Source organism: Polaribacter sp. Asnod1-A03 (assembly GCF_045063585.1).
GTDB lineage: Bacteria > Bacteroidota > Bacteroidia > Flavobacteriales > Flavobacteriaceae > Polaribacter.
Genome location: NZ_JBEFOE010000009.1, coordinates 1,384,117 through 1,441,787, shown reverse-complemented (window position 1 = coordinate 1,441,787; position 57,671 = coordinate 1,384,117). Strand labels below are relative to the sequence as shown.

Sequence of the window (57,671 nt, the reverse complement as noted above, 5' to 3'; positions counted from 1 at the left end):
AAAACTTGTTGAGGAACCACAATATTTGTAATGTGAATTCTAGAACCCGCTTCGTCTAAAGCATCAATAGCTTTGTCTGGCAAGTATCTATCAGTCATATATCGATTTGTTAAACTTACACAAGCATCAATAGCATCGTCTGTAAAATTAACATGATGGTGTTCTTCGTATTTAGCTTTTATATTATGTAAAATTTGAACAGTTTCTTCAACAGAAGTAGGTTCTACAATTACTTTTTGAAAACGACGTTCTAAAGCGCCATCTTTTTCTATGTTTGTTCTAAATTCATCTAGCGTAGTTGCGCCAATACATTGTATCTCACCTCTTGCTAAGGCGGGTTTTAACATGTTAGAAGCATCTAAAGAACCTGTAGCTCCACCAGCACCAACAATGGTATGAATTTCATCAATAAAAAGAATAATATCATCGTTCTTTTCTAATTCGTTCATTAAAGCTTTCATTCGTTCCTCAAACTGACCTCTGTATTTAGTACCAGCAACTAAACTAGCTAAATCTAAAGAAACCAGTCTTTTATCAAATAAAATTCTAGAAACCTTACGTTCTACAATTCTTAAAGCTAAACCTTCTGCAATGGCAGATTTACCAACACCAGGTTCACCAATTAACATTGGATTATTTTTCTTTCTTCTACTTAATATTTGAGAAACTCGCTCTATCTCTTTTTGTCTACCAACAACAGGATCTAATTTTCCTTTTTCTGCTAAATCAGTTAAATCTCTACCAAAATTATCTAATACCGGAGTTTTAGATTTCTTTACAGTTTTTCCTTTTTGAGGCTGCCCAAAAGGGTTTTGTTTTTCTGATGCATATTCATCATCAGAAGGAGTTTCTGCAGTTGGGTTTGTGGGTAAATCATCCGTATCTAAATCATCTACATGTAGTTGTTTATACAGGTTCTTAGCTTCATCATAATTAACGTGGTATTTATGAATTAGCTTAGTTGTAGGGTCATTTTCGTTTCTTAAAATACACAGTAATAAATGTGCTGTATCAATAGAATCGCTTTGATATAATTTAGCTTCTAAAAAAGTTGTTTTTAGTGCTTTTTCTGCTTGTCTTGTTAATCGTAAACTGGGTTTATCTGTACTTTCTGTAAAAGTTGGATTCGCAGGGTTTAGTTGTTCTAATTTTTTACGTAATAGTATTAAGTCAACATCAAATGTTGTTAAAATTTCTATTGCTTTCCCTTCTCCTTTTCTAATTAAACCTAACAGAAGATGTTCTGTTCCAATAAACTCATGCCCTAATCGTAGTGCTTCTTCTTTACTGAAAGTAATTACATCTCTGACTTTTGGTGAAAAATTATCGTCCATATTTCTTTCTATCTATAATTGATGTGTTGTAAATTTAGTCCTTTTTTTTTGTACTTAATTACAAAAAAGATGCCAATGGTAAAAAACTGACAGTTTGACTATCTTACTAAGGTAGAAAACTATTGGAAATCAGACAAATAAAATACTGTTAAAAATTTAGAAAAAATGTTGATAACTCAACTTAATTACAGAGGTTAAACCTTTGTAAAAAGTGAGAGAAATAGTATCTTGCCTTGTTTTAAAAAAATGATTAAATATTAATTAAATATATATATGGCAGACGGAGAAAAGTTAATTCCGATTAACATTGAAGAGCAAATGAAGGCTGCATACATCGATTATTCGATGTCAGTAATTGTTTCAAGAGCATTACCAGATGTAAGAGATGGTTTAAAACCAGTACATAGAAGGGTTTTGTATGGAATGCATGAATTAGGAATTAAAGCAACTGGGTCTTATAAAAAATCAGCAAGAATTGTTGGGGAAGTTTTAGGTAAATATCATCCACACGGAGATACTTCTGTATATGATTCTATGGTGCGTATGGCACAAAACTGGAGTGTACGTTACATGATGGTTGATGGTCAAGGGAACTTTGGTTCAGTTGATGGAGATTCGCCAGCAGCAATGCGTTATACAGAGGTGAGAATGCAAAAAATATCAGAAGAAATGTTAGCTGATATTGAAAAGGATACTGTAGATCATACTTTAAATTTTGATGATACACTGCAAGAGCCAACAGTTTTACCAACAAGAATTCCCGGATTATTAATAAACGGAGCTTCTGGTATTGCGGTAGGTATGGCAACAAATATGGCACCTCATAACCTAACAGAAGTTATAAATGGTACAGTTGCTTATATTGAAAATAGAGATATTGAAATTGACGAGTTAATGCAGCACATTTCTGCTCCAGATTTTCCTACAGGAGGAATTATTTATGGATATGATGGCGTAAGAGATGCTTTTCATACAGGGCGAGGGCGTATTGTAATGCGTGCTAAAGCTGTTATAGAAGAAGTTAAAGGGCGTGAGTGTATTATTGTTACAGAAATCCCTTATCAAGTAAATAAGGCAGAAATGATTAAAAAAACTGCCGAACTTGTTAATGATAAAAAATTAGAAGGAATTGCGAATATTCGTGATGAATCTGATAGAAATGGTATGCGAATTGTTTACATTTTAAAAAGAGATGCAATTCCTAATATCGTTTTAAATAAGTTGTTTAAATATACACAGTTACAAACTTCTTTTAGTGTAAATAATATTGCATTGGTTAATGGTAAACCAGAGCAATTAAATTTAAAACAGTTAATTCATTACTTTGTAGAACATAGGCACGAAGTTGTTGTTCGTAGAACAGAGTTTGAACTTAAAAAAGCAGAAGCAAGAGCACATATTTTAGAAGGATTAATTATTGCATCAGATAATATTGATGAGGTAATTGCTATTATTAGAGCATCTTCTAACGCAGATGAAGCTAGAGAAAAGTTAATTGAGCGTTTTGAGTTAACAGAAATTCAAGCCAAAGCAATTGTAGAGATGCGTTTGCGTCAATTAACAGGTTTAGAGCAAGATAAATTACGTGCGGAATATGAAGAAATCATGTTAACAATAGCAGATTTAAAGGATATTTTAGCAAACGAACCAAGACGTTACCAAATTATTAAAGATGAGTTATTACTTATTAAAGATAAATATGGTGATGAACGTAGATCTATTATAGAGTATGCAGGTGGAGATATGCGTATTGAAGATATGATTCCTGATACGAAAGTTGTGGTAACGATTTCTAATGCAGGATACTTAAAACGTACAAATCTTGATGAATATAAAGTTCAGAACAGAGGAGGACGTGGACAAAAAGGTGCTACTACAAGAAATGAAGATTTCTTAGAACACTTATTTGTCGGGACAAATCATCAATATATGATGTTTTTCACTCAAAAAGGAAAAGTGTTTTGGATGCGTGTTTATGAAATTCCGGAAGGTGGTAAAAACACCAAAGGTAGAGCAATGCAAAACCTTATTAATATAGAGCAAGATGATAGTGTAAAAGCATTTTTGGTTACAGAAGACTTAAAAAATGAAGAGTATATCAACAGCCATTATGTAATTATGGCTACTAAAAAAGGTCAAGTTAAAAAGACTTCTTTAGAACAATATTCTAGACCAAGAACAAATGGTATTAACGCAATTACTATTAAAGAAGGGGATGAGTTATTAGAAGCGAAATTAACAACAGGAGATAGCCAAGTAATGTTAGCGTTAGCTTCTGGTAAGTCTATTCGTTTCGAAGAAGCTAAAACACGTCCAATGGGTAGAACTGCGTCAGGTGTTAGAGGAATTACTTTGCAACATGACAATGATGAGGTAATAGGAATGGTTGCTGTAAATGATATGGAAAGTAATATTCTTGTAGTTTCTGAGAGAGGATATGGAAAACGATCTAAATTAGAAGATTATAGAATTACTAATAGAGGTGGTAAAGGTGTAAAAACTTTAAATATTTCGGAAAAAACGGGTAAACTTGTAGCTATTAAGAACGTAGATGATTCTAACGATTTAATGATTATTAATAAATCTGGTATTGTAATTAGGATGTCTGTAGAAGATTTAAGGGTTATGGGACGTGCAACGCAAGGTGTTCGTTTAATAAACATTAAAGAAGATGATAGTATTGCTGCAGTTGCCAAAGTAGTACATGAAGAAGACGCGGAAGAGGAATTAGAAAATGGCACGGAAATTGAAAATGATTCAACTGAAAATCAAGAATAACAAATAAATTAATAAATAGTAAAATGAAAAATCAGATATTGGCGTTAACATTAGGAATGCTTTCATTAGCAACTTATGCGCAAAAGGATGAATTAAAAGCTGTTGAAAAAGCAATTAAAAAAGGAGATTTACAAGAAGCTAAAGCTGTTATAGCAACTCTTGAAGAATCAGAAGACTCTATGGATTCTAAGTACAAAGGAAAATATTTGTACTTAAAAGGTGTTTCTTACGGGGATTCTAATGTAGAAAAAGCTGCAGAAGCTTACAATCAATTATTAGAGTTTGAAAAGGAATCAGGTAAGCAAAAGTATACTAAAGAAGCTCAACCAAAATTATCAGAATTAATACAAACGGTTTCTAACAAGGCAATTGAGGAGTATAATGCTAAAGATTATAAAAATGCTAAAGGAAATTTTGCATTAACTTATAAATTAAGCCCAAGAGATACCACTTTTTTATATAATGCAGCAGTTAGTGCATCATTAGATGAAGATTATGAATCGGCTCTTGATTATTATAAAGAATTAATAGAGGTAGGATACACTGGTATTACTACACAATATTTAGCTGTTAATACAGCAACAGGACAAGAGGAAGATTTAGGTACTAAATCTAATAGGGATAATATGATTAAGTTTGGTAAATATACAACACCAACCGATAAAGTTTCACCTTCAAGAAAGGGAGACATTATTAAAAATATGGGGTATATTTATGTTAATCAAGGAAAACCAGAATTAGCAATTGAAGCTTTAAAAGAGGCTAGAAAAGGAGATCCAAAAGATATTAATCTTTTATTAAATCAAGCTCAAATGTATATTGAGTTAGAACAAATGGATAAATTTGGTGAGTTAATGCAAGAAGCAGTAGAGTTAGATCCAACAAACCCAAGTTTATTTTTTAATTTAGGTGTTGTTAATGCAGGAGAGGGTAAAACTGAAGAAGCTATAGGGTATTATAAAAAAGCAATTGAGTTAAAACCAGATTATGGAGATGCGTACATGAATTTAGCAATTGCTATTTTAAGTGAAGAAAAAGCTATTGTAGATGAAATGAATCAAAACTTATCTAATAATAAAAAATATACTGAATTAGAAGGTAAACAAAAAGAAGTTTATAGAAAAGCGCTTCCTTATTTAGAGAAAGCAGATTCATTAGGTAGAAATATGGATACGGTTAGAACTCTTTTAAATCTTTATGATACTTTAGAAATGGAAGAAAAAGCAGATGCTTTAAGACCTATTTATAAAGAAATGAGAGATCAATAAAATTTCTTAATTGATAATATAAAAAAATCCGAAACTTAATTGTTTCGGATTTTTTTTATATTATTTTTTTAATAACTCTTAATTTGTGTGTGTGCTTTTGAAGGTCTGCATTAAAAATTCCACTATGGTCTAAGGTGTCAATTCTAACTTTACCATGAGCATGAATAATGTGGTAATCATTTAAGATAATACCTACATGTATAATTTCTCCTTCCTCATTGTCAAAAAAAGCCAAATCACCAGCTTCACTCTCTTCAATAAAACTCAAAACTTCTCCCTGTGTTGCTTGTTGTTTTGCATCTCTTAAAAGATGATAGCCGCAAAGTTTGTAAACAATCTGTGTAAAACCAGAACAATCAATACCAAAAGGAGTTTTTCCTCCCCATAAAAAAGGAGTGTTTAAAAAATTAAAAGCTGTTTTTAAAATATCACTTTTAAGCATTTTTTCTGAGGTAACTGCACCTTCAAAAATATAATTTTTGGTATTTATTTGAAGTTGCCCGTTATTATAAAGCGGTAAGTTTGCACTTAAAGGAATGGTAGTTAACTCATTTTTATTATTTGTGATAAAATCTATTATTTCTGCAGAATAAAAAGGTTTTGATGTGGTTAAATTTATATAAAGTTCTTCAGAAATATTTTCGAATTGTTTGTTGTCAATATATCCTTCATAATTATCAAAAGTTAAACAGATTTTACTCCATTCTTTTTCAGATTCAATAATTTTAAAAGTTTCTCCAAATAATACTTGACTTATCATTTCTGATGAGTCTAAAGGTGTTGCTCTAAGAGGAACAATACTTAAATTACAAATGCCATAAAGCATAAAGTTCTATTGAGTTTTTTAGTAATTAAATTCTTTCTAAAATTATAGCACTTGCACCACCACCACCATTACAAATTGCTGCAGCTCCTATTTTAGCATTATTTTGTTTTAAAATAGACGTTAATGCAATAACAATTCTAGCGCCAGAAACACCTAAAGGGTGTCCAAGAGAAACGGCACCACCATTTGCATTCACTTTTTCATCTGTAATATTCAAAATCTTCATATTTGCTAAACCTACTATGGAAAATGCTTCGTTTAATTCAAAATAATCAACGTCATCTATAGTAATATTTGCTTTAGCTAACGCTTTTGGTAAAGCTTTGGCAGGTGCGGTTGTAAACCATTTTGGTTCGTGGGCAGCATCTGCAAAACTTTTTATTTTTGCAAGAGGAGTCAAATTTAATTCTTTTGCTTTATCAACAGACATTAAAACTAAAGCTGCTCCACCATCATTTATTGTTGATGCATTTGCGGCTGTAACTGTTCCGTCTTTAGTAAAAGCAGGTCTTAAAGTTGGAATTTTTTCCATCTTAACATTTTTGTATTCCTCATCTTCAGAGAAAACAATTGGTTCTCCTCGTCTTTGTGGAATTTCTACAGAAACAATTTCATCACTATACTTACCTTCTTTCCATGCAATTGCAGAACGTTTATAAGATTGTATAGCAAAATTATCTTGGTCTTCTCTAGAAAATTGATACTCTTTTGCACATTCATCAGCACAAACTCCCATTGCTACTTTATTATAAACATCAACCAAACCATCTTTCTGCAGCCCGTCTTCTATGGTAATTGGTCCAAATTTAGAACCAGTTCTAGCATATTGATAATGAGGTATAGAACTCATATTTTCCATTCCTCCAGCAACTACAATATTAGCATCACCTGTAGCAATAGTTTGTGCCGCTAACATTATAGATTTCATACCAGAAGCACAAACTTTATTAATCGTTGTACAAGGTACCGTTTCCGGTATTCCTGCAAAAATAGCAGCTTGTCTTGCAGGAGCTTGTCCTAAACCAGCAGAAACAACATTTCCCATAAAAACTTCATCAACCAAACTTGGATTTAAGTCAATTTTTTCTAATGCTCCTTTTATGGCAATGGAACCTAATTTTGGCGCAGAAATTGTAGATAAACTACCCATAAAACTACCAATAGGAGTTCTTGCAACAGAGACGATTACTACTTCTTTCATAAATATTTTGCGTTTGTTTATTCTAAGATTGTGTGCTAAATTAACTAATTTTAATCAATTTTAGTTTTATTATTCAATTTGAATTTTTGACCTTGAAATTTTTATGGTAAGTTTGTAGATAGAAGATAAAAAACATGAACAATTTCGCAAATAAATTATATCAAAATAATGCCATTATTTACAAGGTAATTTTGTTTTTAATTACAACGATATCAATTGTTTATTTGTTTCCTAAAGGAGGGCAATTTAAATATGAATACAGTAATGGACAGTTATGGAAGTATGATAATTTATATGCACCTTTTGATTTTGCGATTCAGAAAACTGAAGCAGAAATAGCTTCTGAAAAAAAGGAAATTAGTGCAAATTCAAAATTATATTTTTCTCAAGATTTAGATGTAGAGCAAGCTGTTAAAAAGAACTACGAAATTAGAATTTCTCAGATTATTACTTCTGATAGTTTAAATGTAAATAATAGTGTAAGTTTAAAGGAGTTTGGTTTAAACTTAATCAATAAAATTTATACATCAGGTTTTTTAGAGGCAATAAGTGAAGATATAATAACAAATACCAACGATTTAGTATCTATAAGAAAAGGCAATGAAGTAAAAGATGTTGTCTTTAGAAACCTTTTAATGCCTTACGAAGTTTTAGAATTGATTAAAGGCAATGTAGATAAAATAAATGATTTATCTAAAAGACGTTTGATGTTAAATCTCTTATCAGAAATTATAAAACCAAATATATTTTATGATAAAGAATTTACAAACCGAATGATTGAAAATGAGATTAAAAATATCTCTTATACAAAAGGAAAAGTAGAGGTTGGTAAGTTAATAATTTTAAAAGGAGATTTTGTAGAAGGTAAAAAGTTAGCAATTTTAAATTCTTTAAAAAGTGAATCTGAATCTCAGGTCTGGACTAAATCTAATTCTAATTGGATTATTTTAGGATATACAATATTAGTTGCTCTAGCGCTTTTAACACTACTGTTATTTTTAAAGAAATATAGATTTGAAATTTTTAGTAATAACAATAAAGTTACTTTTATATTCTTTAATGTATTTTCAATGATTTTTATACAAACATTGGTTGTAAAATACAATTCAGAATATTTATATATTGTACCATTAACTATATTACCAATTGTTTTAAAAGCTTTTTTTGATGCTCGTTTAGGCTTTTTTACACATGTTTTAACAGTGTTGCTTTTGGGTTATATAGTTCCAGATAGTTTTGAGTTTATTTATTTGCAAATTATTGCCGGTATTGTAACTATTTTAACTGTAACAGAGCTTTATAAAAGAGCTAATTTATTTATTTCTGTAGCACAAATTACGTTAATTTATATGATAACGTATTTTGCATTTTCAATTATAAAAGAAGGGAATGTTTCTCAAATAAATTGGACTTATTTTATGCTTTTTGCTGCAAACGGATTACTATCTTTTTTGTCAATAATTATTATTTACATGTATGAAAAAGTATTTGGATTGGTTTCTGATGTTACTTTGTTAGAACTCTCTAATACAAATACAAAATTATTAAGAGAGCTAAATGAGAAAGCACCTGGTACATTTCAACACTCTATGCAAGTTGCTAATTTAGCTGAAGCAGCAGCTAATGAAATAGGAGCAAATTCTATGTTGGTTAGAACTGGTGCATTGTATCATGATATTGGAAAAATTCTAAATCCAATGTATTTTACAGAAAATCAATCAACAGGAGTGAATCCTCATAATGATTTACCTCCAAGAGATAGTTCTAAAATTATTACAGATCATGTTATAAAAGGAGTAGAATTAGCAAAAAAACATAACTTACCAGATAGAATTATTGATTTTATTAGAACACATCATGGTACAAGTATTACTTATTACTTTTATGTAAAAGAAAAAGAATTAAACCCGGATACAGAAGTAAATATTAAAAAATTCCAGTACAAAGGGCCAATTCCTTTTTCTAAAGAAACTGCAATTTTAATGATGTGCGATTCTGCAGAAGCAGCTTCTAAAAGTTTACAAAAACCAACAGCACAATCAATAAGTAATCTAATTGATAAAATAATTGATAAACAGATGTCTGATAATCAGTTTCTAAATTCTGATATTACATTTAGAGAAATAGAAATTATTAAGAAAGTAATCAAGAAAAAATTGATGAATATTTATCACTTACGAGTTGAATATCCTGAGTAAAAAAAATATTTAAAAAAAAGTGAAAAATATTTTGGTAAAATCTAATTCTAGTATTACATTTGCACTCGCATTTAAACAAATGCATTAAGTTCTTTAAAGGAGAGGTGCCAGAGTGGTAATGGAGCAGATTGCTAATCTGTCGACGGGTAACTGTCGCCAGGGTTCGAGTCCCTGTCTCTCCGCAAAATTTACTTAATTCGGGGTGTAGCGTAGCCCGGTCATCGCGCCTCGTTTGGGACGAGGAGGTCGCAGGTTCGAATCCTGCCACCCCGACATAGTTGTCGTAGCAACTAAAAAACTACGGGCTCTTAGCTCAGCTGGATAGAGCACCTCCCTTCTAAGGAGGCGGTCGAAGGTTCGAATCCTTCAGGGCTCACTTAAAGTCTTCTTAACCTATTGGTTTTGAAGGCTTTTTTGTTTTTAGGGGGGCGAGATAGGGGACTAAATTTTTATCTTATCTCTATATTTAGATTATCACTTCTTTTATTAGTACAATTCTTATTACTTCACGTTTATTTTTAAATTAACAGATGGTCATTTTATATTAAGAGGACTTTACTGAACTTCAAACAGATCATTATTTTATTGAGATGTTTTATAATGGGTAATATATTGCTCAAAAATAGTATATTTGTGCAATATAATACAAGTTATGTCTAAAAATAATTCAATTTTACTACCGAAGCTTGATCGTTTGCTGGAAGAAATGGGGGAACAAATAAAATTAGCACGTCTAAGACGAAAGCTAAGTGCAGATCAAGTTGCAGAACGAGCAGGCACGAGTAGAAGAACATTATATTCTGTAGAGAAGGGAAAAAGCTCTGTAAGTATTGGTACCTACATTAAGGTTTTAAATGTACTAGGTTTAGAGAAAGATTTTTTAAATTTAGCAAAAGATGATGTTTTAGGTCGAAAGCTTCAAGATATTGGATTAACAACTAAAGAACGTGCTCCAAAAAGAAACTAAAAATGAAAAGGGCTATATATGTTTATGCAGATTGGTTAGAATTAGGTTCGTCTACATTAATAGGAGAATTATATTCAGAAACTTTAAGAGGGAAAGAAATATTTTCTTTCTCTTATCATAAAGATTGGTTGCAATCTGATTATGCATATCAATTGGATCCAGATTTGGGTTTATTTGAAGGGATACAATATTTGAATGATGAAAAGTCGAATTTTGGGTTGTTTTTAGATTCCTCTCCAGATCGTTGGGGTAGAGTGTTAATGAAAAGAAGGGAAGCTGCACTTGCCAGAAAAGAAGAGCGGAAAACTAAGAAATTATTTGAAACAGATTTTTTATTAGGTGTTTTTGATGGACACAGAATGGGAGCATTGCGTTTTAAATTGGATAAAGAAGGATCTTTTTTGAATGATAATAAAGCATTAGCAAGTCCGCCTTGGACTTCAATAAGGGAATTAGAGCAAATAAGTTTGCGTTTGGAAGATGATGATAGTTTAGATGATCCAGATTATTTAAAATGGTTGCAAATGTTGGTTTCTCCTGGTTCTTCTTTAGGAGGAGCAAGACCAAAGGCAGGTGTTTTAGATAAAGAAGGTAATTTATGGATTGCTAAGTTCCCGAGTAAAAATGATGGTGATGATATTGGTGCATGGGAAATGGTTACTTATGAATTAGCTATTCAATCAGGAATTGTAATGGCAGAATCTAAAGCCGAAAAATTTAGCAGTAATCAGCATACGTTTTTAACGAAGCGTTTTGATAGGGCAATTGAGGGGAAAAGAATTCACTTCGCTTCAGCAATGACATTATTAGGCTACACAGATGGCACAGATGCATCTTCAGGAGTTAGTTATTTAGAGTTGGTAGATTTTATTACAAAAAACGGAGCGAACCCAGAAAGCGATTTAAAACAATTATGGAGAAGAATTGTTTTTAGCATTTGTGTATCAAACACAGATGACCATTTAAGGAACCATGGTTTTTTATTGACAGAGAAAGGTTGGGTGCTATCACCTGCTTATGATATAAACCCTGTAGAAACAGGAGTGGGGTTAAAATTAAATATTTCTGAAGATGATAATGCTTTAGATCTAGATTTAGTCCTATCGGTTGCTCCTTATTTTAGAATAAAAAAGGAGGAGGGTCAAAATATAATTAATGAAATTCAAAGTATTGTTTCTGAATGGAAATTTTATGCTAATAAATATGGAATTTCACGTTTGGAGCAAGAAAACAAGTCACAAGCTTTTATGTAATTATATGTATTAAAATATGAAAGTTTACTTTAGAATAAATTTATATTGCACTTTTGTGGTTAAAAAGAAGTTGTTCCTATTGAACCCTAATTTAGAATATTAGTTAGTCGAAATAGAAGAATAAGTTCAGTTAGTAGGTAGAAGAGTAATATTAATTGCTGAATAGGAGTTAGGAAAGTCAGTTTTAATAGGGGAGGAGAAATAGGGAGCTGATATTGAGTATTGGTTTCTATTTTAAAGTACTAAACATAGCCGTTTTAGAAAAAAATAAATTTAGCAATTGAGGTTTATTACCTATAAATTTTTAATGTATTGGGTTCACATTTATACAGAAAATTATTATGATAAAATTAAAGAGTTAATTTTTAAATTTTCTTATTTAATTTAGTAATATATATATTGTAGATAGATTAAATATTAGTAAAATAAAACCCTCTGTTTAATATAGTTTTAAACAGAGGGTTTATAAAGTTTGATTCTATTGGTTTTTAATAACCAGGGTTTTGTACAAAATTTTCATTTTTATTCATTTCATCTTGAGGAATTGGTAACAAATACCTAAAATCATTAAAATTAGATTGAGGTTCTAACCCATCTGAATTAAAAACCTGACTACCTAAATCTAAACGAACAATATCATACCATCTTTTAAATTCAAAAGCAAGTTCTACACGTCTTTCCTCTATAATTGTAGTTCTTAAGTTATCTGTATCTATACTAGAATTAACATCTTCTGGAAAACTAGAAGCTGCATATATTCCATAACCACTACCATCAAAATTAATAGTACCAGCATTTCTTGCTCGCTTTCTAATCTGATTTACAAATCCTACAGATTCTGTAGTTAAACCTAATTCATTAGCAGATTCTGCAGCAATTAATAAAACCTCAGCATATCTAAAAGCAACAAAATCTAAATCAGATCTCCATCCTGCAGTAGTTCTCCCTTCTCCTGGAAATCTATTAAACTTTGCAATATGTGGTCGTGCTATTTCAAAATCAGTATAAGGTCTTACAATATTAGTATCATCATTTAAAATCAAAGAATCAGCCAAACTTACCTTTAACCTGTAATCTCTAACATCCCAATTATCATAAACATTAATATGAGGCACTAACATACTCCATCCTCTAATTGGAGACACACCTCCTTCTACACCATTAAAAGGTCCAACTTTATTGTCATTTTCATAAGTAACTGGATTTGGGTTTTGTCCTGTTTGATTCCCTGTAAAATCTATCGTAAAAATATCTTCTGTAGAACTCCATTGTTCGCTATTTCTAAATATATTTTGAAAATCATCTTGCAAAGCATAATTTAATTCACTTGCATTATCGATAACCCATTTAGCATTTTCATAAGATTTTTCCCAGTTTTCTAAAGTCATATAAATAGATGATAAATAACTAGCAGCTGTACCTTTAGAAGGTCTAGATTTTACACCTTCTCTAGAGGTCATCTCTAAATTATTAAAAGCAAACGTCATATCTTCTATAATTTTTACATAAACCTCTTCCTTATTAGATTGCTTTATACTTAAAGGGTCTTCAATATCTGGGTTATCTATATAAGGTATATTCTCATAAAGCCTTACCAAATGGTAATATAAAAATGCACGAACAAACCTAGCTTCTGCTTCTGCTTCTGCTAAATTTTTATCAGTCTCATTTGTATCATCTAAAAGACCAATACCTTTTATTGCTGTATTAGCTGTTGCAATTGTTTGATAAGAGGAGGCCCATATATCATTAACATATGAATTTGTAGATGTTACTAAAAACGGACTAAACTCAGCATAATCACTAAATTCATACCCGTTATCTACCATATCACTCATTAATTGCAACGGAACTGTAAGTCCAGCTCCATAATAACTAGAAGAAGCCATTAAACCGTAAGTACCATCAATCATTGGATACACATCATCTACTGTATTAAAAAATCCTTCTGGAGTTAAAGATCCTTCTGGAGTTTCATCTAAATCTACACAACTAACCATAAAAGTTAAAATAGCTAAGGCAGATAATTTTATTATATTATTCATAATTATAATTTCAATTTGTTATTAAATACTAAAATTCTATATTTAACCCTAAAGTATAAGATTTAACGGTTGGATAACTACCATAATCTAGCCCAATATTGCTACTAGAATCACTATAAGAGACTTCTGGATCTATCCCTTTATAATCTGTAATTGTAAATAAATTTTGTCCACTTAAATACAATCTTGCAGAAGACAAATTAATTTTAGATAACAATGTTTCTGAGAAATTGTATCCCAAAGAAATATTTTTTACTCTAACATAACTAGCATCATCTACCCATCTATCAGAAGTAACAAAACTTCTACTAACTCTTGCTTCTGGAATATCTGTATCTGTATTTGTAGGAGACCAACGATTAAGAGCTTCTGTAGTAACATTTGTTCTACCGTTTAAAGCACCTAATTCCATTAAAGTATAATTTAATATTTCTCCACCTTTAGAACCTTGGATAAATACATTAAGATTGAAATTTTTATAATTAAAATCATTATTCCACCCCCAACTAAAATCTGGATGAGGATCTCCAATAACTACTCTATCATCATCCGTTAAAGCTCCATCTCCATTAAGATCTTTAAATTTTTCTCCTCCAATTTCTTCTCCTCCAACAAGTACGTCATCTGCAGTTTGTACAACTCCGTCATAAAGATATCCCCAGAATTGACCAACAGATAATCCTTCTCTTAATAACTGTGTAGTTCCTGCTCCTGATAAAGGCGATGATGAATAAAAAATATCATTTCCATCCGTATCATTATCAACCAGTTTTATTATTTTGTTTTTATTAAACGAAATGTTAGCGTACGTTTTCCATTTTAAATCTCCTTGTAAAATAGTTGCATTTACAGCAAATTCAAATCCTTTATTTTCTACGGTACCAATGTTTTGTAATTGTGTTAAAAAACCTGTATAATTTGGCGTTGGTACATCAAATAAAAGATCATTTGTTCTCATATTATAATAATCTAAAGTAACACCAAATCGATTTCTTAAAACCTTAAGATCTACACCGATATTAGTTTGTGTAGTAGTTTCCCAAGTTAAATCATTATTAGAAATTGTAGAGGGTCTTATAGCTGTAACGGTACTACCTTGTACTGTAGAAAAAACATCTGTAAATGATGCTAAAGATTGATAAGGACTAATTGCCTGATTACCAACTTGACCATAACTTAAACGTAATTTTAATAAATTAATAGTGTTTGATTCTGATAAAAACTTTTCATCAGAAATTTTCCAACCAAAAGCTGCTGATGGAAAAAAGCCGTATTTATTATTTGCTGCAAACACAGAAGATCCTTCTTGACGACCAGTAAACGTAAATAAATATTTATTGTTAAGTGTGTAATTAATTCTACCAAAAAAAGCTTCAAATGCAGTTTCTGATAATTCTGAATCTACAGAAGAAGGATTTGTTCCTCCACCTAAATTCCAAAAAGAAAAAGAATCAGAAATAAAACCAGAAGCAATAATATTAGAAGATTCTGATCTGTCTTTTTGTAAAGAATAACCTGCCATAATTGAAAAATCATGGTTTTTACCGATAACTCTATTGTACGTTAAATAATTTTCGTTGATAAAACTTGTGCTTTTTCTAGTACTAAAAGTTGCCTCTCCGCCTACACTATTTCCTCTATCTAAAGTTGTTGGGTAATAAGCACCAGTTCTTGAATGGTTGATGCTAACACCTAAAGTAGATTTTAATTTTAAATTTTTAAGAAGACCTACTTCTGCATATACATTTCCTTGAAATAAATCTGTAATAGTTTCATTTTGATATTCTCTTGCTAAAGCATAAGGATTATCAATAGGATACCCAATGATACTTAAAGAGTTATCTCCATTTTCATCTGTAACTCCTTGTGTTGGTGAAAATTTATACGCTCCAGAAATTACACCAGTTTGTGCTGCATCTCCTCCTTCTTGACTTTTAACTCCGTTTTTATTAGTTCTACGAGCAAAAATACTTGAGCCTAATTTTACAGATTCTGATACCTTTAAGTCTAGATTAGAAGTTATAGAGTATCTATTAAAATCTGAATTTTTTACAATTCCTTTTTGATCAAAAATAGAACCAGATAAATAATAGTTTACTTTTTCAGTTCCTCCAGAAGCAGATAGTTGATAATTTTGAATTCCACCTGTTCTATAGATTTTGTCTTGCCAATCTACTCCTTCTCCTGTAAATTCAGGTACAAAACTAGGGTCTAATTCTTTAATAAAAGTTGTAAACTGATCTGCGTTTAATAAATCTAACCGATTGATCTCTTCATGCGTTGAGTAAGAAGAAGAAAAACTAAACTGTGTTTTTCCCTTTGCACCTCTTCTTGTACTTATTATTACTACTCCGTTTGCTCCTCTTGCTCCATAAATTGCTGTAGAAGAAGCATCTTTAAGAATTTCCATCGCTTCTATGTCTTCCGCAGGAGGCATAACTCCACCAATAAAACCATCCACAACAATTAAAGGATCATTGCCCGCATTTATAGAAGTATTTCCTCTAATTTGAATGCTATAATCAGAACCTGGCGCACCGTTTGTAGATTGTACCGTTACACCTGCAGCTCTTCCTTGTAATGCTTGTGTTGCATCCATAACAGGAAAAGCAACCAAATCTTCTGAGTCGATAGAAGAAACAGAACCTGTTAAATCACTTTTTTTAACACTTCCGTATCCTACAATTACAACCTCATCTAAACTAGATGAATCCATTATTAAACGAACAGAAATTTCTTTTTTTCCGTTTAACGGAACTTCTTGTGTTACAAAACCTAAATAAGAAACTACAATTACAGCATTATTAGTAGAAACTTTTAATGAAAATAGCCCATTAAAATCTGTTGTAACTCCATTATTTGTTCCTTTTTCTAAAATACTTGCTTCAGGTAAAGGTTCTCCCATTTCGTCTACAATAGTGCCAGTTATTGTAACATTTTGTTGTGCTTCTTTAACTTCTTTTATTTTACCAATTAAAATTTCATCTCCATTTACTTTAAAATCAAACTGTGCACGTTTACCTAAATCTTCTAAAATTAAAGTCAACGATTTGTTTTGATAAACCGCGTTGTATTGCTGATGATTCTTTGCTATAAAATCACCATAAGTAATATTGTAATGGGTTACGTTAGATATTTTATTTAAAATTTTTACAAGCGTAACCCCTCTTTCATTTAAAGTTAAATTTGTTGTATCTGTATTTTGCGACGCTCCATATATTTGAATCGTACTAAAAAAACATACAAATAGTATTAATTGTAATGTTTTACTATAAAATTTCTTCATTTAATTAAGTGTTATTTTTAATTTGGTTTTATATAATTCTTATTATTTTTAGGGTATTTACTTTTCTATTTTTTCACTATTTCAACCATATTATTATTTTTGATTAGTTTTACTTCGTTGATAAAATTGATACGTTCTAATAATTTGTCTAATGTTTCATTTTTAGACAATCTTAATGAATAGAAATACTCTTCTTTAAGGTTATCTGTTTTAAAAACAAATGGAATTTTATATAACTTTCGAAGCTCTATTACTAGTTCTTCAATTTTTATTTTTTCTAAAATCACTTCTTCTTTCCACCAAAGATTTGTAACCTCTGCGTTTACCTGTTTTTTATAAAGTTTGTTTGCATTGTTTTGGTAAGTAACCTTTTGATTAGGTCTAATAAATACAGATTCTGTTTTAGAAGTTACGTTTACCAAACCTGTATTAACCACAACTTCAGTTGTGTTTTCTGCTTCTCTTATATTAAAAGAAGTACCTAGAACCTTGGTTGTAATTTTACCAGATTCAATAACAAATGGTTTCTTCAGATTTTTAGTTACATCAAAAAAAGCTTCTCCTTTTAATTTTACCAACCTAATTGTATCATTAAAATTTTTAGGATATTCTATTGAACTTTCTCCATTTAAAACTACTAAAGAACCATCTGGTAAATAAACTTTTGCTTGCTCGTTTAAATGAGTTTCTTTTAAAATTTGTGATGTTTTATGCTGATTTCCAAAAAATAAACTTCCTATATTATTACTTACAGAATAAAAGTTAAAACCCAATAGAATAACAATAGAAGCTGCAACTGCCCAATGCCAAGTTATTTTGGTTTTTTTATTTTTTTGGATTCTTTTGTAGATTTTGTTTTTAAGAGAAAGATTGTATTTAAAATCCGTAGGATTTTGTGCTCCTTTTTGCATTTCATCAAAAAAAGATTCTACACTATCGATTTCTTTTTGCGTAGCAGTTCCTTCTTCGTATTTTTTTAAAATAATTTTAAAATTCTGTTCTGTCATAGTGTACTTACATATTGGGAAATAGATTCCCTTTACTGTTAAGTACCCAGATTTTAAATGTCCCCTATGTTTTTTTTTGAAGTTAAAGTTTTGTTAACCTAGCTAACACTTAATTAACATTGTGCAGATAGAATGCCTATTAACACAAATTGAAGTAACATCATTTCTGAATTATAAACTTCTGATTCTCGTAGAATTTTTAACGCTTTGGATATTTGATTATCCACCGTACTTGTAGAAATATTTAATACAGCGGCAATTTCTTTGTAACTTAAACTTTCTTTAAATCGAAGTTTAAAAATTCGAAGACATCTTTCTGGTAATAAATCATCTGCTAAAATGTCTATTTTCTTAAGAAGTAGTGCTTTATTTTCTTCTACATCTTCTGTTTCATCTGTAATATCCGCAGTTAAAACAGCTTCTATTTTTTCTAAAATAACTTCTGTAAAAGGTTTACTTCGAAGTCTTTTTGCACATTGAAACTTTACAGCTTTAAATAAATAGGCTTTATAATGTTTTATAGATAAATCGTCTAATCGATTCCATAAATCTAAAAAAACTTCTTGTGTAACATCTTCTGCATCTTGGCTAGACCTTAAAATATTGTTTGCATAACCAAATAATTGATACCAATACTCATTGTAGGCTTTATTATAGTTTTGTTTTTTACCCATAAATAAAATTGTTAGCATCTCTAAAGATTTACAAAACAATAGCATTTTATAACAATCCTCAATAAGTAAATATTATCATTTAGTTAAATAAGGAGATAAGGTTTTATTCTTGTATAAAAGATTGTTTATTAGTTTTTTAACCTTAATGAAAGTATAAATACTGATGCGAGAAATTATCAGAAAATAGAATATTACTAGAAATAATACTTTTTTAAAAACCTAAATAAGAGGGATTAAAGCTATTTTTTATAGCTGTTTTATTGCTATTTATCTTTTTTAGAAATACAATAATAAGTTAAGTAAATGTTTTAAAAGGAAACATTTACTTAACTTATTATTAATCTAAAAATAACAAAAACATATAAGTATCTGGTTAAAAGTGCTTTAATGGAGGTTGAGTAAAAGTAAAAAATCTGTTATCCCTCTATTTTCAACAAGTTTAATAATTATTGGTTTTTATTTTTGTGAAAAATTATTTGAAAACGGATTATATACATTTGTCCTTTAAAAAATTTCCTTTTTCATGGTTAAAAAAATATTTTCTCTAAACTTAGAGAAGCATCTTTTTATAATTTCATTTTTACTATTGTCTGTACAAGTATTTGCTCACGGAGATTTATCTATCAGAATAGAAAAAAAGACACAAGAAATTAAAAAAAATCCGAAGAATTTTACCCTTTATTTTCAAAGAGGTTTATTATATCAGCAACATAGAGAATATCAAAAAGCTTTAACAGATTATGATACTTCTATTACTTTAGGAAATAAAAATAATGCTTTACGATATAGGATTTCAGAAGCTTATTATTTATCCGAAGATTATAAAAAAGCTTTAAAAAATATAAACTTTTATTTAGAAAAAGATATCACAAATCTTAAAGGTAAAAAACTAGAAGCGCAAATATTATTCCATTTAAAAGCGTATAAGAAATCGTTGAAGGCATATGAATATGTTGTTGATAATCTACAAGATATACATCCAGAAGATATTTTAGAATACACAAAAATTATACTTTCAGAAAATAACAAAAATTATAAGGATGCTTTAAAAGCAATTGAAATAGGTTTAGATAAATTAGGGGAAAACACATTATCACTTCAGCTTAAAAAGTTAGATTATTTAAAAGAATCTAATCAAGTAGAAAAAGTAATTACACAATACAATTATTTTATTTTAGAATACAGTAGAAAAGAATTTTGGTATTATAAAAAAGCAAAATATTTAGCAAAGTTACACAAACATCAGGAAGCAAATATAGCCTTACAATTAGCGACTATTAATATAGAAAAATTAGATGCTAAGTTTAAAAAAATGAATTCTACATTTAGGTTAAAAGAACAAATTAAAATTTTAGAAAATACCATTAACAACTAAATATTATGATGAAAAAAAGCATATTTATACTACTGGTACTAATTTCGGTATCTTTATTTTCTCAAACTTCTGCTATTGTAGAAAGAGGTCCTTATTTACAAAGCGGAACATCTACAAGTGTTATTGTAAAGTGGCGAACAGATATTGCAACGGAATCGGTTGTTAATTACGGAACGAAATTAGATTCTTTATCTAACAATAAAATCAATAAAGATAAAACAACTGAGCACCAAGTTAATTTATCTAATTTACTGCCAAACACAAAATATTATTTTAACATTGGTAATCAAAAAGAGGTTTTAGCAGAAAGTATTTCAGGTGATATGTATGTAATAACTGCGCCAAAAGTCGGCACAGATCAATTTGTTAGAGCTTGGATTTTGGGAGATCCTGGTACAGATAATAAAAGCCAAAGAAGTGTAAGAGATGCATATTACAAATACGTTGCCACAGATTCTACAAATACTGGTAAAACAGATATGATGTTGTTTTTAGGTGATAATGCTTATAGTAGCGGAACGGATAAAGAATATCAACTTGCTTTTTTTGATGTTTATAACGAGATGTTAAAAAAATCTGTTGCTTGGTCTTGTTTAGGAAATCATGATGGTTATTCTTCAGATTCAGACACACAATCTGGTCCTTACTACGATATTTTTACTTTTCCTAAAAAAGCAGAAGCAGGCGGAACAGCTTCAGGTACCGAAGCGTATTATTCTTTTAATTATGCTAATATTCACTTCATTATCTTAGATTCTCACCATTCTAGTCGTGCTGTTGGAGATGCAATGTATAATTGGGCTTTATCAGATATTCAGAATACAAAACAAGATTGGATTGTAACTTTATTTCATCATCCTGCATATTCTAAAGGGTCTCATGATTCTGATGTAGAAGATAGATTGATTGAAATGAGAGAAAATTTTATGCCAATGTTAGAGGCTAATGGTGTTGATCTTGTTTTAAACGGACACAGTCATTCTTATGAACGTTCTTATTTTTTAAACGGACATCAAGGTTTTTCTAATACTTTTAATATTGCTCCAACTACAAAAGGCGGAAACACTGTAGGAGAAAATGGAAATGGAGACGGAAAAATAAATGGAAATGGTGTGTATAAAAAAAACAATAACGCTACAAAAGGAGCTGTTTATATTACTACTGGATCCGCAGGACAAATATCTGGAGGAGAATTAAATCATAAGGCCATGTATGTTTCTTTAAATAAATTAGGTTCTTGTGTTATGGAAGTATCTGATGATGAAAAAGGTGGACAAAATTTAACCGTAAAATTTGTAAGAGATACTAATGAAATTGATGACTATTTTACCATTAATAAAACTAATATTACTATTAAAGCTTCTATCAATAAAGAAATTAAGAAAGATAAAAAATCATTTATTTATCCTATAGATGGTCTACTTAACATTCGTCTAAAACCTACAGAAAAACTAAAAACAGTAAAGTTTTATAACAATATTGGTAAGTTAGTAAAAGAAAGTAACTATAAAATTATTGACGTTAAAAAAATGGAATTGGGTACTTATGTTTTAGAAATTACTACGGATAAAAAAACGTTTTATAAATCTGTTATTTTAAAATAATTTAAAACACCTTTTTATAAAACTTCTATTAAGGCTTTTTTATTCTGATAAAAAAGCCTTAATAAATTAATAAACTTTGTAAAAATGAATAAAACAAGCGTTTTATGTATGTTACTTTTTAGTTGTTTTTTTATCATATCTGGTAAAAAAATAACCGTTTATAAAACAGACTCTATTTTAAAAAATATAGCTTTTGTTTATGCAGACAATTTTTACAAGTTTCAGAAAGAAGTAAATTTATTAGATGCACTTACAAATAAAGAAGCTTCTTTAAAAGAACTAAAAAGACAGGTAAAAAAAAACAGATTAGCTTATAAGAAAATTGAATTCCTTTTTGACTATTACCAAACGGCCTACAATACTACCTATATAAATGGAGCTCCAATACCGAAAATAAGTGAATACTTTGAAGCTACCGAAGTTATACAACCAAATGGTTTACAAGCTTTAGATGAAGCTGTTTTTGAAGAAGATTCTTTAGAAAACAGACAACATGTTAAAGAATTAGCTAACAAATTAAAAAATCATGTTGATTTTATTTTAAAAAGCCATTTGCCGATTCAATTAAAAGCTAGTCAGGTTATAGAATCTATTCGTTCTGGATTGGTTAGAATTTTTACTTTAGGTATTACAGGGTATGATACTCCTGGTTCTTTAAATGGTTTAGAAGAAAGTTTGGTAAGTTTACAAAGTATGAAAATTGCTTTTCTGTATTTTAATGAAGGAATAAATCCTAAGGCTATTTCTAAATTTAATGCGGTTAAAAAGTTATTTATCAAAGGTGAAAAACTATTAAAGTCAGAAAATAATTTTAATGATTTTGATAGAATGTATTTTTTAAAAGAAGTTCTAAACCCTTTATATGTGGAATTATTGGAGTTTCAGAATTTAAACAATATTAGATTAGAACCTTATAAGAAACATGCTCAAAATTATAAAGCAAAAAATATATTTGATGCTAATTTTCTTGATACTAATTTTTACTCAGAATTAGTTTATCTTCCTTTAAACAATAAAAAAACAATACAATTAGGTAAATTATTATTTAACGATCCGCAACTTTCTAATAGTGGTAAAATGTCTTGTGTAACTTGTCATAATCCTAACATAGCTTTTACGGATGGTTTACCTAAAAGTGTTTCTAATGATAAGGAGGTTTTTGGTTCAAGAAATTCACCAACCATATTAAATGCGGGTTATTCTACTCGTTATTTTTTAGACATGCGTGCTTTTACTTTAGAAACTCAAGTTGCTCATGTTTTAGATAATCCCCTAGAGTTTAATACTTCTTTTAAGGTTATTATAGAAAAATTAGATAAAAATGCTAATTATAGAAAATTATTTAAAGATGCTTATAATGATGTTGATAAGAAAAATATCAACCAAAAATCTATAAGTAATGCCCTTGCAGCATACGTAAATTCTTTAAAATCTTTTAATAGTCCGTTTGATAAATATGTAAGAAATAAAACTAAAAAATACCCAGAAAATGCCAAACGTGGTTTTAATTTATTTATGGGAAAAGGAACTTGTGCTACTTGCCATTTTGCACCGGTTTTTAACGGAACTACACCTCCTTTTTATCTAGAATCAGATTCGGAAGTTTTAGGGGTTACACAAGGTTTCGATTCTATAAACCCTAAATTAGATACAGATTTAGGTAGATTCTCTAACGGACTTATAGGAGATAAACAACCTTATTTTAAAAATTCTTTTAAAACAGTTTCTATTAGAAATGCAAATTTGACAGCTCCTTATATGCACAATGGATTATTTACTACTTTAGAAGAAGTTATAGCGTTTTATAATTTAGGTGGTGGAGAAGGAATGGGAATAAAAGTAGAGAACCAAACACTTTCTCCTTCTCATTTAAATTTATCTAAGCAAGAAATTGAAGATATTATTGCCTTTATAAAAACCCTTTCTGATACTTTGAATTATACCAAAAAGAATAATTTAAATCAAAGTGGAGTTAACTTAAATTAGAGGAAATAAGATTAGATATTAATTCGAATGATAGAAGAAGGAAAAGAATGAGTTAATATAATTATTAATATGTTTTATTAAACTTAACGAAATGAAACAAGCAAAGATTTGAGATAAGGAAGTATAACGACTTAGTGAGAATTTTGCGTAGTTGAGTGAGATAAGGTTATTCTTCAAAATCTAATAATTTTAAAATATCAGTTCCAATATCATTTCTAAAATTACCTTCAATATCTAAAACAGAAACAAAGGCCATTTTACATTGATGATCCATTTTTTTTGGTTTTTCCGTGTTATGGGTTGAATAATCATCTGTTTCATATAATTTAAATTTGTCTTCAGAACTTTCTCCAGGATATAATAAAACGGATTTCTCTGCATCCCAAAAACGACAATAGGCATACATTTGACGTAAATCACTTACAGAAGCTGAACTTTTCTGTGGTCGTTTCCATTTGGTGTCTATAATGTACCTTTGATTCCCTTTTCTTAAAACAATATCAGGTCTTAAACTATTTGCTCCCCAAAATGATTTTGATTCCTGTCCTGAAACTTTAATGCCAGTTCCTTCGCAAGCTTTTTGAAGTTGTCTTAAAACATATTCTTCCCAAAGTTCATTCATGTCAAACAACAAGGACAACATTTTTTCTTTACCGCTAGAAATGTCTGGTGAATAATTTAAAATAATTAATCGAGCTAAATCTAAAGCAGGTTTATAGTTATTAGATTTTCTGTTTAATTGAATTGTATTTAATTTTTTTATAGTGATTATCTTATTATCTACTTCAGGAAAACTTAATAGAACTCTGTTTGTTGTGTCTTGTAATCTCGTGCCTTTTGTAAATTGACTCAAAATAGTTAATGCCTTATATAAAACTTGATGTAGAAAATGATTGCTATCATACACTTGATGCTTAGTATAAAACCGTTCTTTATGTATTGTATTATGTCTTATGTTTCCTGCGAATTCTAGTTTTCCCTTTAGTGTTTTTGTGTTTTTAGTCTGTTTTCTATATTGTTTTATTAAACCTTTACGAACCAGACTTTCTACTTCTTTTAAGTACAACTCAAAATAGATTTCTAATAAATTAAGATGTTGTCTTTTTACATGTGCACCGCCAGATGAGTCTGCTTTAATTTTTCCACAAGCTTTCAGCATTTTCAATAAAACACCTTTCCATTTGTAATCATCGTCATCTTTATCCGCTTTTGGGTTAATTTCTATAATTAAACCATCTACTTGAATAACGCCAACGTACTGATTAAAACGGATTCCTTTGGCAATAGGTTCAAAATAATTCCCATCCTGATATTCATTTAGTTTTAAAAGAGCATCTAAATGCGTTTGTTTAAAACCTTGTTTACCAACATATAATTTTTGGTATTCGTAAACGGATATTTTATGTTGTTTTACCAATGTTATAGAGGTGTTTCTTTTTTACCTAACAATTCTAAAACGGCATCAATTACGGTATGTTCATTTACTTGATTTAGTTTATAACTAGCGATTTTAAAATCGTTTGCATTTTCATATTTAAAATCAGCAAAATTAATAGTGTCATTTTTATTAATTTCAACAAACCCTTTACCAAGTACCAAACCTATTTTTCCATAATCACCGTAAAAATATTCTTGTAATAAAGGTGCTATTTTATTGTTAAAAGCATTTGCTAGTTTTTTAGTGGAATCAATATTTACAAAATAGGAATGCCCAATAGTGTGATCTCTATCTATTAATAATTCTATACGTTGATTAATAATTTCTAAAAGATTAGACAGTTTAATTCCTTCAATTTCTTCTTCCTCGATTATGTTATAATCAGGCATCATTTCTTTGAACTCAAAACGACGTCTTAATGCCGTGTCTAAAGCTTCTACAGATCTATCTGCGGTATTCATCGTGCCATAAATATCTAAATTTGAAGGCACACTAAACTCTTCTTTAGAATATGGAAGTTTGATATTCAGCTCATTTTTGGCACCACTTCTTTTATCAATTTCTATTAGGGTTATTAACTCTCCAAAAATTGCAGAAACATTTCCCCTGTTAATTTCGTCTATAAATATTGCATACTTATTGTTTGGATATTTTTTTGCTTTGATACAAAGTGTTTTAAATACACCATCTTCAATATCATATCCTAAATCTTTATTTTCTTCTCCTTCTTTAGGAGAAATAGGTTTTATTCCTTCAATAAAATCTTCGTAAGCAAAAGATTGATGAAAAGTTATAAAGTCATAGTTTTTAATAATTGTATCAGGATCTGGGTAATAGTTTTCAACAGAATCTTTAATATCATATAATTCTGGCACCAATTCTTTGACTTCATCTTCTAATATTTCCCAAAAAGAATCTTCTGTTTTATTAAAAAGTAGTGGTTGTTGTTTGCTCGATACATTTACAAATTCACATTCGTTTGTTGTGTGGCTTTGTAATTGTCCCCATAGCGTTGGTCTAATTGATTTAGAGTTAGATAAACTTGCCTTTTTTTGAATCCATTCGTGATCAAAAATATCAGATACTTTAGATTTGCCTAAATCTAATAAAGCAATTGCTATTACTTGCCACCAAGAACAACTACTAATTACTGTTTCAAAATGTTGCTCTTTTGTAATTGAAGTTTGTTTTAAGGTGTATTTATCAAATAATTGATCTTTTAAATAATATGTTTTTCCTGTTCCTGGAGGACCATATAGTATTTGATTTATTGGAGTTATATAAGGCATACTATTATGTTCTTTGTTTTCTTCAGTAATTTCTATTACAGGTTTTAATAAATTTGGATGTCTATCTATGAATAGTAAAAAATCTTGAGTTAACCAGTTTAAATCTAATTGTGATAACTCTGATTTATGCAATTGCTCACTAACAAAATCCACAATTTCATTATCCGCTATCAAAAAATTGCATATTGACTGCATCGGATTTTGCATAGCTATTACAAAATCAATTTTGCTATACTTTATTTTTGTAGAAAAAATATTTTTAACAATATCTGCAAATGAAGTTCTACTAGCAGGGTATATAAAATTTGGAGAAAAAATAGACATCCAACAAGATAAGATAGGAAAACTCATGTTGCGTTTAGAATAATTTATATTTTCTAATTCAATACCATCGTAAAAATCTCTAAAAATTTTAATATCCTCAATGCCAATATATTTACTAAGTTTTTCTCTTGCACCTTGTTTGATAAATTGAACACCTTTAGAATCTGTATAATTTTCATTTTGAGAAGCTAAACACAAATCTAAAATTTCTTCATTCGTTTGTTTTTCAAAAACAACTCTTTCACTTAACCAATTAGCCCATTCAAATTTGTACAATTCAACATATATCCAATTTTCGTCTATGATAGATCTTTTGTAATTTTCAATTAAACTTCTAATTTTTAATTGAATTTGTTTGTTTTCTGGTTTCAGTATTTTAGAATCAAACTTTTCTTTTAAGAATTGATAATAATTAGTTTTACCCAATATAGCTCTTGGTCTATGAGTGCTTTCCCTATCACTATATTTAAAAAACTCACTTTCCTCGTTTTGATAAGCAACGGCATCAATGGTTTCTATAATGTTTTTATAATTCGATTTTGAAACTTCAAAAATATCTAAGTCAAAATAGGTGTTATATGTATCTAAATAGTTACTAAGCTTTTGTTTGTCGTTCTTAAAATAATTAGATTTTGGTTTATTTAACAACCAACTTATAAATTCATTTTTTACGTTCATTACTTTTTTAATTTGATGTATAAAACCACCATATTTTTCAAATCTAGCTTTAAGTTTAGCTTGCATACTTTCAAATTCTCCTATCGAAATTCTATGAGCTTCAAATTCAGGATTTTTCTTTTTCTCTATTTCAATATGTTCGTTAACAAGAGGAATAAACTTTGCCATATCTTCATCAATGTCTTGTAACATATCGTTAAGATCTGTATATCCTCTTTTCTGCGGAGTTGTTCTAATTTCAAAATTACTAATTTCTGGGTTACCTTTACTAGAGAGCCCCATACTTTCATTTAAAGGGTTAATTAATGATTTTATCAAATTTAATATAGATGCACTTTGTTTATCCCTAGGAGAATTAGTGTTAATTAATTTGAAGTCATAATCATATTTTAAATGATTAGCCGAATACTTAAAAACAACACCAATAGAATTACCAGGAGAACTATTTAAGACAGGTGGTATAGACCAAAGTCTAAAGGTAAAATAACGAGACTTTTCACCTCCCTTAAAATAATGAAGTTCTGATCCTTCTTTTTCGTTATCCCTTAAAGAAAAGGTAAAATTTGGATCTTGTTTCCTTATATCAATTAACCAGTTATAAACTTTGCTTTGATAATCTTTATATTTAATCATAATTACTTTTTCGTTTTTATATCTAGATCTAATTATTACTTCACAATTAGTCCTTCATTCCAAAGCGCCAAAACAACATCCATTTGAGAGTTATGCTCTTTCTCACCTATACCTAATTCTTCTCTGACTTTCTTCCACAATTGGTTTTTAGATAAATTTGAATCTAAAACTAATAGTTCAACTGCCTTTATAGCATATTTCTTATTTAAGTTTTCCTTTTTACTTATAAAGTAAGAACCCGGTTTTATGCCTTTTACCAAACCTGCTTCACACAACCCTAAAAAAGTGTTTTTTGGGCAAGGTTTCGTTTTAGAACTTTCAGAATCAAAATCTTTAACAGCTATTTCCCACGACTCTAATGGGTTACCACCAATTAAAGTAGCTTCTTTAGCTGCGAAACCATATTTATTATATATTGATATGTTATCTTTCATTTTAATTTTATTTTACCATTAAAGGAAGTTTACACATTTGCTCTAAAAACGAATGTGCTATTGCTTCTAAGTAGCTTACATGTAGCTGTTTTCATTCTTTTTTCAGTTTTAAATAATATCTAATTAGTCAGAATATCTTTTTTGAATTTCATAAGATGGTCTTTTTTAAATTAGCATTAATTCTATCTAACAAAGTGTCTTTGTAATTTGAATCTGAATGATTTTTTAAAAAATCACAAACTGCACTTTTTAGCATGTTTCGATCTCTATAATAATAATCTTTTAAATCATCGATCAAATCTTCTAAATAGTCATTAAGATCATCTACTGTCCAATCTTCTTTCTTGCCTGTCTTCTTTTCAAATCTATTCTTTTCACTTCTACACATTTTAATCAACATTTCTAAGAAACCATCATATTCAGTTTCTTGAGAAGATTTAGGTCTTTTTTCAAGAAAATCCTCTCTACATCTATCCGAAATATTAAAAAGATCATCCCAAGTTGCAACTTTTTGATTCTTCGGTGTAAAATTAACCTTCCACTTCCTTGTTTTTTTATTGAGCCCAACCTTACTTCCTTTAAGGCTTAGAACAGGCTTTATTGTCTCAGAATATGGATGAACAGCTGTTCTTCTTTTATTATTTTTTTTATCAAATAAAATATCATCGTCTTTTTTATATATTCGATTACAATCTACCCCCATTGGGATAAGGTTATTTAAATTAATAGCAGCAGCAGGATAATCTTTTTTCGATAATAAGTGATCATAATCTTGTTTCAATCGTTCAGGAACCTTGTATTTTTCCATGCCACAGAATGGGCACCAACTATCTTTTTTGGAATCATAAAGTTTCTTATAATGCCCTTTAATATCAAAAGCTTTTAGTCCAAATGTACTAGTAAACATCTCAACCAATAATTTATGAGTTGCATCTCCTGTTTTTCCTGGGTAGCCTAACTTTCTAGTAGCATTGCTAGGTCTATTAAACAATTTTTCAACTTTATTAGTTACTTCAAAAACCTTTAAATAGGTTTTGCGATCCGGTTTTGAAAGATTCAGAAAGCTCTTTTGAAATTCTTTTACAAGTTTATGTAGTTTCGTTGGAGAGCCATCTTTTTCGACTTTAGAAAAAGGAGTAGCCAATGCCTTATCAGGACAATGTGTACTAATAAATTCTGTATTCTTTGGTAAATCTTTAATGTTCTCCAAATAATTACAAAAGAAGAGATGTAAATTATTTGCCTTGTGGGTGATATGAGTGCACGCTTCTAACATTCTAATCTTTCTTTTGCTCTTTCTTAAAATCTCTTATTCGTTGATACAAATCAAACTTTTGAATTGAATCTCCATACTTATTTATACCTGCTTCTAGAGCTTCTAATGTTACATTTTTTCTTGAAATTAGATTCTTCAATTCCTTACTGGATTTTAAAGCAACAGGAGGAGCTACACCAAAAGCTACTTTCAATAAAAGTTCTACAGCTGATCCATAGGTTTCTACATCTGGCTGAATTATTTTAATTTTATTAGCTGACCGTTCAAAAACAAATACATTTTCGCTTCTTGAGTCTGAAAGAAGAAAAGGCGAATGCGTTGTTATCAAATACTCTTGTTCACGTTTTTTTGCAATACTATCCATATTTGAGATAAAAGCCGATCTCCATTGTGGATTAAAGTGTGTCTCTGGTTCATCCAACAAGAACAACACATTTTGGGTTTGAATCATATTCAAAGCACCAAATATGTGCAAGAATTGGTGTTCACCATCACTTAAGTTTGAGTACTGAACAACTGATTTGCTTTTATGGTACATTTTTAAACCAAAGAAGCCAATTGCCTTTTGAGTTTCTATGAGTACAGGTCTTGGTAAAGTCTCCCCTGTATCTTGTTTTATTTTGTTTACTTCATCTAATTCAGATTGGATAACAATAAGATTCAACGTATCCAATTTAAATAATGCCGTGTATAGCCCAAACGCAGAATTAAAATTTTTCTTAAAAGCTTTATAGGTAGCTTCTGAGTAATAATAGTCAAGGACTAGCGATTGTTCTCTGTCCTTTACATCGTGAGATGACGAACTACATTTTTTTAACGTTTCAATTATATCTAGTTGTTCTTTTGCTGCAATTATTCCTTTAGATGGTCCTTTCTTTGGTTTAAGTTTTATAATAATTCGAAAAGATCTAAGAGCGGTTGTATTAACTTCTTTTATAATATTGTTCCATTTTGAATCTACATCAAGACTAAATACTGAGTTGGCAATAAATACTAATTTGTTCATACTAAAGTCAACCCAAAGCATATGTGGCAAGGCAGGTAATTTTTTTGTTACATCGCCCTTTCTAAAATCATTAAAATATTTTCCATATTCATCTACATAGGGATGAAACCATTGGCTTAGAGATTCGTTCTCTCCAGATGAGTATCCAAGGACTATTTCAGGTAAAACTGCTCTTATTTTTGAATCGTCTTTTTCTTCTACTAAAGAATCCTCATCTTTTCCTATAAAGCAATCTGGTTTACCTTTTTTTTGATCCTGTACAAATCTCACAAAACTATTTCCTTTGGATTGTTTAAATAAATAATCCATTCTAAACTGAATAGTTGTAGTTCCTGGATCTTTGAGAAAGTTTGTATGTCTTCCAGTAAGATATTCGAATACTTCTGCAATGCATTCTAGCAATTTAGATTTACCAGAACCATTTATTCCAACCAAGCAAATTGGGTTCAGTCCTTTTTTAATAAAATTAATATTTCTTAAATTTTCATCAAACCCATTTATTGGGTGATGGCTATTAGGGTCGTTATATGAAAAATGAATAAGTTTCATTTTAATTTTATTTGATATGAAATATGATCATCTGTGTATGATTGTACTAATCGAGGACCTTTCTCTAATGTTCTACACTTATCCAAAAGTTCAAATAATTCCTCTTTCAATCTGTCGTAACTATATTTTGGTGGTAATTCAACTTGATCAATCGTGAATTTTTTCAAACCAACATTAGTTTTCAGATGAAGCCACATTGAATTTGCTTCAACACCAAATGGTTCTATTGTTTCTGCCATCACTTTCGCTTTTACAGGAACTTTAGTTTTACCCTTTGTTGTTACTTTATCAACTTTTATTTTTGTTTTAACCATCTTTTGAATGGTAACTTTCTTCTTAGATACTACCGCAGCCCTCAACCTCTTTATCTCCTCTAGCAACTCATTAGCATCACCATCTGTTGGTAACTGCTCTACCAACTCACCTTTAAAAGCTTTGGCTAAAATAGCTTGTGGTAAGCTGTCTATTTTTGTTTTTAAACTTTGGTATAGGGATTCTATCGCATCCGCTTTGGCAAATAAGAATTTTACACGTTTTACAATTTCAGTTTGTTCCTCTTTTGGTGGAACAGTAATACTGAATTGATTAATAGTTTTTGATGAAACTCTTGGAAGATTTATACCTTTAGATTCAGAATTTGCTTTTTGAATAAAACTCTCAGTACCTAAATAATAATTAAAGAAATATGAAGAATCTTCAAAATCATTTCTATATACTAAAATATCTGTGGAGCAAACACCATCAAAAGTAACAACGTCATGTTTATTTAAATATGGTCTCAATTTTCCGTATAAAACATCACCTTTTTTAAAAACTGTTTTAGAACTTTTAAGATCTTCAGAAGTTGACTTATTAATGACTCCTCCATTCTTTAGAAGATGCTCTAACCCTATATAATTTGTAGCATCTGATTCCATTGGATTCATTTTGTTTTTTACCTCAATCATGAACTTACCTACTGTGGTTTCTTCCCATTCCTCCAACTTTTTACCTTTACGCCATTCCTTAGTAAGCTTACCTGTTACCGCTTGGGTTAACACCGCTTGTCTAAAGTTTTTAAGAATTTGTGGTATGTCGTTTAAACGGGTTTTAAGGTGGTCTAAATGCCCAAATAATTCGTCTAACTTGGCAACAATGCGTTGTTGTTCTGGTAGTGGTGGAAGTGGGAACTTTACGTTTTTTACCTCTCTTATAGTTAGAGCTCTTTGATTACTCCCTATTGATCCTGCTTGAAGCCTTTTTTGACCATTTTCTGAATCAAGCCAAAATTTCAAATAATCAGAATTAATTCCTTTCAAAATATCTTTGAACCAAATTAAATTCCCATCCTTAAAATAAAAGTCTCCTTCATCTTTTACAACATATGAAATTCCGATTGTACCAACAGCTGTTAAAAGAATATCTCCTTCATTTGGACTCCCGAATTTGAATTTTAAGTTTTGATACTTCTCAAATGGAATAAATAATTCAATTTTTGGGTTTACTCCTTTTGATTTATCTATAATCTCTTTTGATCTATAAAAAGGAACCCCTTCTGATACATATTCACTTTTATAAATTCTTTTACTAGATCCAACATTACTTATGGCGCCAATACTTAATTCAATCCAGTTTTCTGACAACTTCTTCTCCATTTAGTTTAATGCTTTAATTATGGCATTCAACTCCTTGGTAATGCTGTTTAATTCGGTTAATGCTTCTTTGGCAATGTCTGTAGGTTCGCCAATGTCTTCGGCTTTGGTAATGCTATCGTCTGCTATTAAACCTAAATCTAGCGTGTCGTTCTTTTTAGCAATAGTATCTCTAGAGATACAGCTAAAACGTTTGTCTTTAATTTTGTTTCGGTCTTTGGCGGTGTAGGCTTTCTCGAAGTCTTCAAAATAGCTTTCGGTAAATGGTGTGCGTTTTCCAAATTTTGGCATGTTGGTACGCATATCGTAAAACCATACGTTTTTGGTATTGGCTTTATCTGTTTTACCACGCTCAAAAAACAAGACATTTGTTTTTACACCTGCTGCGTAAAAAATACCTGTTGGTAAACGCAAAATGGTGTGTAGGTTGCATTTTTCCATGAGGTCTTTACGTACGTTTTGTCCGTCGCCATCTTCAAACAATACATTATCTGGTAATACCACTGCTGCACGTGCGCCACCACGTGTGTGTAAACTGCGGTAAATACCCTGTAAAAAGTTGAGCTGCTTATTAGAGGTTGGGTACACCAAATCTGTTCTAGTAGGTCTGTCGCCTCCTTTTTTGGTTCCAAATGGTGGGTTTGCTAGTACTAAATCTTTATTCTTAATGCTTTCGCCATAACTACTTAAAGAGTCTTGTAAATCAATATTTCCTCCCATACCGTGTAAAAAGGCATTCATCATAGCTAAACGGTGGGTATCGCCAACTAACTCACAACCAGAATATTGTTCGGTTTGTAAGTGGGTGTTTTGGGCTTCGCTTAGGTTGTAAATATTGTTATGCTTTAAAATATAATGGTGAGCGGCTATCATAAAACCATAGGTACCACATGCAGGATCGTTAAGGCGCTCGCCTACTTTAGGTTCCATTAAACGTACCATCACGTTAATTAATGGTCGTGGTGTAAAATATTGTCCAGCTCCCGATTTTTTTTCGCTGGCATTTTTTTCTAGTAAGCCTTCGTACATTTCGCCTAGACCTTCGTCTTTGGCTTCAAACCAATCGAGCTCGTCGATATGCTTTATAATTTTACGCAGGTTGGCTGGTTCTTGTATACTGGTTTGTGCGTTGTTGTATATCTTCTGTATGTTGCCTGTGCTTTCCGTTCCTAATTTTAATAATAACTGACGGTAAAAGGTAGCTAATTCTACGCCTTCCTTTTGTTTAAGGTCTTCCCAACGGTAGCCTTCTGGTAACTTATCGTTATAGTCGGTTTCTTCTGCCATTTTAAGGAACAGAATAAAGGTGAGCTCATTTAGGTATTGGTGGTAAGTGATACCATCGTCACGTAATACGTTACAAAGGTTCCAGAGTTTGTTTACTATTTCTTGGGTGGAAAGTGCCATTTATATGTTTTCTAATTTAATTTTTAATGCGTTTATATCTGCTAAAATATTTTTAGAGATAGTTTCTGTTGTTTTTTCTAATAGTTTTCGGTCTGCCAAGTTAAAAATAGCATCGGTATTAAATGCTCTAAAATTCAACTTTTCTTCTGTATGCCTCCAACCTAGCCAAGCTTGATTATTTGTGTAATTAGGGTTTATCTCTGATACTAAGTTTTTAAACTCTGCAAATTTTTCAAGATTAGAAATACCGCCTTTTCTATTTTCTTCTAATGTAAACCCATAATAAATACTTTGTTCTAACTCTATTCCGAAATGAATACTTATGTTATCTTTTTCAAACAACTTTACCCAGAAACCATAATACAAATCTCTATTTCTACTTTTAGTGTAATAGTTATTTACATTTTGCCATGAAACACTTCCCTTTTCGATTACTTCTAAGCCATTAGCAATCATTTTTTCTTTTAGGCTTTGCCAAAATAACCATTGAATTTTAACTTTAGCAGTGATCATGTTTTCTTCTATTAAAGCGGCTTGCTTTAAATTTTCTGAAGATGATACTATATAATCTCTAATTTCTGTGTTCATTTTATTACTCCCTGATTGTCCTGTTAGTATTTTTATTAAATTAATGTAATGTGTAATACCCTCTCTTAATAAAGGCAACTCTACGGCTTCTTTTCTGCAAGTTATTAACCAATCTGTTATATCATACTTATAGGATAGTAATTGAAAATCTTTTTTAGTATCTAATTTTGTTTTTCCACGTATGGTTTTAGGATCTGCTTTAGTATTTATATAGCTTTTTTTAGAAGGGCTATTCCCGAACAAGGTTAAATAAAAGACATTCGTATTGGAATAATTATAATACCGTAACAATTGATTATCTTGATCTCCTGCATATATTTTATTTTCTATAGTTAACGAAGCCCCTTTTTTATCCGCTATAAAAATATCTAAAGATCCACCAGTTACTTCTGTTACAACCCCAATATATTTTTCTACATATACCGTTGCCGATTCTGTATCTATTTGAATTTTAAATTGGTCTACAAAATGCCTTAGAAACACATCCCCTTGTCCATGTGAACCTTTGGGATTTAATAGTTCTGCTATAAATTTTGAATGTAATCGTACCTCATTTGTGGTAACATTTATGACATCAAAAACATTAAATCCATTGCCAGATATTTTATTTAATTGTTCGTATTTATTTGATATTTCAGCAACTCTTTTTAATATTCTTTTCATAATTAAAGGCTAAGCGTATAAATAATTATTTAGCTCTTTAATGATTTGAGCCGTTTCGTTTTTAAACACTTTGTCCAAACGTTTTAAACCTCCATCTACACTAAACGGTGGTTTGTTTAAATCTTCTAAGGTGATTATGGATTCTTTTTGCAGTTGGGCTTCTATTTTATCTAACCATTTTAATTGAATTTGGTTCCATTGATGTGACGCTTTCAGCTTAGTAACAGCATTAGCAATACGCTCTTGGTGGCTTACTAAATTCTCACCCAAAGCAGACGTGCGGATATGTGCAATAATATCTGCTACTATTTCGGTATTAGTCACTTCTTTATAAGCTGTGTTCAAATTGTTTTTATTAAACCCTTGTGTATCTAGTATAAGGCGTAACTCTTTTAATTCGGTACGAGTTAAACTACTCGGTTTTGTGCAGACAATGTTTAAAGCCGCAATTTCGTTTCTGTTATTATTGATAAACGCAGCGAAAGATTCTAAATAATCTTTAGGCTTTAGGTTTTTCTCGTAAGCACGTGATACCTCTTCTACTTTATCTTCATGGTCGCTATATAATGTACCATACCCTAAAGCTCTTCCTTTTTCACGATCTAGAAACTCCCATAAATGACTATAATCTTCAATAGATTGGTTGACAGCATCAATATCTATTCCTTTTAACTTTTTAGCAAAATCTCTAACGGTTGGTTCTCCAGAAAGAATTTCGAATTGCGCTTTCTGTTGCTCACTAAAACTAGAAACTTTACGCTGAATTTTTGCAATGATACGGTCTAGTTTCACTTCCTTTGCATAGTCATCTTCAATAATAGCCAATTCTTCCACCAAATTAGCGAAGCTTTTAGTGACTAATGGTGCCACAGGTTTCATTACCTGTTCTTTAGACATAATTTCAGTAACACCTACGCAATCGTAAATTTTAAATACTTCTTTTCCTATTTCGTCACAACGTCTTGTGGCGCGACCAACCATTTGATCGTATAAAATACGGGAGTTTACACGACGTAAGAATACTAAATTAGAAATACTTGGCACGTCTATTCCTGTGGTTAATAAATCTACAGTAACCACAATACTTGGATATTGATCGTTCTTGAATTTACGTAGTAAATCTTCGCGATCATAAACCTCTCCTGTAATTTTAACTATGGATCCAGCATCTGCATCTTCTCCAAGCTCCGCAAATTCTTCATAAAGCAATCTTACAATAGTATCTGCATGCGCATTGGTTGCTGCAAAGATTAGAGTCTTTCCTTTGTTATCTGGTAAAATACCATAAGTAGATATCATCTCGTTTAAAATCACACGATTGAAGTTTTCGGTGATGACTTTACGATTAAAGCCTGTGATTTCTACTTTAATTTCATCATCTGTAACACCTAAGTCTTTAATTTCATTCTCCTCGGGATCGTAAATTTTGACTTCATCACCTTTCTCCCAGATAATACCGCCTTTAGATAATGTGGTTTGAAACACATAAGGTGGCTCAAAATCTATAAGATATCCTTCTATAACGGCTTGCCGATAGGAATACATAAATACAGGATCTCCAAAAATATCTTTGGTATGAATGGCAGGTGTTGCGGTTAATCCAATACGGTAGGCATCAAAATAATCTAACACCATACGGTATTTACTTTGAAAATCTATTTGGTCTCGAAGCGCAACTTCTTCTTCGTCCATTTCTTTATCTAAAGTATAACCTCTATGGGCTTCGTCAACGACTATACAATCATAATCTCCAACACTAGGCGAATCATCGGAATAAGCTATACGTTGTACCATGCCTTGTACGGTTGCAAAGTGTATTTTAGTATCGAGTTCTGAGGCTTTATTTTCTAAATCTTGTAGATCATATATTTGCGCAAAAGTTTGTAAACCTTCAATATGCACTTCCTTAAAAGCATCTGAGGCTTGTTTCCCTAACATCCGTCTATCCACCAAGAATAAAATACGTCTAAAGCGTCCTGATTTAATTAATCGGTAACACATACCAATCATGGTTCGGGTTTTACCTGTACCTGTAGCCATGGCTAATAAAGCACGTCTGTCTTCTACATTATTAAGGATTTTTTGTTCTACCGCTTTGATTGCGTCAACTTGATACGCTCTTAAACCTAAACCACTTGAGTCTGATAATAGATCGTAATCTGTTTTTTTAAGCTTTTCTACCCCTTCATTTTCGTCGTAGTTTAACTTTTCGACCAAATCTCTTGGTGAAAACCAATCAGGTAACGGTCTGGCTAAATTCTTCTGATCTCTTCCATCCCAAAACCAAATACCAGAAGCGGTTTTAAACTGCTCTAAATAGGGCCTTCCATTAGTGGAAAACATAAATGGCACCTTATAAGTTGTACTATTGGGATGATTAGGAAACGTAATATTGTGGTCATCAGTTACTAGTTCGCTATACGTTTTAGCTTGCCCTAAATCGCTCATTACATTTTTAATGTGCTTTTTGGCTTCGACAATTCCAATAAGTTCTAAACCATTAAACAAGGCATAATCCGCCCATTTTGTTCCACATCTCCATTCGGCGATAGCCATCTGTCTTCCTTTTTGAGGAAACGTTTTCTTTGATTTATAATTGAAAGTTGGTGTATCACATTCCCAACCCGCATCTCTTAACTGTTTATCAATGCGGTCTCTTGTTTCTACTTCAGATTCTTCTGTTTTCCTAGCCTTTGCATAAGCACGTTCTTTTCGTTCTTGCTTGGCTTCCGCTGTTATCTGGGTATGCTCTTTTACTTTTTCTTTATAGTTGGCAACTTCTTTTTTTAAGAGTTCTAATTCTTGTTCTAGTTCTGCAGTCTTAGAGTCTTCTTTTATAAACCAAGATTCTTGTGGTGTTTCATAATCTACGAATACCTCTTCATTTTCATAAACTTCAACAAACCATTTAGTTAAAATAAATGCTTGCCTGAGCATATATCTAGCTTCTGCTTGAGTACCTTCTCCTGTATGCGAGGCTTTATTCCCTGATTTTCGAATAGTATGTAAAATAGAAATTATTTCAGAAGGTGTATCGGAGCTATTTGCTAAAATCGTTAATTTACTTATTTGTCTCTTATCGAAAGGCTCTTCTAGTTGTTCATAATCAATTAAAAAACTTGTTAACTTTTCTGTGAGTATCCTAAGCTTTGATAAAGTAGTACTAGGGTCTTTGAAGCAGTTTTGTTCTGCTAATATAGCTAATTGAAATATTGAGGTGTAGGAATCTCTAAGATAATCAAAGTTTGTTTTTATTTTCATTTATATTAGTTAATATTCATAGCAAATGGATAGGCTACTAAAATAGCAAAACCAATTGGTATATAATTATAGAATTCTATAAAACTAGATTTATAGAAATGTATAAAATTTTGAGATAAGTCTATTTTATAAATAAATACTTTTAATATAATTTTTTATATCTATTATGTGATTTTTAAGAATTGGAAACCTATGAGTAGTATTACAATTTATAATGAGATTATTATTTATTATAAAATCATTAAAATTGTAAGATAGAAGCTCGTCGTGCAAAGGTTTTAGTATTAAAGTTTCTTTGAAATAACTAAAATCGATAATTTGTTTTTCTAATGTTTTATTAAAAATACTTAAATCATTTAATTGTCTTAGCGATAGTAAAGGAGATATCAATACGCACCTTGTAAATACACCATAATCGTTTAGCATTTTTCTTAATTGTAAAGAAAAATTACAGCCAGTAGAATCTCCAATAATGGTTACTTCATCTATAGAATCTTTTATTTTTAGAGTTAATTTTTTTAACCTTTTTACTATATCTTTTTCTTCAGGACACCATTCAAAAATAGAAATAGTATCTCCAAATTTTTCTTGTAATATTTTATATTTATTACTTTCTTTACTAGAGTTTAAACCGTGTATGTAGATGAATTTCATAAGCTCTTTTTCGTAACAATTTTGAAAGTGTAAATTACAAATATTTCTAATTTTGAAATGGTATTTAAATAAAATAAATTTTCAAATTGACCAAGATTTAGATAAATAAAAGTATAAACTATTGTCTAGGATCAACAGCAATACCCATCTTTTTAGACTGAATAATATTCATACTACAAAAACCATATCTATTAGTAATTTTGCCATAACAACCATAAATTCCCATTCCGTTTATTGGGTATTGATGTACAACATCTGTAAAATGAACAGCATCAAAATAAATACCATTTTCATCAATAAAGGTACTAAGTCTCATTAATTTGTTTTGAGACGTTTTGTTGAAACGAGTAGTTACCAATAAACCATAAATTAAAACATTTTGATTTGTAAAATCTACCATCTGATTTGCTTTAATACTTGGTAAAAAAGGTTCTGTAACCAATTTAAAATAATTATGAATGGTAAAGCCTAGCAATTCCATTTCATCATACACATTTTCTAACCAATGGAATTTTAATTTAGGAATTTCATATTTTGTAGTTTGAATTTTAAATAATTGAGATTGTTTCGATTTTTGTTTCGATGCATTGGTTTTAAAAATGGCATGCCATAACAATTCATTTTTTGTTTTGTTGGTAAAACGAAAAGCATCAATTCTAACAAGAATCGTTAGTTGTTCTATGGATATTTTAATTCGGTCAATAAAATCATCCAAAGAAAGAAAAACCCCATTTAATTGGCGTTCGGTTAAAAATCGTTGAATAGTAATATCTTCTAAGTTTTTTATATACCCAAAACCTAGAAAGATCGTTTTTTTAATAACAGAATTTGCGTGATCACTTTTATTAATACAAGGCAATTCAATAGTTGCACCACACATTTTAGCTTCGTGAATATAATGTTCGGTAGAATAAAATCCACCACCATTATTTAAAACAGCGACCATAAATTCAATAGGGTAGTAGCATTTTAAAAATAAACTTTGGTAACTTTCTACAGCATAAGAAGCTGAATGTCCTTTAGCAAAAGCATAGCCAGCAAAACTTTTAATTTGATTCCAAACTTCAAAAATTAATTCATCTTTAAAGCCTTTTTTTCTACAATTATCAATGAATTTATTTTCAACAGCTTTAAATTCTTCTACGGAACGATATTTTCCACTCATTCCACGTCTTAAAACATCCGCTTCACCCAAAGTTAAATCTGCAAATTTATTTGCTACTTTCATCACATCTTCTTGATAGACCATAACACCATAAGTTTCTGGCATAATTTCTAATAAAATAGGATGCGCTTCTTTTCTTTTTTCAGGAAAACGATGTCTTTTAATAAATTCATCTTTCATTCCAGAGCCAGAAACACCAGGACGAATGATAGAACTTGCTGCGACCAAGCCTAGATAATCCTGAGTTTGTAATTTTTGCATTAAACCTCTCATAGCAGGAGATTCTACATAGTAAGCACCAATAGCTCCACCTGTTTTTAAGAGCGTATTTATTTTTTTATCTTTTTTAAATTTTTCTACATCTGTAATATCTATCGGTGGAGCATTAGGATTATTTTCCTTGATAATTTCTAATGCATCTTTAATTTTTGCTAAACCTCTTTGACCTAAAATATCAAACTTAAAAATACCCACATCATCTGCAATATTCATATCAAATTGAACCGTAGGAAACCCTTTTGGAGGCATACTTGTTGCCGAAAAATAATGAATGGATTTATCTAAAATTAAAATACCTGCAGAATGCACACTTACATAATTCGGAAAACCTTCAATGAGTTTTCCGTATTTTAAAACCAATTTAGAGATGTCATCTAATTGATCTGATTTGATACCTTTACTTAGTTTGTCAATTTCTTCTTTTGGTAACCCAAATACTTTTCCTAATTCACGTACAACTGCTCTGTATTTAAAAGTATTATAAGTTGCTAATAAGGCAACATTATCAAACCGATTAAAAATATATTGAGTAACTGTATTTCTGTCTTTCCAAGAGAAGTCAATATCAAAATCGGGTGGAGAAGCTCTAAAAGGATTGATAAAACGTTCGAAATATAGATCTAATTCTACAGGATCTACATCTGTAATTCCAATAATATAAGCAACAATACTATTTGCTCCAGATCCTCTTCCAACGTGAAAAAAGTTATTTCTTTTGGCGTAATTAATAATATCATAATTGATTAAAAAGAAGGAAACAAACTTCAAATCAATAATAACATTTAATTCTTTTTTTAAACGCGCTAATACTTTTTCATTTGGATTCTGGTAACGATTCTTAATTTTAGAATCACATAATTCTAAAAGCATTTTACAATCTTCTTCAAATGAATTCAAATACAAATTTTGATTCTGATTTTCTCTTTCTTCATCAAATCCAAAATCTATAAAACAGGTATCAATAATGCTTTTTGTATTTGCGATAATATTTGGAAATTCTTCAAAATAGGCAAGTAGTTCTGATTTTGAATACATCACATCTGTCTCTCTACATTCTTCTGAAGTATGCAATTTACTTAACAGAGCATTGTTATCTATAGCACGTAAAAGTCTATGGGCATTAAAATCTTTTTTACCACGTATGGTTACTTGTTGTTGAATAACCAATTTATCTTTAAAACGATTTAAATAAGAAAAACGAAGTTTGTTAATTTCTTCAACTGAAATTCCAATAAATTCATTTTCTCTAAAAGCCTTTAAATTGAGCTCTAATACTTTTTCAAAAGGAAAAATGATAATTACATCTTCTAGGTATTTGGGTTGATCTGGAAAAGGTGTTTTGCTTTCTAAAAAAGAAGATAAGTATCGGTTGATATTTTTAAAACCGTTATTGTTTTTAGCAATGGCAACAAATTGTTGTTGATTACCATTTCTAAAATCCACGCCTATAATTGGTTTTATGTTTGTTTTTTTAGCTTGCTGAATAAAATTCATACAAGCAGATGTGTTATTAATATCCGTTAACGCTATTGCATTTATAAAATTCTCTTGGGCAAGTTGTAGCAAAGCAACTTCAGAAAAAGTTCCAAACCTTAAAGAATAATATGAATGACAATTTAAATACATAAATTATTGTTTTCTATGAGCTAAGACTAGAGGTGGTTCTCCGTTAAATGGATTGCTAAATCTTCCGATAGATTTTGCACCCATAGAGGAAGCTCTCATGATACTTCCTTCTCCATATTTATTACGAACGTTGTCCATTGCATTATATAAATGCAACATTTGTTCAGTATCATCAAAAAGGTTTATTTGATAATTCCCACTAACGATATCAGAAATTTTTACTCCAATTAATCGAATTAATAATCTTCTTTGATATAGTTTTTTAAAGAGTTCTAAAACTGCAGGAATAATGATGTGATCTGCACTTGTATAAGGAATTTTGATTTGTTTACTGTAGGTGTTAAAATCTGAATATCTAATTTTAACACTTATAGTTGATGCCAATTTATCTCCTTTCCTTAATTGATAAGACAAGTTTTCTGCCATTGCAAAAATGGTGTTTTTGAGTTTTTCCATATCAATGGTGTCTTTATGAAACGTTCTTTCGGTTGATAGAGATTTACGTTCGTGAAAAGCGATAATAGGAGGGTTGTCGATTCCGTTTGCGCGCTTCCATATTGTTTTCCCATTTGCACCTAAAACGCTTATCATCATCTCTAATGGCATTTCTTGAATCACTTTCACCTTATCAACTCCTAGGTTTCTTAGTGTATGATATGTTTTTTCTCCAACTGATGGAATTTTACGGATTGATAAAGGAGCTAGAAAAGCTTTTTCAAATCCGTCGTTAATTAATAATTGATTGTTTGGTTTTGCTTCTCCAGTAGCTACTTTAGAAACTATTTTATTTTGAGACATTCCGAAAGAAATAGGTAATCCACTTTCAGAAATAATACGTTGTCTTAATTCAGAAGCATACTTATAACTTCCAAAAAAAGCATCCATCCCTGTTAAATCAGCATAAAATTCATCAATACTGGCTTTTTCAAAAACAGGTACTTTCTCTTTGATAATTTCTGTTACGATGTTCGAATATTTTGAATAAATACTTGTATTTCCTCTAATAATTACTGCTTCAGGACAGAGTTTTCTTGCTATTTTCATGGACATTCCAGAATGTACACCAAAACGTCTTGTTTCATAACTACACGCTGCAACTACGCCACGATCTCCAGTTCCTCCAACAAGTAAAGGTTTCTTTTTCAGTCTGCTATCAATTAATCTTTCGCAAGAGACAAAAAAAGTATCTAAATCAAGATGTAAAATGTTTTTTTTCATAGCACAAAATTAGCTACAAATACATACATTTGTTGCTTGTAATTGTAGCAATATGAAAATTTTAGCAAAAAACATCAAACATTTAAGAGGTTTAAAAGGCTTCAGTCAAGAAGGTTTGGCAGAGGAATTATCTGTAACTAGATCTAGAATAAGTTCTTATGAAGAGAATAGATCTTCACCAACTATAGAATTTTTAATCGCTTTTTCTGATTACTTTAGAATTCCGATAGATATTTTAGTAAAGAAGGATTTAACAAAAGCACAAGATGTGTCGTTTATTGAGGTTGGCGATAAAAGAGTATTATTTCCGATTACGGTTGATAGTGATAATGAAAATCTAATAGAGGTAGTTTCTGTAAAAGCCTCTGCAGGTTATTTATTAGGCTATGATGATCCTGAATTTATAGAACAATTAGAAAAGATAAAATTACCATTCTTACCAACAGGAAAACATAGAGCATTTCCGATAAAAGGAGATTCTATGTTGCCTATGAAAGATGGTTCTTATGTGGTTGCTGAATTTGTAGAAGATATAAAAAATATAAAAAGTGGAGATTCCTATATTGTAATTACAAAAAATGATGGACTGACTTATAAAAGAGTTTATAATCAAATTGAAGAAAATGAATCATTTTTATTAAAACCAGACAACCCAAGTTATCAACCCTATGAAGTTCCTGTTTCTGAAATTTTAGAATTATGGAGATTTACCTGTAGTATTAATACACAAGAATATGAGGAGCACGAGCTGAAATTAAGTAGTATTATTCAAATGTTTAATGGGTTGGGAGTAGAGTTAGAGGCTTTGAAGAAGTCTTTAATTTGATATAATTATATAAAAGTCTAAATATATTTTTTTACAAAAGTACAATTGTATAAAAGCACATTTTTATAAAAGTATTTCTATATAAGTATACATTTTATTTACTAAAAAACGAAGGTAAATTTTACGATAATTTACCTTCGTTTGTGTTTTAAGGGTAAAATATACCCATGTAGTTTTTCCGTTTTCAAAATCAGTTGATTATTTTTATCATTTAACTAGAAATTATTAACTGATTTTGAAAATGAGCCCGAGCGGCAGGCTCACGTGTAGTTTGTCTATCTATATAAAAGTATAATTGTTCATAAGTATAATAAGTGTATAAAAATATAAAACGATAAAATTATTTTTCACCTAAAACTAAGTCTCTAAATTCTATTAACTTTTGCTTTAGTATATGAAATTTTAATTTTTCATCTGTACAATTAATTCTTACAGCTGTGATATCAGGCGATAAAACATGTGCTCCATTTATTTTATACCATTTAGAGTTGGAACATAAATCTTCAATTCCTTTTTCAATTAAATCTTCTTCAAATCCTGAAATGTTTAATTCAACTTCAAAGAAAAAATCATCCAACACTTTAAATTCTTTTGAATGATGAGTAATGCTTTTTTTAATCATATTTTTTAAAAGTCCAACAATAATATTATCGTTTTTTGAATACATGTTTTTTCTGTTTTAAATTATTATAAATTGATGTTAATTGTAAATTTTTCAACAAATCTTAGATTTTTAAATCCAACCTGTTTGAATGTTTTTTTTGTTTGATTCCTTAATATTTTTAATTATTTAGAAGATCTGAACTAGATTGGTTTTAGGAACTTTTTAATTGCATTGTTCACAAGTTGTTTCATACTAGTTTCTTGTTGTACTGCTTTTAGTTTTACTTTTTTAAGTAATTCTTTTTCTATGTAAAATGAAAATTGAATTTCTTCTGTTTCTTTTACTGCTATTGGAACAATTTTTTGAATTGTTTTGCTCTGATTACTAGATTTAGCTTTATTAATAAGCTCGTTGATGTTTTGTTTTTCCATAATGATAGAATTGTATTTTTATATAATAGTAGACATGTAGAAATCTATATTTATATCAATTTTGTTAATATTTCTTTAGTGAGATTGTCTAATTGTTTTTGAGCATTTTTATCATTTTTAACTCCTTTAACTAAAACAGATCTGGTAAAAGCAACCAAATCGCTTATGTGTGTATTTGCTATTTTTACGTTGTATTCTTCCAAACCAATTAAGATATCTATGGTTAAAGTGGTGTTGGCTTTTATCATGTTAAACACAACCAATGTTTCTGAGGTTTTATTTGCGTGTTCTATAAGTTCTAAAGAGCCTTTAATGGCTAGTAGATCTAATATTCCTGCTTTAGTGGGGGTAATTACTAAATCTGCTATTGCAATCAATTTGGGTAAGTGATTGGATAGGTAAGGAGGTGTATCGATAAAGATAAAATCATAATCTAGCTTTGGAATATCATCTATTTCATCCTTAAAAGGGATAATTTCAAAATCTGTAACTAATTCTTTTAATTGAGATAAACTTCCTTGTAAATCAAAGTCTAAAACTGCCACTTTAGCATTTTTAGAAATATTTTGAGCAAGGTTAAAGGTAAGTGTACTTTTACCAACGCCTCCCTTTTGATGTGTTATGAGTATTATTTTTGACATAATTTTGGGTATTTTCGATTGCTTGCTCTTTAGTTTCTATTTCTTTTAAAAGTGCTTCTTTTTCTTTAGGAGAACCATTTTTTAATATATATTGATTGATAAATTTCTCTCGTTCTTTTCGTTTGTATTGAAAAAAATCATCAAAACTTTTTTCATTCATGTTAATCCATTTCATTCTATCAAAACCAACATGATACGTGTTTCCTCCAATAGTTCTTATTGTAGATCGCTCTTTGGTTGTAGGAGTTAATTTTAATTTTTGAGTTTTATCTTTTCTACTGACAATTAAATGCACGTGAGAATTAATTCCTGGTTTTAAATCTCCTGCTTTATAAATACCTTTTAGAACTTCATCATCTGTTCCTTTAAACTTTCTAAAATGTTCAATTTTGGCAAAATAAACCAAGTCGTTTCCAGATTTTAATCCTTTGTTTTCTCTATTAAAGTTCTTTGCATAATTTGTCATTATCAATTTTGTGTACTCCTTAATTTTGTCATTAAACAATTCATATGATCTAGCATTAAGCTCCCAAACATTTTTAACTTCTTTTTTGTCTGTAACCGATTGTATAATGTGCTTTAGTTCTTCTTTACTAAAGTTGATTGTTGGAGCAAAGTATTTAGCATCTTTTTTGCCTAATTTTTTAATATTCTTATCAATACTAGAGATTACTTCATTGGTGCTAATGTTATTTTTAGAATGGGAGAAAAAGAATTGTTTTCTACTTTCAATTTCTCTTTTTTCATCAATTGAATTTGCCTTTTGTAAAAGCTTATCTAGATCATTATTTTCTTTTTCTAGATACATAGCTAGATCAATACAACTAGAAGTATTTGTAGCGCCAAGTGTACTATGTGGTTTACTAATTGGCATTATTCAAAAAGAGATTTAAGGGTTCCTTTAATTCCAGATTTGTTTTTAGTATCTATTAATTGAGCTATTTCGATAAAAGCTTCTTGTTGTTTGTATATTTTTCTTTCAACTTTATTTAACTCTTCTTTAAGTTTACTGAGTTCTTTTGTAAAGCTTTTTGTTCTATTACTATCAAAGTCATTTATTTTTATTACAGCATCTTTTACCCATTTTGATAGATTTAAAAATTGTTCTTTTTGTTCGCCTGAATACTGATAAACTTCATTTCTTAATGGCTTTAAAATATCTCGTTCTTGTACTTTTAAAAACGATACAATTCTCTTATCTAAGACCTTTACCATAGCAGCAGGGTTTTCGTTAATTGCTTCTATAGGATTAATACCTGTTTTCTTAAAATAGATAATCATGGATTCAATTAAATCTCCATATTGTGACCCAAAAGTTCTAGAAATTTTCACCAATTCTTTATGATGAAATTCTTTAATTAAAATGCTTTTTTTCTTCATATTTATATTTTTTATTACTGATAATTAGTGTGTTAGGTGTTTGTTTATAATTCTATTATAAAATGTTATATTTTTTTTATTGACCTAAAGTCAATAATACCAGTGTTTTAAACCCCGTAGGGCAAGTTTTTTAGGGGTTTTTCACCCCTGACCAACTTGCTTCTTTATAGAACACATTTTAGCACGCAAACAAAACTGCTTCTTAAGAATGAATTTTACCTTGAATATTTTATAACCTTCTACTTTCTCCATCAAGTTTAATTTGATTAAACATTTGATAAAAACGATCGTAAACTCTTACACCATATCTTTCTTTTATTTCTTCAAAGTTTAAGTTTGAAGTTATAAAAGTTCTTGTTCCTTTACTTATAAATTCATTATATCTATGTTCTAAAATCCTTATAAAAATATCTTCCTTCCCATAGTTTGAAGCTTCTTTTTCAGATCCTAAATCATCAAATAAATATGTGCCTTTAGCATAGTATTTGATGATATAATCCTTTTTATTGCTTTCTGAAAGATTGAATTGTTGAATTACATTTTGGGTAGAAATCATAGGTAACCATAATTGTTTAATAGCATATAGTTTTGATATGTTCTGAATAATTTTAAAACTTGAAGTTTTGCCTGTACCATTATTTCCAAAAACAAATAATCCTTTATTTAAATCCCCATTATGTTCTGTTTCAAAAGTAGGATCTTGTGCAAAGTATTTACAAAAAGCGTTTAAAAATTGTTTATTATTCTCATCTATTTCAAAGGATCTTCTTTTAATAGCATAATGCTTTTTTGCCTCTTTATTGAAAAGTTCTTTTAATTGGTTTGTGGTCATAATTTTTTCTTTTTTTTTAGCAACTTTTTTTCTTTTTTCAAAAACAATATTTTGAATAATTTTTTGCACTGATTTTAAACTCATAACTTTTGTAATTTTTTTATTTCATTTAATTAAATTATTTCTTTTTATATTTTCTTTTTTAGTATATTCTTTATTACTATGTCTGGGGTTTTTTCTGTGACGGTTTTTTACCGTGTCGGTATTTTTCCGACACGGTAAAATCATTACTGGTTCAGAATTTAATACGTATGTGTTTGAGGTAAATTTCCCAGATATTCTTTTCTGTTTTTCTTTAATTATCCAACCAGAAACAATCAATTCTTTTAAATATTTCCTTAAAGTGTCAATTGAGTAGTTTAAGGCATTGGAAAGCTGACGATTGTAATAAACCCAACCATGAGGTTTAGAACTCATGTAAATGAATAAAAATCGGGCTCTGTCAGTAATATTATTATCATTGATTAATTCATTAGGAGCTATGGTAAAATTCTTTCTTATGTTATTCTTAACATTATTCATTTTTTTGATTTTTGGAAATCCATTATTCTGAATAGAATTTTAAACCGTATATTTGTTTAGTTGATACGGTATAGGTTAATACTGTTTAGTAAAATATATATATAGCATTGAGCGGACACTCAATGCTTTTTTTATAGGTGATTAAAATCTTTAGGATGATTTCTAGCATACTCTAATAATTCAGATTTTGAATAAAATATGGTGCCTTCAATTTGATAAAAAGGAATTTTCTTTTTTTTCTTCCAAGCTATAAGTGTTTGTACTGTCTTACCTACGAAGCTTGCAGCTTCCTGTTGGCTAAGTCTATCTTCTTCTGGGATTTCTTTAGTAATGGATTTTGGAGTTATACCTTTAAAGAATTTATTGAATTGTTTTTCAAATATTTTTTCTATTTGATTTTCTGAGTAAGCGTATAATACTTTGTTTTGCATAATGTTGGATTAAGGTTTATTAATGTTAATTCTACACTGCAAATATTTATTAAAAAGAAAATCCATTTATAATTTCCAATTTGAATTGGAAATTATAAATGGATTACGTGTTGTAAGTCAGTTGTTTATGGGTGATTTATTTCTTTAGATTTTGGAAATTTTATCTATTATGCTATTTTCATTGATTTTACTAATTAAAAAATTTTGGTCTTTTTTTATTTCAGCTATTCTATTTTTTACCGTTTTAGGAGTTACCTCTAAGTCGAAGTATTTAATTAAAATTCTAGCAAGTTCGGAATCTATTGAGTGTATCTTTTTTTCTTTGATCATGAGGGTAATAATCGCATAGACATTTTTTAGTTCCTCTTCTTTTAATTTTTTTGGGTTACTTTTATTCTCTCCATTAAAAACCATTGCTATAAAATTGTCAACATCTAAATTTTTAAATAAATTCTTATGTTTTTTAAAAATTTTTTTGATGTTAATTAACATAATCTCAATAGAATTATTTGAATTATCTGTTAGAATTTTTATTGTCTCAATTTTAGAATTTTTCTTTTTAATTTCTTTCTGGTTTTGTATTAAATCATCTTTTACTGATTTAATAGAATTTAAATTATCTGAGATTTTATTATTTGAGATTATAATTTCAGTTGTGTTTCTATTTGCAATATTTTTTATTGGTTCAAATTCTTTTTTTAGGAAATCAATATGATTTTTATTTTCTTTTATTAAAGCATCTTCTACGGATTTAATAGTCTCGTTGTTGTTTGACGTTTTTTTATTTAAAGTTTCTATTTTACTTGTATTTTTATTTACAATATTTTTTGTTGGTTCAAATTCATTTTTAATGAAATCAGTATGATTCTTATTTCCTTTTATTAGATCACCTTTTACCGATTTAATAGCTCCGCTATTATTTGAAGTCTTTTTATTTAAGGATTCAATTTCATTTTTATTTTTATTTGTAATATTTTTTATTGGTTCAAATTGCTCTTTGATGAATTTAGTATGATTGTTATTTCCTTTTATTAGGTCAGCTTTTACCGATTTAATAGACTCGCTATTATCTGAGGTCTTTTTATTTAAGTTTACAATTTTACTTGCGTTTTTATTTACAATATTTTCTGTTGATTCAAATTGATTTTTAATGAAATCAGTATGATTCTTATTTGCTTTTATTAAATCATCTTTTACGGATTTAATAGACTCGTTATTATTTGATGTTTTTTTATTTAAAATAACAACTTCATCTTGAAGCTTTGTTGTTTCATTCGGTTTAAAATATTTTTTTTCACTTAACCGAAACTGTTGTTTTGAAGAGTTTAAAAACTTAGAATCTAGTTTGTTTTTTTTTATAATTCCAAATTCAACTAATATCATTTTAGTAAGGGCATATATAGCTAGAAGATATAATGCAAAGAAAATTATACTTAAAGTATATCCGAAAAAGTTAATATTACTCCTTCGGGAAAACAATTGATACCCTAAAAAAATAAGTAGTAATAAATATGGAATTAAAATTACTTTAAAGTTTTTATTGTTTTTTAAAAGTTCATTTTTAAAGTATTTATATTTATAACTTAGTCCTGAAAGTAGTTCATCCAGCTTTTTCATAATATTAAATTTTATCCCAATATTTTGTTATTTCTTTTATTTTTAGTTGATTAGATAAGTGTGTGTAAGTTTCAAATGTTTTGTCATCTGTATTCCCTGTGGTTTGTTTAATGACTTCTAGGTTTATTCCCAAAGCAAGACTATTAGATACAAATGTCTTTTTGGCGGTATGGCTAGTTATTAAATCACATTTTGGAATTTCTTCATCAATACGTTTACTACCAATAAATCGAGTAATGTTTACTTTTTGAGTAATACCAGCTTTGGCACATACAATTTTTAAGTATTCATTATATTTCTGAGAACTAATTTTTGGTAATGGTTCGTAGATTGTTTCTTTGTATTTTGATAATATTTCTTTCGCAAATTTATTCAAGGGAGTAATATGATCTATCGTTCTTGTTTTTTGGATATTAAATCTTATATAATCTCCATAAATATTAGAACTTTTTAAGTTTTTTAAATCACTGAATCTTAGTCCGCTAAAACTTGAGAAGCAATATAAATCTCTGATTTTATCTAGTTTTGGGTTTTCAAATTTAAAATTGTATAATTTTTTTAATTCATCTATTGTCAAGTAGATAACTTCAATTCTATCTTTTGGTGCTTTAAATTTTTTAAAAGTTATATTTTGGTGATAGTCTCTTTCAAAAGCCCAATTCATAAAAGCTTTAATACCTGTAACTAATTTACCAAAGTAATTGTTTAGAGTATCTCTTTCTTCAAAACAGTATGAAGTTAACTTTTCGTAAAAATCTAAATTGATAGAATCAAAGTGCATGGTATAACCTGTAAATTCTTCAAATTCTTGAAAGAATTTTCTGTTAGATTTATATCTTCTAATAGAACCAGGAACAACTCTGTTTTTTGATTTATCTATATATTCTTGATATATAGAAAAGAAATCTTTTTTTAAATTATTTTCACCAAAATATTCATCATTGATTTTGTTAATAATATAATCTTTATCAACTGTCAGGTCATTAGATCTTATATATCTAAAGATAATATCAATTTTGTCTTCAAAGTCTTTTATTTTTTGATTGTACTCATCATGAAAATTATATTTTTCATTTTTTAAATTAGCTTTAATTCGATTGTTCTTCCAATCCTTTTCAGATGATTTTACACCTACAATCGTTTTCCTTATTCTTTGTCCATTTATAGATATATCTGCCCTAATAGGGCAAAGTCCATTCTTATTTGCTTTATCTTTTCTCAGTACAAATTTTAATTCCATTATTTAGATTATGTTTAATTAACCTTAGTTAAAGGTTATTCTAATAAACTAGAGTTATGATTGATTCTAGTTTATTAAATAGGGGACGAAAATGTTTTAAAAAGGGGACGAAACCATGTTTTTGAAAATAAATAATGCGTTAAAATTGATTATATCATCCCTTGTTTACCAAAGGTATAGAGTTAAATGTAATTAAACAAGGTTTTATTTTTAAGCGAATCCTTCAGGGCTCACTTAAACCTTACTAGAAATAGTAAGGTTTTTTGTTTTTTATAGATTTTGTAAAAACTAAAAATCAATAAAAAATAATGTCTTTAACAGGTTATTTCATAAAGATTTTTTTGTCTTAAAAATAAAATGATACTAAAAACTTAACCATCAGTAAGTAACATTTTAATTGTTTTTTTAAGTAGAATATTGATGTTTAATTCAACCAAAATAAATATCTAAAAGTATATATTCGCGCTCCATTTTTCTAACTTATTAATTAAGAATTCTAAAAGGAGACATGAGCAATATAAAAAACTGGTTACATTATTATAAAAACAGTTTAACGGATAGTGAAAACTTGGCTGTTGATATTTCTAGAATCAAAAATTTATTTCATCAAAATTATTCAGATTTAAGTGCAGGAACTATTAATGCTAAAAATGCTTCTGAAATGCTGGATATTGAAGAAAAAAGAATTAATAGGATAAAAGGAATTGCTAAAAAAGAGAGTCCAAATTGGCACGAAGTATTCGATACAGAAATTATTATAGCACCTTTTCAGTTAGATTTTCAAACGAATGATCCTAACTTTAAACAAAAAACAATTTATCCTTTTTGGATAACAGCTAGAGTTAATCGTTCTGGTCATTTATCTGCTCCAAGAGAAGTTTTTCCATTAATTGTTCGTAATTATTTAGACCCTATTGCAGATGTTGGTAATGGTTTTATTTTTTCATCAATAGAAACAATTTCAGAAGCAAGAGAACTAGAAGAACCAGAAGCGGAAGAAGATGTTATCACTTGGAGCGCTTATTGGGAGTATATAAATATGATTTTTTCTGAAATCACTTATGAAAACATAAGTAATTATAGAACAGAAGGGTATACAACAAATCATAAAGTAACTTATTTTGCAAGAAGTTCTAAAATTTCAGCAGCAAAAAGTATTCTTTTTTTGTATGAAAATTTATTAAATGAAACGGAAGAGCTTCCGTTAATTTCAAAAATAATTAATCCAAATATTAGAGAAAGAAGAAACCCCATAACAGATAGAGGTTTTTTAGATTACAACCATTTACATTTAGGGCAAATGTCTAATGAATTTCCGCTTTCTATTAGTCAAAGAAAAACGTTGCTATCGTATTTTACAGCAGAAGAAAATGCCATAACTGCGGTAAATGGACCTCCAGGAACTGGTAAAACTACTTTATTACAAAGTTTAGTGGCAACAGAGGTAGTTAGAGCTGCAATTAATGGAGATGAAGCTCCGGTTATTTTAGCCTGTTCTACAAATAATCAGGCGGTTACAAATATTATAGACAGTTTTATCAATTCTAAAAGTACTCTTGGCAATTTAGCAGAAAGATGGATTCCTGGTTTTAATGGTTATGCAACTTATTTACCATCGAACTCTAAGAGTGAAAAATCCTTAAAAAATATCAACTATTTAAAAGGAAATATGTTTGGTAATGAAGGTACTTTGTGTGACTTAGAAAACGATAAATATTTATTAGATGCAAAACACTTTTATTATAGCAAATACTTAGAATATTTTGGATTTAGTGCAGAATCTCTAGAAGATGCTTGTACACACTTACAAGAAGAAATTACTATTATAGAAGATAATTTAATAGTTGGCGTTCGTATTTCTCAAGATTATTTAAGTTCTATAGAAAAAGTAAATAATTTGCTCTTAAATAAAGCGGATCACATTAAGAATAATGCAATTCAAATATCAAAATTACAAGAATGGAGAGCCATTATTACAAAGATTAAGTCGTTTTCTAAAGAGGGGCATTTTATTCATGAAATAAAACGTTATTTTAAAGTTTCATCAGAAGAAAATATATCAAACTCAGAACATCTTTTTATAGTAGATGAAAAAAATCTAATAAATAATGAAACTGCATTAGTATTTATAAAAAAATGTATTGCAAATATTAATTTAGCTTTGTCATCTAATTTAGAATTAAATAATTGGAAACATAAAAATGATATAACGGGTTATCCATTTATTTCAGAGGAGCAAATGTGGGATTTTGAGTATAAAAAAATGGAATCTAAAGATAAATCTCATCGTTTTTTTTATGATGAAATAGATTTAAGTTTACGACATAAAGCTTTTTTATTAGCGACTCATTATTGGGAAGCTAGATGGATTTTAGAGACAGAAGATGTTTTAGAAAACGAAACAGAAAAAGGTACAGGAGAAAAAACAGTAATTGCCAAATGGAAACGACGAGCAATGCTTACACCTTGTTTTGTTGCTACATTATACACGGCTCCTACACATTTTTTGTACAGTCAATTTCAAGGAGAGAATGAAGAGGGAAAACCTATTTTTGAATATTTACCTTTATTTAATTTTTTAGATTTATTAATTATTGATGAAGCTGGCCAGGTAACTCCAGAGATTAGTATTCCTATATTTTCCTTGGCTCAAAAAGCAATTGTTGTGGGAGATTTAAAACAAATAGAACCTATTTGGTCGATTCCACCAAAGATTGATTATGGTAATTTAACCAATCTAAATATTGTTGCAGATCAAGCACAAAATGCATACTTGAATGAAATTGGTTTTTTAGCTTCTAGCGGAAGTATCATGAAAATGGCACAAAATGCTTGTGAATATGAAACATCATTAGTTACAAAAAAAGAGAATGGTTTATTGTTGTTAGAGCATAGAAGGTGTAATGACGAAATTATTGGTTTTTGTAATGAATTGGCTTATGACGGTATTTTAAAACCAATGAAGGGAAAAGCTAGCAAAAATCAAATTTTTTCTTCTATGATGGCATATCATGTAGATGGTATTAGTGAGCGTAAATTTAACAGTCGTCATAACATAAATGAAGTTAAAGCAATTATCCTATGGTTAAACAGGTATAAAGAAGATATAATAAAAGCATATAATGTAGATTCTATAGAAAGTATTTTAGGCATCATTACACCATTTGCTAGTCAGAAAACAGAATTGTCTAAAGCATTAATGGCTTCTGGTTTTAAGGTAAATGATATAAAATTAGGAACTGTGCATGCATTACAAGGTGCAGAGCGTAACATTGTATTGTTCAGTTCCGTTTATACGGATAAAGATGAAGGGGTGTTGTTTTTTGATAGAGATAATAAACCCAACATGCTAAATGTAGCTGTTTCTAGAGCAAGAGATAGCTTTATTTTATTTGGTGATACAAATGTTTTTGATGAGACAAAAAGTACACCTTCTGGAATTTTAAAGAAACATTTAAACATGTTTGAAATGTCTAATTAAAAGAAAAACGCATTAAATATTTATTTAATGCGTTTTGTAAATTTTATTGAAATTGAACTATATCACCAGAGACATAGCATTTTAATTTTTTAAAGAAAAACAAATATCTTGTTTTTTTAAAATCTACTACTACATTAACCAAAGCCTGATTTGGCTCTAATGGAGCGTAAGCTAGCATATTTTCTTTAGCTTCATTAACAATACTTTGTCTGTTAAAACCGCCTACTCCTAATATATAAGTCGCTTGAGATTTACCTTGAAGGTTTTTGTGAATGTAACGGAAATTGTTACTGCTAAGTACTCCTGAATTGGACATGCCTCCATATAACTTAGCATTACAACTTGTTAATAAAAAAGTTGTTAAAAGAATAAATAATGATTTAAAAATTATCTTTTTCATAAATAATTATAATTTTCCTACTCGTATGGCTTTTCGGTTTCGCCTCGTTTATTTGAGTGGGGTCTGAGCTCCACTTATATGTCTTTTATAGGTTATTAACATAGACTTGTCGAAGATAATAATAAATATTATGACTATAATAATTTTTTATATGATTAAATATAGTTTTATATTTTGTTCAATTATTTTGTATTTAGCTATTTATAAAGTGTATATAAATTTTATTTTAGTTGATTTATTTAAAATAAATCTAAAAAATTTGTAAAGAAAAACCTCAAAATGTAGCTTACATTTTGAGGTATCTAAAATATTGTGATTTTTTATTCTAAAAAGTTATTTAGCAATATAATTTTCAGGAATTTTAAAGATATCTCTAAAACCATCTACGAATTTAACATCAGTAAGTATTGCACTACCAATTTTAGTAGTTAAACCTTCTTCAAGACTCCAACCATAAAACTCCCAGTTTGTAGCAAACGGAATTCCATCAATTTCTTTATAATCTATATATTTAATAGCATGAGGATCTGCTTCTGCAGCTTCTACTGTTTTACCTAAAGATACAATGTATGCAGCATGATTTAAAAGATTTGTTTCTTTATCTGTATAAACAATATACCAATCATCAGGAGCGTCACCAACGTTTGCTTTAAAACTTAACTTAGCTGTATTATAAGCTTGAGTCGTTTCTTTTGTTTTAAAGTCATCATTCCATTTAGTACCATCATCATTTAATTTATAAGGAAAAAGGAAAAAATAGTTCCAAGTATAAGCATGAAAACGAACTCCAGGATTGTCTTTTAAACTAGGAGAAACAAATGTTTTTTCTTTATCTACATATATTTCATCTCCATTTTTATAAGTAATTTTTGCAAGATCAGAAGTTGTAGAAACCGTAACTGTAGCGTTAAAAATTTCGTTTCCACCAAATTCTATAACTGCATTGTACTGTATTGCTTCATGTTTTAAAAAACTATCTTTTTTATGTGCTATTTCAATATTTTGAGAAAAAGTAGGTGTTACTTTTTCAGTTTTTACTTCTTCTACATTTATTTCTTTTTTGGCTGTTTTCTGGCAGCTAACAAGTAATACAATTGCAGAAATTGCGGTAATAAGTATTTTTTTCATAATTAGTTTCTAATAGGTTTGTTTAAAGTCTAACTTTTGTAGTCGTTCTAAAATAATATTCCTTACATATTTTGTAAAAAAAATATAAAAAAAGCTAAATTAAAATACTTAATCAATTTTAATGTGTTTTTAATATTATTATTTAATATACAAGATTTATATTTTTATAATGAACCTAAGTTCATTAAATTTGCACCCGATTTAAAGTGCTAAAGGT

At 29.4% G+C, this 57,671-nt stretch carries 41 protein-coding genes and 3 tRNA genes (1 of these 44 running past the window's edge); 13 read left to right on the top strand and 31 right to left on the bottom strand.

Features of this window, described 5'->3' with window-relative positions; genetic code table 11:
* Positions 1–1,334 carry the 5' portion of an ATP-dependent Clp protease ATP-binding subunit gene (locus ACJJVY_RS06855; RefSeq protein WP_405606257.1) on the bottom strand. 1,234 nt of this gene lie to the left of the window's left edge, so 1,334 of the gene's 2,568 nt are visible here — the first part of the coding sequence; it begins with the start codon at positions 1,332–1,334; its stop codon lies beyond the left edge, outside the window.
* A 273-nt stretch (positions 1,335–1,607) separates the two neighbouring features.
* Between ACJJVY_RS06855 and gyrA the strand changes: the two genes are divergently transcribed.
* Together gyrA and ACJJVY_RS06845 are read left to right on the top strand one after the other, a co-directional pair.
* A complete protein-coding gene (gene gyrA, locus ACJJVY_RS06850) occupies positions 1,608–4,112 on the top strand; it encodes a DNA gyrase subunit A (RefSeq protein ID WP_405606256.1) in 2,505 nt (834 codons plus the stop codon).
* Positions 4,113–4,135: 23 nt separating this feature from the next.
* On the top strand, positions 4,136–5,380 hold the full coding sequence (locus ACJJVY_RS06845; RefSeq protein WP_405606255.1) for a tetratricopeptide repeat protein: 1,245 nt from the start codon (positions 4,136–4,138) through the stop codon (positions 5,378–5,380).
* A gap of 55 nt (positions 5,381–5,435) precedes the next feature.
* On the opposite strand, the gene ACJJVY_RS06840 is transcribed toward ACJJVY_RS06845, so the two are convergent.
* Both ACJJVY_RS06840 and ACJJVY_RS06835 read right to left on the bottom strand, forming a co-directional pair.
* Complete coding sequence (locus ACJJVY_RS06840; RefSeq protein ID WP_405606254.1) at positions 5,436–6,206, bottom strand: NlpC/P60 family protein; 771 nt, start codon at positions 6,204–6,206, stop codon at positions 5,436–5,438.
* Between the two features lie 25 nt (positions 6,207–6,231).
* Positions 6,232–7,407, bottom strand: a complete 1,176-nt coding sequence (locus ACJJVY_RS06835; protein ID WP_405606253.1) for an acetyl-CoA C-acyltransferase — start codon at positions 7,405–7,407, stop codon at positions 6,232–6,234.
* A 134-nt stretch (positions 7,408–7,541) separates the two neighbouring features.
* Here ACJJVY_RS06835 and ACJJVY_RS06830 point away from each other — a divergent pair, with 134 nt between their 5' ends.
* The 6 genes from ACJJVY_RS06830 (at position 7,542) to ACJJVY_RS06805 (ending at position 11,825) form a co-directional block, all read left to right on the top strand.
* Positions 7,542–9,605, top strand: coding sequence for an HD family phosphohydrolase (locus ACJJVY_RS06830; protein WP_405606252.1), 2,064 nt, complete (start codon positions 7,542–7,544; stop codon positions 9,603–9,605).
* Between the two features lie 98 nt (positions 9,606–9,703).
* Positions 9,704–9,787 (top strand) — tRNA-Ser (locus tag ACJJVY_RS06825).
* A gap of 16 nt (positions 9,788–9,803) precedes the next feature.
* Positions 9,804–9,878: transfer RNA gene (locus tag ACJJVY_RS06820), tRNA-Pro, on the top strand.
* 29 nt (positions 9,879–9,907) lie between these two features.
* Positions 9,908–9,981 (top strand) — tRNA-Arg (locus ACJJVY_RS06815).
* A gap of 255 nt (positions 9,982–10,236) precedes the next feature.
* A complete protein-coding gene (locus ACJJVY_RS06810) occupies positions 10,237–10,572 on the top strand; it encodes a helix-turn-helix domain-containing protein (protein ID WP_405606251.1) in 336 nt (111 codons plus the stop codon).
* 2 nt (positions 10,573–10,574) lie between these two features.
* A complete protein-coding gene (locus tag ACJJVY_RS06805; protein ID WP_405606250.1) occupies positions 10,575–11,825 on the top strand; it encodes a type II toxin-antitoxin system HipA family toxin in 1,251 nt (416 codons plus the stop codon).
* 488 nt (positions 11,826–12,313) lie between these two features.
* On the opposite strand, the gene ACJJVY_RS06800 is transcribed toward ACJJVY_RS06805, so the two are convergent.
* The 4 genes from ACJJVY_RS06800 to ACJJVY_RS06785 form a co-directional block, all read right to left on the bottom strand.
* Positions 12,314–13,870 carry a RagB/SusD family nutrient uptake outer membrane protein gene (locus ACJJVY_RS06800; protein ID WP_405606249.1) on the bottom strand — a complete coding sequence of 519 codons (1,557 nt, stop codon included), beginning with the start codon at positions 13,868–13,870 and terminating at the stop codon, positions 12,314–12,316.
* A 28-nt stretch (positions 13,871–13,898) separates the two neighbouring features.
* Positions 13,899–17,156, bottom strand: a complete 3,258-nt coding sequence (locus ACJJVY_RS06795; protein ID WP_405606248.1) for a SusC/RagA family TonB-linked outer membrane protein — start codon at positions 17,154–17,156, stop codon at positions 13,899–13,901.
* Between the two features lie 65 nt (positions 17,157–17,221).
* Positions 17,222–18,163: a FecR family protein gene (locus ACJJVY_RS06790; RefSeq protein ID WP_405606247.1), complete on the bottom strand. Its 942-nt coding sequence runs from the start codon at positions 18,161–18,163 to the stop codon at positions 17,222–17,224.
* A 113-nt stretch (positions 18,164–18,276) separates the two neighbouring features.
* Positions 18,277–18,837 carry an RNA polymerase sigma factor gene (locus ACJJVY_RS06785; protein WP_405606246.1) on the bottom strand — a complete coding sequence of 187 codons (561 nt, stop codon included), beginning with the start codon at positions 18,835–18,837 and terminating at the stop codon, positions 18,277–18,279.
* 523 nt (positions 18,838–19,360) lie between these two features.
* Between ACJJVY_RS06785 and ACJJVY_RS06780 the strand changes: the two genes are divergently transcribed.
* The 3 genes from ACJJVY_RS06780 to ACJJVY_RS06770 all read left to right on the top strand — a co-directional run bounded on the left by ACJJVY_RS06780 (position 19,361) and on the right by ACJJVY_RS06770 (position 23,802).
* A complete protein-coding gene (locus ACJJVY_RS06780; protein ID WP_405606245.1) occupies positions 19,361–20,212 on the top strand; it encodes a tetratricopeptide repeat protein in 852 nt (283 codons plus the stop codon).
* A 5-nt stretch (positions 20,213–20,217) separates the two neighbouring features.
* On the top strand, positions 20,218–21,816 hold the full coding sequence (locus ACJJVY_RS06775; RefSeq protein ID WP_405606244.1) for a metallophosphoesterase: 1,599 nt from the start codon (positions 20,218–20,220) through the stop codon (positions 21,814–21,816).
* 84 nt (positions 21,817–21,900) lie between these two features.
* Positions 21,901–23,802 carry a cytochrome-c peroxidase gene (locus ACJJVY_RS06770; protein ID WP_405606243.1) on the top strand — a complete coding sequence of 634 codons (1,902 nt, stop codon included), beginning with the start codon at positions 21,901–21,903 and terminating at the stop codon, positions 23,800–23,802.
* Between the two features lie 166 nt (positions 23,803–23,968).
* Here the strand turns inward: ACJJVY_RS06770 and ACJJVY_RS06765 are convergent, their stop codons facing one another.
* The 12 genes from ACJJVY_RS06765 to dinB all read right to left on the bottom strand — a co-directional run bounded on the left by ACJJVY_RS06765 (position 23,969) and on the right by dinB (position 43,921).
* Positions 23,969–25,219, bottom strand: a complete 1,251-nt coding sequence (locus ACJJVY_RS06765; protein ID WP_405606242.1) for an McrC family protein — start codon at positions 25,217–25,219, stop codon at positions 23,969–23,971.
* 2 nt (positions 25,220–25,221) lie between these two features.
* Positions 25,222–28,164 carry an AAA family ATPase gene (locus tag ACJJVY_RS06760; RefSeq protein ID WP_405606241.1) on the bottom strand — a complete coding sequence of 981 codons (2,943 nt, stop codon included), beginning with the start codon at positions 28,162–28,164 and terminating at the stop codon, positions 25,222–25,224.
* A 35-nt stretch (positions 28,165–28,199) separates the two neighbouring features.
* The gene (locus tag ACJJVY_RS06755; protein ID WP_405606240.1) at positions 28,200–28,598 is read right to left on the bottom strand and encodes a DUF6979 family protein; all 399 of its coding nucleotides are present in this window, start codon (positions 28,596–28,598) and stop codon (positions 28,200–28,202) included.
* Positions 28,599–28,746: 148 nt separating this feature from the next.
* Positions 28,747–29,874 (bottom strand): hypothetical protein, encoded by a 1,128-nt coding sequence (locus ACJJVY_RS06750; protein WP_405606239.1) that lies wholly within the window; start codon positions 29,872–29,874, stop codon positions 28,747–28,749.
* A gap of 1 nt (position 29,875) precedes the next feature.
* Entirely contained in the window at positions 29,876–31,429 is a 1,554-nt protein-coding gene (locus ACJJVY_RS06745) for a restriction system-associated AAA family ATPase (protein ID WP_405606238.1), read from the bottom strand.
* Entirely contained in the window at positions 31,426–33,063 is a 1,638-nt protein-coding gene (locus tag ACJJVY_RS06740) for a restriction endonuclease subunit S (RefSeq protein WP_405606237.1), read from the bottom strand. Before ACJJVY_RS06740 ends, ACJJVY_RS06745 begins: the two co-directional genes overlap by 4 nt.
* The gene (locus ACJJVY_RS06735; RefSeq protein ID WP_405606236.1) at positions 33,064–34,467 is read right to left on the bottom strand and encodes an N-6 DNA methylase; all 1,404 of its coding nucleotides are present in this window, start codon (positions 34,465–34,467) and stop codon (positions 33,064–33,066) included.
* A complete protein-coding gene (locus tag ACJJVY_RS06730) occupies positions 34,468–35,718 on the bottom strand; it encodes a PD-(D/E)XK nuclease family protein (protein ID WP_405606235.1) in 1,251 nt (416 codons plus the stop codon).
* A gap of 9 nt (positions 35,719–35,727) precedes the next feature.
* On the bottom strand, positions 35,728–38,979 hold the full coding sequence (hsdR, locus tag ACJJVY_RS06725; RefSeq protein ID WP_405606234.1) for a type I restriction-modification system endonuclease: 3,252 nt from the start codon (positions 38,977–38,979) through the stop codon (positions 35,728–35,730).
* Between the two features lie 126 nt (positions 38,980–39,105).
* Complete coding sequence (locus ACJJVY_RS06720) at positions 39,106–39,633, bottom strand: YqiA/YcfP family alpha/beta fold hydrolase (RefSeq protein WP_405606233.1); 528 nt, start codon at positions 39,631–39,633, stop codon at positions 39,106–39,108.
* A gap of 118 nt (positions 39,634–39,751) precedes the next feature.
* Entirely contained in the window at positions 39,752–42,703 is a 2,952-nt protein-coding gene (locus tag ACJJVY_RS06715; protein ID WP_405606232.1) for a DNA polymerase III subunit alpha, read from the bottom strand.
* A 3-nt stretch (positions 42,704–42,706) separates the two neighbouring features.
* Positions 42,707–43,921, bottom strand: a complete 1,215-nt coding sequence (gene dinB / locus ACJJVY_RS06710; protein WP_405606231.1) for a DNA polymerase IV — start codon at positions 43,919–43,921, stop codon at positions 42,707–42,709.
* Positions 43,922–43,973: 52 nt separating this feature from the next.
* Between dinB and ACJJVY_RS06705 the strand changes: the two genes are divergently transcribed.
* Positions 43,974–44,747 carry an XRE family transcriptional regulator gene (locus ACJJVY_RS06705; RefSeq protein WP_405606230.1) on the top strand — a complete coding sequence of 258 codons (774 nt, stop codon included), beginning with the start codon at positions 43,974–43,976 and terminating at the stop codon, positions 44,745–44,747.
* A gap of 340 nt (positions 44,748–45,087) precedes the next feature.
* On the opposite strand, the gene ACJJVY_RS06700 is transcribed toward ACJJVY_RS06705, so the two are convergent.
* From ACJJVY_RS06700 to ACJJVY_RS06655, 10 genes are all read right to left on the bottom strand, one after another.
* Positions 45,088–45,414 (bottom strand): hypothetical protein, encoded by a 327-nt coding sequence (locus ACJJVY_RS06700; RefSeq protein WP_405606229.1) that lies wholly within the window; start codon positions 45,412–45,414, stop codon positions 45,088–45,090.
* A gap of 137 nt (positions 45,415–45,551) precedes the next feature.
* Positions 45,552–45,782, bottom strand: a complete 231-nt coding sequence (locus ACJJVY_RS06695; protein ID WP_405606228.1) for a hypothetical protein — start codon at positions 45,780–45,782, stop codon at positions 45,552–45,554.
* A 50-nt stretch (positions 45,783–45,832) separates the two neighbouring features.
* Positions 45,833–46,423, bottom strand: a complete 591-nt coding sequence (locus ACJJVY_RS06690) for an AAA family ATPase (RefSeq protein WP_405606227.1) — start codon at positions 46,421–46,423, stop codon at positions 45,833–45,835.
* The gene (locus ACJJVY_RS06685) at positions 46,377–47,297 is read right to left on the bottom strand and encodes a DUF5712 family protein (RefSeq protein WP_405606226.1); all 921 of its coding nucleotides are present in this window, start codon (positions 47,295–47,297) and stop codon (positions 46,377–46,379) included. Before ACJJVY_RS06685 ends, ACJJVY_RS06690 begins: the two co-directional genes overlap by 47 nt.
* Positions 47,297–47,803 (bottom strand): BfmA/BtgA family mobilization protein, encoded by a 507-nt coding sequence (locus ACJJVY_RS06680; protein ID WP_405606225.1) that lies wholly within the window; start codon positions 47,801–47,803, stop codon positions 47,297–47,299. Before ACJJVY_RS06680 ends, ACJJVY_RS06685 begins: the two co-directional genes overlap by 1 nt.
* Before the next feature lie 229 nt (positions 47,804–48,032).
* Positions 48,033–48,719, bottom strand: a complete 687-nt coding sequence (locus ACJJVY_RS06675) for a hypothetical protein (protein WP_405606224.1) — start codon at positions 48,717–48,719, stop codon at positions 48,033–48,035.
* A 21-nt stretch (positions 48,720–48,740) separates the two neighbouring features.
* The gene (locus ACJJVY_RS06670; protein WP_405606223.1) at positions 48,741–49,157 is read right to left on the bottom strand and encodes a hypothetical protein; all 417 of its coding nucleotides are present in this window, start codon (positions 49,155–49,157) and stop codon (positions 48,741–48,743) included.
* Positions 49,158–49,288: 131 nt separating this feature from the next.
* A complete protein-coding gene (locus ACJJVY_RS06665) occupies positions 49,289–49,588 on the bottom strand; it encodes a helix-turn-helix domain-containing protein (protein ID WP_405606222.1) in 300 nt (99 codons plus the stop codon).
* Positions 49,589–49,732: 144 nt separating this feature from the next.
* Complete coding sequence (locus tag ACJJVY_RS06660) at positions 49,733–51,205, bottom strand: hypothetical protein (protein ID WP_405606221.1); 1,473 nt, start codon at positions 51,203–51,205, stop codon at positions 49,733–49,735.
* A 4-nt stretch (positions 51,206–51,209) separates the two neighbouring features.
* Positions 51,210–52,445 (bottom strand): phage integrase SAM-like domain-containing protein, encoded by a 1,236-nt coding sequence (locus ACJJVY_RS06655; protein ID WP_405606220.1) that lies wholly within the window; start codon positions 52,443–52,445, stop codon positions 51,210–51,212.
* Between the two features lie 508 nt (positions 52,446–52,953).
* Here ACJJVY_RS06655 and ACJJVY_RS06650 point away from each other — a divergent pair.
* Positions 52,954–55,926: an AAA domain-containing protein gene (locus tag ACJJVY_RS06650; RefSeq protein ID WP_405606219.1), complete on the top strand. Its 2,973-nt coding sequence runs from the start codon at positions 52,954–52,956 to the stop codon at positions 55,924–55,926.
* A 43-nt stretch (positions 55,927–55,969) separates the two neighbouring features.
* On the opposite strand, the gene ACJJVY_RS06645 is transcribed toward ACJJVY_RS06650, so the two are convergent.
* A complete protein-coding gene (locus ACJJVY_RS06645; protein WP_405606218.1) occupies positions 55,970–56,326 on the bottom strand; it encodes a DUF6567 family protein in 357 nt (118 codons plus the stop codon).
* A gap of 333 nt (positions 56,327–56,659) precedes the next feature.
* Positions 56,660–57,454, bottom strand: a complete 795-nt coding sequence (locus ACJJVY_RS06640) for a hypothetical protein (RefSeq protein WP_405606217.1) — start codon at positions 57,452–57,454, stop codon at positions 56,660–56,662.
* Between the last annotated feature and the right edge of the window lie 217 nt (positions 57,455–57,671).

Bases quoted from the DNA above. Each gene is read 5' to 3' on its own strand.
- ACJJVY_RS06740 (WP_405606237.1), bottom strand. From the start codon at position 33,063: ATGGAGAAGAAGTTGTCAGAAAACTGGATTGAATTAAGTATTGGCGCC.
- ACJJVY_RS06760 (WP_405606241.1), bottom strand. From the start codon at position 28,164: ATGATTAAATATAAAGATTATCAAAGCAAAGTTTATAACTGGTTAATT.
- ACJJVY_RS06735 (WP_405606236.1), bottom strand. From the start codon at position 34,467: ATGGCACTTTCCACCCAAGAAATAGTAAACAAACTCTGGAACCTTTGT.
- ACJJVY_RS06785 (WP_405606246.1), bottom strand. From the start codon at position 18,837: ATGGGTAAAAAACAAAACTATAATAAAGCCTACAATGAGTATTGGTAT.
- ACJJVY_RS06835 (WP_405606253.1), bottom strand. From the start codon at position 7,407: ATGAAAGAAGTAGTAATCGTCTCTGTTGCAAGAACTCCTATTGGTAGT.
- ACJJVY_RS06780 (WP_405606245.1), top strand. From the start codon at position 19,361: ATGGTTAAAAAAATATTTTCTCTAAACTTAGAGAAGCATCTTTTTATA.
- ACJJVY_RS06800 (WP_405606249.1), bottom strand. From the start codon at position 13,870: ATGAATAATATAATAAAATTATCTGCCTTAGCTATTTTAACTTTTATG.
- ACJJVY_RS06640 (WP_405606217.1), bottom strand. From the start codon at position 57,454: ATGAAAAAAATACTTATTACCGCAATTTCTGCAATTGTATTACTTGTT.
- ACJJVY_RS06745 (WP_405606238.1), bottom strand. From the start codon at position 31,429: ATGAAACTTATTCATTTTTCATATAACGACCCTAATAGCCATCACCCA.
- ACJJVY_RS06805 (WP_405606250.1), top strand. From the start codon at position 10,575: ATGAAAAGGGCTATATATGTTTATGCAGATTGGTTAGAATTAGGTTCG.
- ACJJVY_RS06695 (WP_405606228.1), bottom strand. From the start codon at position 45,782: ATGGAAAAACAAAACATCAACGAGCTTATTAATAAAGCTAAATCTAGT.
- ACJJVY_RS06775 (WP_405606244.1), top strand. From the start codon at position 20,218: ATGATGAAAAAAAGCATATTTATACTACTGGTACTAATTTCGGTATCT.
- ACJJVY_RS06655 (WP_405606220.1), bottom strand. From the start codon at position 52,445: ATGGAATTAAAATTTGTACTGAGAAAAGATAAAGCAAATAAGAATGGA.
- ACJJVY_RS06840 (WP_405606254.1), bottom strand. From the start codon at position 6,206: ATGCTTTATGGCATTTGTAATTTAAGTATTGTTCCTCTTAGAGCAACA.
- ACJJVY_RS06665 (WP_405606222.1), bottom strand. From the start codon at position 49,588: ATGCAAAACAAAGTATTATACGCTTACTCAGAAAATCAAATAGAAAAA.
- ACJJVY_RS06705 (WP_405606230.1), top strand. From the start codon at position 43,974: ATGAAAATTTTAGCAAAAAACATCAAACATTTAAGAGGTTTAAAAGGC.
- ACJJVY_RS06700 (WP_405606229.1), bottom strand. From the start codon at position 45,414: ATGTATTCAAAAAACGATAATATTATTGTTGGACTTTTAAAAAATATG.
- ACJJVY_RS06660 (WP_405606221.1), bottom strand. From the start codon at position 51,205: ATGAAAAAGCTGGATGAACTACTTTCAGGACTAAGTTATAAATATAAA.
- ACJJVY_RS06770 (WP_405606243.1), top strand. From the start codon at position 21,901: ATGAATAAAACAAGCGTTTTATGTATGTTACTTTTTAGTTGTTTTTTT.
- gyrA (WP_405606256.1), top strand. From the start codon at position 1,608: ATGGCAGACGGAGAAAAGTTAATTCCGATTAACATTGAAGAGCAAATG.
- ACJJVY_RS06830 (WP_405606252.1), top strand. From the start codon at position 7,542: ATGAACAATTTCGCAAATAAATTATATCAAAATAATGCCATTATTTAC.
- ACJJVY_RS06650 (WP_405606219.1), top strand. From the start codon at position 52,954: ATGAGCAATATAAAAAACTGGTTACATTATTATAAAAACAGTTTAACG.
- ACJJVY_RS06685 (WP_405606226.1), bottom strand. From the start codon at position 47,297: ATGCCAATTAGTAAACCACATAGTACACTTGGCGCTACAAATACTTCT.
- ACJJVY_RS06790 (WP_405606247.1), bottom strand. From the start codon at position 18,163: ATGACAGAACAGAATTTTAAAATTATTTTAAAAAAATACGAAGAAGGA.
- ACJJVY_RS06750 (WP_405606239.1), bottom strand. From the start codon at position 29,874: ATGTTAGAAGCGTGCACTCATATCACCCACAAGGCAAATAATTTACAT.
- ACJJVY_RS06845 (WP_405606255.1), top strand. From the start codon at position 4,136: ATGAAAAATCAGATATTGGCGTTAACATTAGGAATGCTTTCATTAGCA.
- ACJJVY_RS06795 (WP_405606248.1), bottom strand. From the start codon at position 17,156: ATGAAGAAATTTTATAGTAAAACATTACAATTAATACTATTTGTATGT.
- ACJJVY_RS06680 (WP_405606225.1), bottom strand. From the start codon at position 47,803: ATGAAGAAAAAAAGCATTTTAATTAAAGAATTTCATCATAAAGAATTG.
- ACJJVY_RS06715 (WP_405606232.1), bottom strand. From the start codon at position 42,703: ATGTATTTAAATTGTCATTCATATTATTCTTTAAGGTTTGGAACTTTT.
- hsdR (WP_405606234.1), bottom strand. From the start codon at position 38,979: ATGAAAATAAAAACAAACTTTGATTATCTTAGAGATTCCTACACCTCA.
- ACJJVY_RS06690 (WP_405606227.1), bottom strand. From the start codon at position 46,423: ATGTCAAAAATAATACTCATAACACATCAAAAGGGAGGCGTTGGTAAA.
- ACJJVY_RS06730 (WP_405606235.1), bottom strand. From the start codon at position 35,718: ATGAAAAGAATATTAAAAAGAGTTGCTGAAATATCAAATAAATACGAA.
- ACJJVY_RS06645 (WP_405606218.1), bottom strand. From the start codon at position 56,326: ATGAAAAAGATAATTTTTAAATCATTATTTATTCTTTTAACAACTTTT.
- ACJJVY_RS06675 (WP_405606224.1), bottom strand. From the start codon at position 48,719: ATGAGTTTAAAATCAGTGCAAAAAATTATTCAAAATATTGTTTTTGAA.
- ACJJVY_RS06720 (WP_405606233.1), bottom strand. From the start codon at position 39,633: ATGAAATTCATCTACATACACGGTTTAAACTCTAGTAAAGAAAGTAAT.
- ACJJVY_RS06755 (WP_405606240.1), bottom strand. From the start codon at position 28,598: ATGAAAGATAACATATCAATATATAATAAATATGGTTTCGCAGCTAAA.
- dinB (WP_405606231.1), bottom strand. From the start codon at position 43,921: ATGAAAAAAAACATTTTACATCTTGATTTAGATACTTTTTTTGTCTCT.
- ACJJVY_RS06670 (WP_405606223.1), bottom strand. From the start codon at position 49,157: ATGAATAATGTTAAGAATAACATAAGAAAGAATTTTACCATAGCTCCT.